We start from the raw sequence: 57,671 nt of genomic DNA, 5'->3' as shown, positions 1-57,671 counted from the left end.
TCACGGATTTTTTCCGCTGCCATTTCGGTATAGCAGGTGGTTGAGCCATAGAATAAGCCAATTTTCATGCCGTTAGTCCAGTTGGTTTGTGCATCACAATAGGGTGGATTCTACCTAGGTTGGTATCGGTTGACTAATAGTGTTAGTCGGTTTTGGCAATTTGGCAGGAGAGTTATCTGGAAAACGCTATGTAGGGAAATGATCAATTGGTCAGTTACTTTTAGCACTAAATCGACTACTATGGGCAGAACTACTGTGTATTTATCCATGTGTTTGTTGCCCAGAGGTTGTTGTGGAAAACGATGAAGTGATCATTGAGCGGTTTCTTGATGCAATGTGGATGGAGCGGGGGCTGTCTGATAATACCCTGACTTCTTACCGTAATGATCTCAGGAAATTGTGTGACTGGATCGAACAGGAAAAACTTAGCCTGGCCACGGCCTCGGTAGATGATTTGCAGCGCTACCAGCAGTGGTTGTTTGATGCAGACTATAAGCAAACCTCTCGTGCCCGTATGGTGTCGGCGATCCGCAGGCTTTATCAGTATCTGTACCGGGAAAAAATCCGTGAGGATGACCCGAGTGCCATGCTGGTGACGCCTAAGCTGCCTAAGCGGCTGCCTAAAGATATCAGCGAAGAACAGGTGGATGCCTTGCTTGATGCCCCGGATCCCAATGATCCGATTGAGCTGCGTGATAAAGCCATGCTGGAGCTGCTTTATGCGACCGGGCTGCGTGTTACTGAGTTGGTCAGTCTGACGATGGAAAACGTTAGCCTTCGTCAGGGGGTTGTGCGGGTAACCGGTAAAGGTGATAAAGAGCGCCTGGTGCCGATGGGGGAAAATGCGGTCGATTGGATTGAGCAGTTCCTTGAAGTCGGGCGTCCACAACTGTTGGGTGAGAAAAGCTCGGATGTTGTGTTTCCCAGCAAGCGGGCCAAGCAGATGACCCGGCAGACTTTCTGGCATCGGATAAAGCACTATGCAGTGCTGGCCGGTATCGATCAGGAGAAATTGTCGCCGCACGTAATGCGCCACGCCTTTGCTACTCACCTGCTGAATTACGGTGCAGACTTGAGGGTGGTTCAGATGTTGCTGGGCCACAGTGATTTGTCGACAACCCAGATTTATACCCACGTGGCAACCGAGCGCCTGAAACAGCTGCATGAGAAACACCACCCGAGAGCCTGAAGCGAATGAGATCTTCATGCAGGAAACCTGCTTCGCGTCGGAGCATAAGTTTCATGCTGAGAAAAGAGTCGGGAAATCAGTTATACTGGTTGCTTATTCGTTATTAAAATACAGAGCCCGGAGCCGACGTTTATTGCCTATCGCTTGGTAGCTTGTTGGTTCTGTTATTGAACTCTGAAAGTTTTTCGGACTCTTACAGGTCTTAGTAATTATCTAAATTTTGCTGAAAGGAAATAGTCGAATGCACTTTTTTGGTCGTACCTTACTTGCCTCCGCAGTCGCCATGACGGCGTTTACAGCAGCGGCTGCGCCTGATGATGCTGCTATCAAGGCGAAACTTGGTGGATTGGGACTGGTTCCGAACTCCATTACTCCGTCACCGCTGGCGGGACTGAATGAAGTGGTAACTGACCGCGGCATTATGTATGTTTCCGATGATGGCAGCTATTTCATTGCCGGTCATCTCTACAAGAATGACGGCGCTAAGCCGGTTAACCTGACCGAGCAGAAAATGGCCAAGCTGAATAAAGATAAGCTAAAAGGCCTGGAAAGCGAAATGATTGTCTATCCGGCGAAAGACGAGAAGTACGTGGTTACTGTCTTTACGGATACCAGCTGTGGTTATTGCCGTAAGCTGCACAATGAAATGAAGGCGTATAACGATGCCGGTATCACTATTCGTTACCTTGCTTTCCCGCGTGGTGGTGAACGTTCGCGTAACTTCAGCGAAATGAGTGCTATCTGGGGGGCTAAAGACATGGCCAAAGCAATGGATGATGCCAAGAATGGTCATTTCGACCCTAGCGATATTCCTCAGCGTCCGGATGTGGTTCGCAAGCACTATCAGCTGGGTGTGGCAATGGGCGTGAGTGGTACTCCGGCCATGATTCTGGAAGACGGCACTATGCTGCCAGGTTATCAGCCGGCACCAATGCTGCGTAAAATGCTCGACAGCCGTAACGACAACAGCTAATTCTGATACTGCTGTTAACGATACTGAATTTAAGACCCGGTGCCGGATAACGACACCGGGTTTTTTATATCGCCGCGAGATTAAAAGTTCTCGCTGAACAAGCATCTTGTGGTGACTTGGGTATATAATTGTCCGATTCTAACAGCGCAAAAGACTCAACAACTCAGCATAAAAATAGCCTATATGATTGAAATTAAACGTCGTCCACAGGCCGATATCACCGGCTTTTCCGATGCGGTTCATCCGTTGCTCAAGCGAATTTATGCCAGCCGTGGCCTGGCTTCCGATGCAGAATTAGAGCGGGGTGTCCGTGGCATGCTGGGCTTTAACCGGCTCCATGGCATTGAGGCGGCGGTGCAGTTACTGGCTTCAGCGCTGGCTGACAATCGGCGGATCATTGTTGTCGGTGATTTCGATGCCGACGGGGCAACCAGCTCGGCATTGTCGGTGCTGGCGTTAAGGATGCTGGGTTGCCGCAATGTTGATTACCTGGTACCTAACCGTTTTGATGACGGTTATGGCCTGAGTCCGGAAGTGGTTGAGCAGGCTGAAGAGCGCGGAGCTGAATTGATCATGACTGTGGATAACGGTGTGTCATCGATCGCCGGTGTGGCGGCGGCTAAGGAAAAGGGGATGCAGGTGTTGGTTACCGACCATCACTTGCCGGGTGATCAGCTACCGCTGGCCGATGCAATTGTTAACCCGAACCTGCATGAGTGTGAGTTTCCGTCGAAGTCCCTGTGTGGTGTCGGGGTGGCTTTCTATCTGATGCTGGCGCTTCGCGCTGAATTGCGCAAAAACGACTGGTTTGAAAATCAGGGGCTAGCTGAGCCAAACCTTGCTGAATTGCTTGATTTGGTGGCACTTGGCACTGTCGCCGATGTCGTGGCTCTGGACGGCAATAACCGAATTCTGGTTCATCAGGGGTTGCAGCGGATCCGTGCCGGGAAGTGTCGTCCGGGTATTCGTGCCCTGATTGAAGTGGCGAACCGTGATCCGGCCCGATTGGTATCGACTGATTTGGGCTTTGCGCTTGGCCCGCGTATTAACGCTGCCGGACGTTTGGATGATATGTCGTTCGGGGTTGAGCTGTTGTTGTGTGACAACATTCAGGCTGCCCGCCGGATGGCTTCGGAGCTGGACGCCTTAAACCAGACCCGCAAGGAAATTGAGCAGGGCATGAAAGAAGAAGCCATGGCTATCTGCGAACGCCTTAAGTTCAATCAGCAGGATATGCCTTATGGCCTGGCGCTGTTCCAGCGAGACTGGCACCAGGGCGTGATTGGGATCCTGGCGTCCCGGATCAAAGAGATGTACCACCGCCCGGTTATTGCTTTTGCTGATGCCGGGAACGGTGAAATCAAAGGATCATGCCGTTCGATTCCCGGCCTGCATATGCGTGATGTCCTGGATGTTATTGATACCCAGAATCCGGGAATGATTAGCAAATTCGGTGGTCACGCAATGGCGGCGGGTCTGACGATACCGGAAGACAAGCTGTCGGCATTTACTCAGGCGTTTGATCTGGCGGTGCGCGATGAGCTGGATGAAGATGCGCTCAAAGGCGTTCTGCTGACAGATGGAGAACTGGGGGCTCATGAGCTAAACTTGCAGACGGCCGAGGTGCTGCGCGCTGGTGGCCCGTGGGGGCAGCAGTTCCCTGAGCCGATGTTTGACGGCCGATTCCGCCTTTTGCATCAGAAGCTGGTGGGCGGTAAGCACCTGAAGATGATGCTGGAGCCAATCTGCGGTGGTAGCGTGATTGATGGCATTGCCTTTAATGTTGATTTGCGTCGCTGGCCGGATGCTTCAGTTCAGCAGGTACAGTTAGCCTACCGGTTGGATGTAAATGAATACCGTGGTAACTGTAGTGCTCAACTGTTGGTTGAGTATATCGAGGCGCTTTAAGCGTGATTCCATTGAGTTACAAGCAGCGGGGCAGGTAGGCCCCGTTGTTGTCTGTGTTAGTCTCTGGGGTGGCCGGGATGAAATGCGGCTGAAGCCTGAGACAGTAACTAAATTATTTCAAGATGGTGACAAGACTGTTTATATGATCGGGATGGAATAATAAAATCACCGATAACCTTTCTTCCCCTCTGTATATTCTATCTACAATTCGATAGAATCCACCGGTTATGTCCATTTCAGCTATGAAGAGCGGCAATGTTCGAGATTAATCCTATTAAAAACCGACTTGAGGATGTATCAGCGCGTACTGATGTCCTTAGGGGGTACCTTTGACTACGATGCTAAGAAAGAGCGTCTAGAAGAGGTAAATGCAGAACTAGAGCAACCAGATGTATGGAACGAGCCGGAACGTGCTCAGGCTCTGGGTAAAGAACGCGCAGCCCTTGAGGCTGTGGTAGATACAATCGACCAGTTGGATCAGGGCGTTGAAGACGTTGATGGTCTGCTTGAGCTGGCGATTGAAGAAAACGATCAGGAAACGTTTGACGAGATCGAACCGGAACTGGCTGAGCTGGAAACCAAGCTTGAGAAGCTTGAATTCCGCCGCATGTTCTCCGGTGACCACGATGAGTCAGACTGTTATATCGATCTTCAGGCGGGCTCTGGTGGTACCGAAGCCCAGGACTGGACTTCGATGATGCTGCGTATGTACCTTCGCTGGGCTGAAGCCAAGGGCTTCAAGACCGAAGTGATTGAAGTCTCTGAAGGTGAAGTAGCAGGCCTTAAATCAGCAACTGTCCGTATCAGCGGTGAGTATGCTTACGGCTGGCTGCGTACCGAGACTGGTGTACACCGTCTGGTTCGTAAATCACCGTTCGATTCAGGTGGCCGACGTCATACTTCGTTTGCTTCTGCGTTTATCTATCCGGAAGTGGATGACAATATCGACATCGATATTAACCCTTCTGATCTGCGTATTGACGTATACCGTGCGTCAGGCGCGGGTGGTCAGCACGTAAACACCACGGAATCTGCGGTACGTATTACTCACTTACCGACTAACACCGTGGTGCAGTGTCAGAATGACCGTTCTCAGCATAAGAACAAAGATCAGGCAATGAAGCAGTTGAAAGCAAAACTGTTCGAGCTTGAGATGCAAAAACAAAATGCCGAGAAGCAGGCTAACGAAGACGCCAAGTCTGACATTGGCTGGGGTAGCCAGATCCGTTCATACGTTCTGGATGACTCTCGCATTAAAGATTTACGTACCGGGGTGGAAAACCGTAACACCCAAGCAGTACTAGACGGCGATTTAGACCGTTTTATTGAAGCCAGCCTGAAATCAGGTCTGTAACCGATTCCGGTTAAAAATTTAAGGGTAACCCATGACTGATCAATTACAAGATGAGAATAAGCTGATTGCTGAGCGCCGCGCGAAACTGGATATGATTCGCGAGAAGTGCAAGGCAAACGGCCACCCGAACGATTTCCGTCGCGATAGCCTAGCGGCAGATCTGCAGGCTAAATTCGGCGAGTTATCTAAAGAAGAACTTGAAGAAGCCGGTAACGTAGTTGCTATCGCTGGTCGTATCATGGCTAAGCGTGGTCCTTTCCTGGCAATCCAGGACGTATCTGGCCGCATTCAGGCATACGCTTCTAAAGATGTTCAGAAAGAACTAAAAGACAAATACGCTGGTCTGGATATCGGTGACATCATCGGTGTTAAAGGTGCGCTTCATAAGTCAGGTAAAGGCGATCTTTACGTGAACATGGATGAGTACGAGCTGCTGACTAAAGCACTTCGTCCGCTTCCTGAAAAATTCCACGGTCTGACTGACCAGGAAATGCGCTACCGTCAGCGTTACGTTGACCTGATTGTGAACGAAGATTCTCGCAATGCGATGATGATGCGTTCTAAAGTGGTTAGCGCTATCCGTGACTTCATGACAACCAAAGGTTTCATGGAAGTTGAAACGCCAATGATGCACGTGATCCCTGGCGGTGCAACGGCTCGTCCGTTCATCACTCACCACAATGCTCTAGACATCGACATGTACCTGCGTGTTGCGCCTGAGCTTTACCTGAAGCGTCTGGTTGTTGGTGGTTTTGAGCGTGTATTCGAAATCAACCGTAACTTCCGTAACGAAGGTCTGTCTCCTCGCCACAACCCTGAATTCACTATGATGGAATTCTACATGGCGTACGCTGATTACCGTGACCTGATGGATCTGACAGAAGAGATGCTAAGCAGCATCGCTCAGGATCTTTGCGGTTCGGCTAAGCTGCCATACGGCGATGAAATGGTTGACTTCGGTGGCCCATACCCACGCCTGAGCATGCTGGACGCGATCAAGAAGTACAACCCGGATAACGAAACTATCCAGAAGATGACTTACGACGAAGTTCGTGACATCAACTTCATGCGCAACCTTGCAGAGTCTCTGAGCATTGCTGTCGAGAGCTTCTGGACTTGTGGTCAGATCCTGGAAGAAGTATTCGGTGAAACGGCTGAGCCTAAACTGATCCAGCCTACTTTCATTACTGAGTACCCTGCGGATATCTCTCCACTGGCTCGTCGTAACGATGAAAACCCATTCATTACTGACCGTTTTGAATTCTTCATCGGTGGTCGTGAAGTGGCAAACGGCTTCTCAGAGCTTAACGATGCACAGGACCAGGACGAGCGTTTCAAAGCTCAGGTTGAAGCGAAAGATGCTGGTGATGATGAAGCAATGTACTACGATGCGGATTACATCACAGCTCTTGAGCACGGCCTGCCACCAACAGCGGGCCAAGGTATCGGTATCGACCGTCTGGTAATGCTGTTTACTAACACGCACACTATCCGTGACGTGATCCTGTTCCCGGCAATGCGCCCACAGGCTAAATAACTAAAAATTAGTTATACCATTATCAAAAAGCCACCCAACCGGGTGGCTTTTTTGTGTGAAGTGATAAATCAATTTTAAATCAGTAGCATATAATACGTGATGGTGATCACAATGGCTGGTAGCAAAATGATGCATGTGCCTGTTGTTAGATAAAATTCGTTGGTTGAATATCAACGGTAAAAACAATAATTAGCAGGACTGTCATGAAAAAATTTTTATTGCCGTTTGCGTCAGTTGCATTACTCAGTGGCTGTATGTCTACTCAATTAGTTCCACCTCCAACAGACTTTGTCGGTAGCCTTTCTGATGAGTACAAAGCAGAATTTATGAAGTTTAATGATGCTCCTTCTCGTCCCTTTCGAGGGGGTATGCAGAATTTTCAGTTTGATCAAGAGCGCTCTTTGTTAACAGTTCTTTATCGTTTGCCAAATCCAAGATGGTATTGGAATGTGCATAAATCAGAAGTTGAGAAAGACTTGTTCCCGTATGTTTGTAATGAGTTTGACCATGAATTGGAACAAGGACTTGGGGTGCGTTACTGGTACGTCGGTAATGGCGGTTTTGTTACAGATGTCGTTACTGATAAAACTTGTATTGACCTGAACCAAGGTTAATTTCTGACTATCTTCTCTTGTTGTCATCTTCTGTTTTTACGGCAAGAGAAGAGTTTTCCCTTCCTTACTGATATTTCCGATAGTGGAAATTAATCACCTTTAATTCCTATAGTGAATTTATGCCTGTGATCTGATTCACGTTATTAGGAATTCCTTTTGTTATAAACAGAATAATATTCTGCTTGAATCCTGCATTAAACACCGTCGGTAAGTGACAGATAGATAAATAAATTAGTTTCTTTTGCTGTAACTTGTCTTATAGAGTGGTGTTTAATTTTGTGCTTAAATTGTATCTAAAATGTAAAATTTATTCTTTCCAGTCGAAGTCATCTGTGTAAAATGTCGCCTAACCCACGGGTTACAGTGGGAACAGGATGTAAATGGAAATGTTAATAGCACAACCGACTGGAGATGGACGATGAAGAAATCGCTATCAGGAAAAATTTTTGCTGGCCTGTTTGCGGGTCTGATTATAGGTACTGCGATCCAGTATCTGTTTAACGGCGTGACACTGATGGATACCTATGTGCTCGGACTGGCAGAAGGTGCCGGTGGTATGTTTGTATCTCTGATCAAACTGCTTGTTGTGCCGCTGGTCTATGTCTCGATTGTTTGCGGTATCGTCGAGCTGAAAGATATTACGGCATTTGGTCGCTTAGGTGGCAAAACCTTTGGTCTCTACATTATTAACACCATCATTGCGATCACAGCCGCGCTGACCGTGGGCATGATTTTCCAGCCGGGTGCCGGTGCTAATCTGGCCGGAACCGTTTCTGAAGCCGTTGAGCTGACGACGACAGAAACGCCTGATATTTTCTCGCTGATCGTCAACATTGTTCCAAGTAACCCGATCCAGGCGTTTGCTAATGGTGATATGTTGCAAATCATCTTTATGGCGATTCTGACCGGTCTGGCAATTCAGGCTCTGGATAGCCGTGGTGGCCCGGCAATCAAGACTTTCAAGATGGCTAACGAAATCATGATGAAGCTGGTTGGCCTTGTTATGAGCCTGGCACCATACGGTGTATTTGCCCTGATGATTCAGCTGGGTGCTACTCTGGATGCGAACACCCTGATGTCAGTTGCCGGTTATGTGGCGCTGGTGGTAGCAATGCTGGTGTTCTGGATTTTCTTCTTCTACCCGATGGTTGTGGGCCTGACTACCGGTATCAAACCGTCGCAGTTCCTGCGTAATACCCGTGAGCAGGTTCTGTTCTCGCTGTCGACGGCAAGTTCTAACGCAACCATTCCGGTAACCATGCGTACCCTGACCGATAAGATTGGAGTGTCTAAGTCTGTTGCCGGTTTCGGGGTACCACTGGGCGCAACCATGAACATGTCAGGCGTATCTATCTATATTGCGCTGGCAACTATCTTCGTCGCTAACGCTTTTGGGCAGCCAATTAACACTTCTGACCTGTTTACTCTGGGTCTGACTATCCTGCTGCTGTCTATCGGTGCAGGTGGTGTTCCGGGTGGTGGTGTGGTGATGGTAGGTGTACTGCTTCACCAACTGGGTCTGCCTGCAGAAGGTCTGGCAATTATTGCAGCGGTTGACCGAATCAATGACATGTTCTGTACCAGCTCGAATGTTGTCGGTGACACAGCTGTAAATACCATTGTTGCTAAGAGTGAAAATGAAATTGGTGTGGAAGATACGGAAGTGCGTCCGGAGACTGTAACAGTGAGTTAACTCGCAATCAGACGATGAGAAAAAAGCGCCTTCGGGCGCTTTTTGCGTTTGGGGGCGATAATTTAGATGAAATCTTTCTTTGTATATTGATTATAATAGTAAACAGGTTGCATTTGTTTTGCCGAGCATTTTATCATTAAGGTTCGGGATTTTATCTGTATGTATTTTTTGCAAATCCTGATTTTTTAACGGTTGAACTTATGACTAACGATATCAGTGATTTGTACTGGCAGATGGAAAGGCGGTAAAGGATGAAGACAGAAATAAAACGCGCTTCAGCCCTGGGAACACTCATTGTACTGGGGGGAAGTCAGATCCCCTGGATCGCAACATTGGAGAAAGCAGGCTGGATTTGTCACCGTTGTTATGATCTCCGTACTGCCGAGTCACTGTTGTTGGAAGTAGGACCTTGTGTCGGTGTTGTAGATTTAACTCAGGATGACTTTAGCCTTAACGGGATCGCCGGTCTGGTGAACCGAAATAAGCAGGCTCGCTGGTTAGCCCTGGTTCGAGAGAATCAACTCAATACAGAGACGATTTGCCAGTTCATTGTGAGTTTCTGCATTGACTATTTTACTTCACCGGTGCCGGAGTCTCAGTTACTTAAAACGATCGGGCATCAGCTTGGGATGCTGCAGCTTGAGCGCAAGGTATGGCCAGATTTGGGTAACTTTGGTCAGCATGGCCTTCAGGGAAATGCAGCAGCGATGAAAAAATTGCGCCATCAGGTAACACGGATGGCGGCAGCGGATATGCCGATTTTCGTTCAAGGCGAAATCGGGACAGGTAAAGAGCTTGTCGCTCAGGCTATCTATCAGGCATCAACGAGGGCTAAAGCGGCGTTTGTCACTGTCAGTTGTGATGCAGTGAATGATACCTGGACGATGGCTGATGATAATGTCGGCTCTGAGCTGTGTTATTTTGAGCAGGCTGATAAAGGTGTTTTGTATCTGGATGAAATCTCTCAGCTCAGCGATGAGCGGCAGCAGGAATTATCCCGTTTTCTTCAGGACGGGTGCTTTACTAATGCAGATGACAGCCTGGTTAAGTCCGATGTCAGGCTGATAGTATCAACCCGTTATCCGCTGGAGGAGTTGCTTGCCAGCGGCAAGATACGGGAAGAACTCTATTATCGCCTTAATGTTCTGGGCCTTACGGTTCCGCCTCTGCGTGAGCGAGGAGAGGATATTTTGTTACTGGCCGAGTACTTATTGCTGAAGTTTTCCCGGCAGTATAACAGTATGGCAAAATCTTTTTCTGAAGATGCTTGTAAGCTGCTGCTGCATTACCCGTGGCCGGGCAATGTGCGAGAGTTGATTGGTCAGATTAAGCGCGCTATTTTGCTGGCAGAAACCAGGGTTATCGATGCTGAGCATTTTGATCTTCCTCGTTTGTGTGATGATAAGCAGAGCCTGAAGAAGATTCGGGAAGAGTCTGAGCGCAGCGCTTTGTTGACAGTACTGGAGAATAATAAGGGCCAGATTTCGGCTGCTGCCAGAGAACTGGGCGTGTCGCGCGCTACAATGTATCGCCTGCTGAATAAGCACGATTTGGTGCCGCCCCCCCGGCACTTCCGTCAGGGGTAAAGAAAAAAAAGCGCCGTAAGGCGCTTTTTTGTGCATGCTTTTTATGTTTTTTAGTGTTGGTTCGACGTTGCGATCAGGCTTGAGAAGTTGTACCGGCCGGAATCGGGAATACCTTGTCATACGCCAGATTGTAACCGTAGGTGTAAAAAAGGTAGAACACCACAAGCCCGATATCCATGATAAAGGCGTCCAGCAGACTAATATTCAGCCACCAGGCAATTACCGGCAGGGTAATCCACAGTAGGCTGAGTTCAAACAGGATGGCGTGGATGATCCTGTGTTTAGCCTGCTTTTCCAGTTGGCCGATGTATTTCATCATCGCTTTGTCAAACAGTAAGTTATAGACAAAGTTCCAGCCTGTAGCAAACAGTGAAAAAGCAATTCCCAGAGCCCCGACTTTGTGGGCTTCGAAGCCAAACAACTGGCTGAGTACGACGATAATCAGAACGAGCGCAATCAGTTCAAAACCGATGGCATGGCGGATTCTGTCCAGAGTTGAACGCATAATTGTTTTCCCGTGATATAGAAATTGAGTCAAGCTGAGCTTGGGATATGCGTTAATTCTAACGGTATATTTGATATTATTAAGTTAGATACTATCGCTTATGTAGATAGATTTGGATGCCCAGCAAAGAAATAAGAGGGAGAGCCGGATGCGATTTTCGATGGAACAACTTGAAGCTTTTGTCGCATCGGCGGAAGCGGGCTCATTTTCTGCTGGTGCCCGGCGGCTTGGGAAAGCTCAGTCGGTCGTCAGTACCGCGGTAGCGAACCTGGAAGCAGATTTAAATCAGGAATTATTTGATCGAAGCGGTCGAACACCTTTGCTGACCCCGAATGGAAAAGTGTTGCTGGTAAAAGCAAAACGGATTTTGGATGAATGCGGGATTTTGCTGGCTGCGGCAGACAGCTTTCAGATGGGCGTAGAACAAAAAGTAACTTTGGCGGTGGAGTCGATGGCCATGACCCAGACGATGGCCGATCAGCTGAAGTTGTTTGAAGCGGCTTACCCTCAGGTTGAAGTTGAAATTCTCAGCGCTGGTGAAGGTGACGTTCTGAAGCTGGTAAGAGAAGGACGAGCCCAAATCGCGGTTATGTTACAGATGGAGGCGCTTCAACCCGGAATCGAAGTGCATGGTATCGGTACGTTAGAAATGTGGTGTATTGCGGCGGCTTGTCATCCTCTTGCTAATGTCTCCAAGCCGAAATGGCAGGACTTGCAGCAATCCCGGCAGATCTTGGTGACCGGCCGTTACGGACAGGATCAGCAACGCTGGCGGGTGTCAGATGCGGTATGGCAGACAGAAAATGCGATTTCAGCAATGCAGTTGGTTAGCAGTGGCATTGGCTGGGCTGCATTGCCGGCAGAAATGGTGCGTGATGTAATTGAATCCGGCGTTCTGATACAACTGGCTCTGGATTTTGAAAGCCAGCCCTGGCGACAGGGGGTGGATATTGCCTGGTCGACCCAGCATCCGATGGGGCCAGCGTCACGGGAACTACTTAAGTTGCTGAGAGAAATCCGGTTGTGAATCATGGTGTAAGGCTTTCAGGCATTATTCTTCCACCATGAAGCGAAATAGTAATCCATTGTTTTATTCTGCGGAATAAAGGGTGTACTCGGTAGTTAAAGAGGGATCTGGGCGTTGAAACCACATCATGCAGCATAATCTTGCTTTATGCTTTTTAGTGCACTGATATGCTTGTTTTATTCATCTATCTGTTTAAAATTAAGGCGTTTTTTACCACTCATTTTTATTGCTGGGAGGAGCTAATCATGACAAATCATCGTTTGAAATGTACGCGTCCTGCTGGTGATGTCTTTCAATACACCAATCACTGACAGTTAATACTGTTATAAACGGGCCGCGGATATCTGTCGCGGCAAGTCTAAGTAGTCAGCCTGTGACAGCTGTATCTGTGTCCCTCTTTATTTTTTATATGGAGAGCACGATTATGCGCCAGTCATTCTATTTACGTATCGCAGTTTTATTAGTTCGCCTTGATGTTCAGCGGGAAGATGCCGCCTGGCGTCGTGAGCACCGTCGCATCCGGTTGCACCTGCCGCATTTATCCGATCACTTGTTGACAGATATCGGTGTGGGAAAAGATCAGCGAATTGCCAGTAGCTTGATATCAAGCAGGGAAAGCCGCTTTGTCCGTCACCTCAGGCGAGAACAGAAATCGCGATTGATTACGTAACAGCGGCGCTTTGCTTTAGTGCGACAGCAAGGCGCAGAAACAGATTCATGTTTCCTTTAAGAGGTGTGAATCTGAGCACTGTTATCGGCCCCTTTGCGTGAGGGGCCTTTTTATTGCTGGCTAAAAAGTCATATCCGGTTCTAAATATTACGGGCAAGGGTTGGAGTAAGTGGCTCCGATTTCTTCCAGATCCGACAGGACTTCATTGCTGAGTTTAATATTGATGCTGTCGATGTTAGCTTCCAGTTGTTCCAGGCTTGTAGCCCCAATGATGTTGGCAGCCACGAAAGGTCGTTGGTTGACGAAAGCCAGCGCCATTTGAGCCGGGTCCAAACCGTGTTTATTGGCGATATCGATATAAGCCTGAGTTGCGGCAACTCCTTGTGGTGTGAAGTAGCGGGAAAAGCGCTCGAACAGAGTACAGCGAGCCCCTTCCGGACGGGCACCGTTTAAGTATTTGCCGCTCAGGGAACCGAATGCCAGCGGCGAATAGGCCAGCAGCTCCACGCCTTCATGGTGGCTGATTTCGGACAGACCGACTTCAAAGCTACGGTTAAGAAGGTTGTAAGGGTTCTGGATTGAAACCACTCGAGGAAGGTTGTGTTTATCAGCGAGGCGCAGGAATGACATTACTCCCCACGGCGTTTCGTTTGACAGCCCGATGTAACGGACTTTCCCGGCCCTGACCAGTTCGGCCAGTGCTTCCAGGGTATCGGTAATCGTGATCCCGCAATTTTGATCTTTATACGGATAGTTGAGTGTGCCGAAGCAGTTGGTTTCGCGCTGTGGCCAGTGGATTTGGTAGAGGTCGATATAGTCGGTTTGCAGGCGGTTCAGGCTGTTTTCTATTGCATCATGGATATTGCGCCGATCCAGCGCCATATTTTCGCGGATATAGGGCAGGCTTCTCGGGCCTGCGACTTTGGTCGCCAGAATAACTTTATCCCGCTTGCCGCTTTTTTTCAGCCAATTGCCGATGTAGGTTTCCGTCAGCCCCTGAGTTTCCGGTTTTGGGGGGACCGGGTACATCTCAGCGGTATCGATGAAGTTTACTCCCCGCTCAAAAGCAAAATCCAGTTGACTGTGGGCATCCGTTTCGCTGTTCTGCTCGCCGAATGTCATCGTACCAAGACAGATTTTACTGACTTCCAGCGAGGAATGGGGGAGTCGGTGGTATTCCATAAGCCCTCCTTGGACCAGTGATTTACTTCGAATATAACCTGTCTTTATCGTGCTGAGAAGAATGGAAAGGTAATTTGAGATATTCAGAATCTCAGAAGGGCATCTTGCTGATATTATTAATATGTCACATAGTTAAACTCTGATTGTTCTCAAACTAGGCATCAACCTCGTGAGCCCAGGAGGCAGCATGAAACTGACCCAGTTGAAGCATTGGCTGAAGGGAAGCCATAGTCAGACCCCAAAGTGTATTTTGACCAGTTATGCCGGCTGTTCAGATTATTTGATGGAAGTGGAGTTTAAGCATCAGCTTGAGCCGCTCAAGGACGACAATGATGAAATGCTGCATTTTCAGTCGATTGAGCAGGTGAAAGAATTGCTGCAGCCGCTCGGGATCACCTCTGTGACATTACGGGTGATTGATCCTTATGATGAATTTTCACCTGATGGCAAGCCATCCATTTGCCAGGAAGATATGACGATTGCGTTATAGGATGAAGTTACGCTCAAGCAGTCCTGCGGTGAAGCTGGTTTTAAGGTAAAAACCTCGCGGCAGGGTTTTTATCGGCTGGCCGTTGGCACCATAGGCTTCGGTCAGCGCTTTGCTGTTGGCGGCTTTCGGACGTAGTTGCAGTACTTCACCGTGCCTTGCGGTAATTTGTTCTACTTGTCCGAGAACAATCATGTCCATCAGTTCTTCCCAGTCTTGGCGAAGTTGCTGCTCCTCATCGGCAGACGGGCTCCAAAGCAGTGGAGAGCCGACATGGCGATCCTCCAGAGGAATATCCCGCTCACCTTCAACCGGGACCCAGAGTACCCTTGCCAGCTTATGGCGGATATGGCTGTTTTCCCAGCTCAGCCCCTGCAAGCCGATAAGTGGTGCCACACAGACAAAGGTGGTTTCGAGCGGCTTGCCGTTATAACCGATAGGGATTGTCTTTAATTCAATGCCCAGCTCCATGAAGTCCGGCACCGGTTTACTGCCCGCTGCGGCACCCAGATGCCATTCCAGTAACTGACCGACCCAGCCTTTATCCCGCTTCAGGTTAGGTGGCGGGATTATCCCTGCCTGTTTGGCCAGTTCGCCTAAGGTCAGTCCGGCCAGTTCATGGGCTCGGTCGAGAAGTTCTTGTTCTGTCTGGGGAGTCGGGCGCATATCGGTTGAAGTTCTGTTTGGGACAAATATTTGCCGGAGCCGGGCATACTACCACAGCGCTTCTATGCTGATAATAGTACTCCAATCGCTGCTTCAGTTCTTTGGCTCGAGTTATCTCTGTTTCAGTTGCTATTAGGCGGGCTGTGGTTGAAATATGAACGATCCTTTGTGTCAGATAATTGAATGGCTGCATAAAAAGGCAGGTGTTACATGTATCTAATTGAATAATAAAGGTTTTATTGGTTTCGTGAATGAATAATCGGCGACAACTTCGCTCGGAAAATACGGTTATCAAGTAAGAATGTAAGGATCTTTCACAAAGATATCCACAGGATGTTTGGGTAAATATTGTGTTTTCAGTAGATATGTGTATTTATCCAGGTGTTTGTTGGATATTTAAACACATGTTTGAGCCGGATAACTGATGCTGACAGTTTTTGGTGTGGATAAAGTGAGTGTTGGTTGATCTTTGACCGATCCGTTTTTTATAACAAAAATGATCTTGTCTTAATGAGCGGATTATAATTTATATTTATTTTAAGCTTATGATTTTAAATGCTTTGTTTCGTGTTGTTTTGCCTTTTGATTACAGTTTTGTATCAGTGGGATTCTGTCATAAAGCTGGAGTGACAGGGCTTCTTCACAAATGTATCCACAGAAAACGTGTATAAATGTGGCTTGGGTCTCATTTGCTTGTTTATAAATTAGTCAGGTGTGTGGAGTTATCCAGAAATTGAGTACTAAGTAGGAAAAAACGGTTATTAATTAGAATGTTTGTTTACCCATTGCATTGTCTGTGAAAAAATCACTGTTAATAGAGAATTATATTAGAGGTCGTCCAGTGATTGATGGCGATGGATACCGCCCTAACGTAGGGATAGTTATCTGCAACAGCCATGGCCAGGTATTCTGGGCTCGACGATATGGACAACATTCCTGGCAGTTTCCGCAAGGCGGTATTGATGAGGGTGAAACACCTGAACAAGCCATGTATCGGGAACTGTATGAGGAAGTAGGGCTTACAAAAAAAGATGTCCGGATTTTGGCGTCAAGCCGACATTGGCTTCGTTATAAATTACCCAAGCGCCTGGTAAGGTGGGACTCTAAGCCTGTTTGTATCGGGCAGAAGCAAAAGTGGTTTTTGCTCAGCCTGGAATGTGATGAGTCAAAGGTTAACATGCAGCGTGGCAGCACGCCGGAATTTGATGGCTGGCGGTGGGTCAGTTATTGGTACCCGGTGCGTCAGGTTGTCTCTTTTAAGCGTGATGTCTATCGGCGGGCGCTGAAGGAATTTGCTGCAATGGCGATGCCATTCAAGGAGCGAAGAGAGCGTAAAGGCAAACGCCGAGGCAAGCGAGGATAATGCAGTAATCCCAGATAAGGTTAATTATGCTGACGCAGCTTAGAGAAATTGTTGAGAAGGTCGCAAGTGCCCCGAGCCTGATGGAAGCACTTGATCAGCTGGTAGTCAGTACCTGTAATGCGATGAAGACGGAGTGTTGCTCCGTCTATATTGCCGATCATAAGCGTCAACAGTACACGCTGATGGCTACTCAGGGACTGACCAAGCCTCACCGTCAGATCAGACTTGGTTTTGAGGAAGGCCTTGTCGGCCTTGTCGGCAGCCGGGCAGAGCCGATTAATGTCGCCGATGCCCGCCATCATCCCCACTTCAAACATCTTCCCGGTATCGGTGAAGAGTCATTCGGCTCTTTTTTCGGTACGCCGATTATTCATCAGCGCCAGGTGCTGGGTGTTCTGGTTATTCAGCAACGTGAGCGCCGTGAATTTGATGAAAGTGAAGAATCTTTCATGGTGACACTGGCTGCCCAGCTGGCGGTCATTCTGGCTCATGCCAAAGCACAGGGAATGTGGCCGGATCAACGCAACGGCCTCCATCTGGTCGGTTCTGCCGCTTCTCCCGGTGTGGCAATTGCCCGGGCCTGGTGGGATGACAACCAGCCTCGGCTGGAGCAGGTGCTGCCGGTATCCTGTGTCGATGTTGAAGCAGAGCAGGAACGGCTGAGTATTGCCATTGAGCTGGCCAGTGCGGAGTTTCGCCGACTGCGAAAGCGTTTTGATAGTGAACTTCATAAAGAGACGCTGGCCATTTTTGACCTGTTCAGCCACCTGCTCAACGATCCTATGCTGCGAAAGGATTTATTTGCCAAAATTGCGGATGGCGATCAGGCCGAGTGGGCGATCCGCCAGGTGGTTGAAGCGTACTCCGAGCGTTTTGCCCGGATGAAAGATGACTACCTCAAGGAGCGGGCTCAGGATATCCGAGAACTGGGTCAGCGCTTGCTATTTTTCCTTCAGAACGAGGAAGGCATTGAGCACCAGTGGGATGAACCTGTGGTGTTGCTGACCCGTGAGCTGACGGCAGCCATGCTGGCCAGTATTCCCAGGGATAAGCTGGCGGCGGTAGTGGCTCAGGAAGGTGCAGCTAACTCTCATGCGGCTATCCTGTCGCGGGCACTAGGGATTCCGGCCATCATGGGCGTTGATTTTGTGCCGGAAAAAGTCCATGACAGCCAGGTGATTGTTGATGGTTACCTCGGGGATTTCCTGGTCGAGCCGAACCGCCATGTTATGGCCGAGTACACCCGTTTGCTTCGGGAAGAAAATGAGCTGACCCGGACGGTTGAAGGCGAGGTAGGTAAAGCTGCGTGTACTTTGGATAAGGAGCGGATTTACATCCACCTTAATGCCGGCCTGAGCGCTGATACCAGTATAGCGGTCAATCGCGGAGTAGACGGTGTAGGTTTGTACCGTACTGAAGTGCCATTTTTGCTACAACGCAGCTTTCCTTCCGAGGAAGAGCAGACGTTGCAGTATCGCTCCATTTTGATGACCTACCGAAACAAGAAAGTGGTTATGCGGACGCTGGATATCGGTGGTGATAAGCCGTTGCCTTATCTGGCTATTGAGGAAGACAACCCGTTTCTCGGCTGGCGCGGTATTCGTTTTACCCTGGATCACCCGGAAATCTTTTTGATCCAGGTTCGGGCGATGCTCAAGGCAAGTATTGGACTGGAAAACATGGATATCCTGTTGCCGATGATTTCAGGCATCGGGGAGCTGGATGAATCGAGGGCGTTGATCGACCGCGCTTATACCGAAGTGGCCAAGTATGCACAGGAGCAGGGAGAGACTCTTAAGCGCCCTAAGATCGGGATCATGGTTGAAGTCCCGTCTATTCTCTATCAGCTTCCTGCCCTGAAAGGGAAAGTGGATTTTATTTCCGTTGGCAGCAACGACCTTACCCAATATTTATTAGCCGTGGACCGGAACAATTCCCGGGTTGCCAATGTCTATGATGCATTACACCCTGCGGTACTGAATGCACTTAAGCACATTGCAGATACCAGCCGGGTACTGGACATGCCTGTCAGTGTGTGTGGTGAGCTGGCCGGTGATCCTGTGGGAGCCTTATTGCTGGTGGGGATGGGATACCGTTCTCTGAGTATGAATACCCGCAACGTTGCCCGGATTAAGTATATTTTGCGTCATATTGCGGTCAGTGAGATGGAGCAGCTGACAGATTCTGCTCTGCAGTCGACTTTTGCCGATGATGTCCGCAAAATGGCAACGGAATTTGTAGACCAGCGAGGACTGGGTGGATTTATTCGTGCAGGTAAGCAGTAGGTTAGAATGATTGATAATGCGTTGTGGCTGTTTGCCATATGTCTTGCGCTCGGTAGCGTGGTTGGTTTACTGGCCGGGATGCTGGGGATTGGCGGCGGTCTGGTTGTGGTTCCTGCGCTGGTATGGCTGCTGCCAAGGGCCGGAATTGAAAGTAGTTTGGTAATGCACATTGCGCTGGCAACCTCGTTGGCCAGTATTGTTTTAACCTCTGGCTCATCGGCCCGTAATCACTTTAGATTAGGTAACGTTGATTTTTCTATTGTGAAGTCACTGGCACCGGGAGTGGTTGTCGGCGGTCTCGGCGGCAGCGTAATTGCAGAGTTGGTACCGACGGAACTCTTACCTAAGATTTTTGCCGTTATTGTCCTGATGCTGGCACTGCAGATGCTGCGTTCAATGCGGATCACCCGCCAGGGCACAATGCCGGGGCCGATTGGTACTATCTGCAGCGGAGGGGTGATTGGAGTGGTATCCAGTTTAGCCGGAATTGGCGGAGGCTCTCTGACAGTGCCATATTTGAATTGGCATGGTGTGGAAATGCGCCGGGCCATCGGTTGCGCTTCATTGTCCGGTGCCATGATTGCCATTGCCGGAATGCTGGGCTTCATTGTTGCCGGCGTCGGAGATGAAGCCTTGCCGCCAATGAGTATCGGTTATGTTTATTTACCGGCATTGTTTGGCATCGTTATGACATCCATGGTAACTACTCGCTACGGTGCGGCTCTGGTCAGCCGGTTGCCGACGGCGACATTAAAGAAAATTTTTGCGGTCTTCCTGCTGTTTATCAGTATGAAGATGTTTTTGGGATAATTGTTGTTCAGGGGAGGTTCGCTTCCCTGCTTTCTGAGATTAATTGAATGAGCCAAGGTTATTTAACATTTCCTAATATTGACCCGGTTTTGATCCAAATTGGCCCGCTGGCAGTGCGCTGGTATGGTCTGATGTATCTGCTGGGCTTCGTTTTTGCCATGTGGCTGGCTAACCGCCGTGCGGATAAGTTAGGCAGTGGCTGGACTCGTGAGCAGGTCAGCGATTTGCTGTTTGCCGGTTTCCTTGGCGTTGTCCTCGGCGGGCGTATCGGTTATGTCCTGTTCTATAACTTCGATATGTTCCTTGCCAATCCGTTGTACCTGTTTAAGGTCTGGACCGGTGGTATGTCGTTCCACGGTGGCCTTCTCGGTGTGATTACGGCTATGTTCTGGTATGCCCACAAGAATGGCCGGACATTTTTCAATGTAGCGGATTTTGTTGCTCCGCTGGTGCCGTTTGGTCTGGGGGTTGGTCGTTTGGGTAACTTTATCAATGGTGAACTGTGGGGGCGAACCACAGATGTGCCATGGGCAATGGTGTTCCCTACGGGTGGTCCGCTGCCGCGTCACCCGTCACAGTTGTATGAATTCTTCCTGGAAGGTGTCGTTCTGCTGATCATCCTGAATATCTTTATCCGTAAGCCTCGTCCTGCCGGTGCGGTTTCCGGTTTGTTCCTGTTCGGATACGGCTGCTTCCGTTTCATTGTGGAATATTTCCGCGAACCGGATGCCCACCTGGGTCTGTATGGCGGCTGGATCAGTATGGGACAGATCCTGTCACTGCCGATGGTGATTGGTGGTTTACTGATGATGCTTTGGGCATATAAATTTCAGGCTAAAAACAAAACAGCCTGATGAAATAGGTTAGGGATTACACAAAGGCGGCATCTTCGGATGCCGCCTTTTTTCGATTCTGGTAAAATCAGGCGCAATTTTGTGCCTCGGCACTGTCATTTATGGGTGGGAATATGAAACAGTATTTAGACCTTTGTCAGCGTATTGTTGACGAGGGTGTATGGGTTGAAAACAAGCGAACTGGCAAGCGTTGCCTGACAGTGATCAATGCTGATTTGACATATGATGTGGCTAACAACCAGTTCCCACTGGTTACAACGCGCAAGAGCTTCTGGAAAGCGGCGATTGCCGAGCTGCTGGGCTATATCCGTGGCTATGACAATGCGGCTGATTTCCGCGCCCTGGGTACCAAAACTTGGGACATGAACGCCAATGATAACGAAGCATGGCTGAATAACCCGCACCGTAAAGGTGAAGATGATATGGGACGGGTATACGGCGTACAGGGTCGTAGCTGGCAGAAGCCTGACGGTTCGACCATCGACCAGCTGCGCAAAATTGTTGATAACCTGAGTCAGGGTATCGACGATCGTGGTGAAATCCTGACTTTCTATAACCCAGGCGAGTTCGATATGGGCTGTCTGCGTCCGTGTATGCACACCCACACGTTTTCTCTGTTGGGGGATACATTGTATCTGACCAGCTACCAGCGCTCTTGTGACGTGCCCCTGGGGCTGAATTTTAACCAGGTTCAGGTTTATACCTTGCTGGCGCTGATGGCCCAGATCACTGGTAAGAAGCCGGGTCAGGCTTACCATAAGATCATTAATGCTCACATCTATGAAGATCAGGTGGAGTTAATGCGTGATGTTCAGCTCAAGCGTGAGCCGTTTGAGTCACCACAGCTGATCATTAACCCTGAAATTAAGAGCCTGGAAGATCTGGAAACCTGGGTAACTCTGGATGACTTCGAAGTAGTGGGTTACCAGCACCACGATCCGATCAAATACCCTTTTTCTGTTTAAAAGTGTTGCATGGGGTAATTAAATGTTTACCCCTGAAACAATCGGAGCTCGACTTCGAGCTTAAACAACAAAAAGCCCCGCATTTTCTATGCGGGGCTTTTCTTTTTTTTGGATGGTTTTAACTGGCTGTTTACGCAGTGAAAGCCAGAATCGAACCAGGAATTGCCACAAATACCAGTCCAAGGTAACCGGCTACAGCAATCTTGCTCTTAGACGCCAGGTCACTCAGGTAAAACGCTGCTTTCAAAGGCAGTTCACGCAGAAGCGGGATGCCGAAGATTAGCAGGGTTGCCATAATGTTGAATGTTAGGTGTACCAGGGCAATCTGTAGTGCAAATGCCGCGTTGTCACCAGCGATTGCTGTTGCAGCCAGCAATGCGGTAATACAGGTACCGATATTTGCACCCAGAGTGAACGGGTAAACATCACGAACTTTAAGAACGCCTGTACCTACCAGTGGCACCATCAGGCTGGTTGTTGTCGATGAAGACTGTACCAGTACGGTTACAACTGTACCTGAAGCGATACCGTGCATTGGACCGCGGCCGATAGCACTTTTTAGAATTTCGCGGGCACGGCCAACCATCAGGCTGCGCATCAGTTTACCCATTGCAGTAATCGCAATGAAGATCAGGGCAATACCGATGAAGATAAGGATCACACCACCCATGTTGCCAAATGCTTCCAGCGGGCCTTTTACAAGTCCAACTGCTGGCTTGGTCAGCGGCTTCATGAAGTTTAGGCCCTTCATGCTCATGTCACCGGCACCCATCATAGGAGAAACCAGCCATGAAGAGATCTTATTCAGGATTCCGAACATCATTTCCAGCGGCAGGAAGATAGCTACTGCAAGCAGGTTGAAGAAATCGTGAACGGTTGCACTGGCAAAAGCGCGGCGAAATTCGTCTTTACAACGAGCATGGCCCAGGCTTACCAGTGTATTTGTGACAGTGGTACCAATGTTGGCACCCATGACCATAGGAATTGCTGTTTCAACAGGCAGGCCACCGGCAACAAGGCCTACAATAATTGAGGTAACAGTACTGGAGGACTGGATCAGTGAGGTGGCCACCAGGCCAATCATCAGGCCGGCAACAGGGTGTGATGCAAATTCAAAAAGCGTTTTTGCCTGCTCACCGACAGACCATTTGAAGCCGCTGCTAACCATAGATACAGCGACCAGTAATACGTAAAGCATGAACGCTAGGTTTGCCCAGCGGACCCAGCGCATAGAGCTGTTTATTGGCGCAGCAGTAGTGGCTTGGGTATTCATAATCAAATTCTCCATGACAAAAATATGTCGTTTGGGTTTCATTTTTTGAAATCTGCGGCGATGGTAGAGCTGGAATATTTCAGAAATATGACACTGTCTGTCATAAATGGATTTTCTGCCTGAAACGTGACCAAAACTGTGGTTTTTCTATGTGGTATTGAACTCTCTTTGTTAGTTAAGTGTTTGTTTTTAAATTTATATTTTGGCAGCTTTCAATGTTGCAAGAAAATGGGCTTAGATTGGGTTTTTTTAGTTTGAAGAGCGATTACAATGTGAGTTTGTTCAAAATCTGGGAATTGTCACTAATTCTGATAGTTATATAAGTAATTTGCGGATATTACTTTGTATGAGGGAGAATAGTTCGGTTTTTTCGAGGTGTTATCTCTAAACAAACGATTTTTCACTGGCATAGTGTGACGTCTAAACTAATTTTACATTTTTGTTGTGACATTAGTTTCATGTAAAGGAGTTACGGTCGATGGCCGAAGCAATTCGTAATTTTCTCAAAATGGAGTCTGCAGGCGGAATTATCCTGATCATTGCCGCAGCGATCGCGATGATTATTGCGAACTCGCCACTGGAACCGCTGTATAACGGTACCCTGCATTCATATGTTGCTGGTCTGTCTGTTGTTCACTGGATTAACGACGGCCTGATGGCGATTTTCTTCCTGCTGATTGGTCTGGAAGTAAAACGAGAGCTGATTGAAGGTGCGCTGAATACTAAAGAAAAAGCGATCTTCCCGGCTATCGCAGCGATTGGCGGCATGATTGCCCCGGCGCTGGTTTACACGCTGTTTAACTTTGCCGATCCGATGGCAGTAAAAGGCTGGGCGATCCCGGCAGCAACAGATATCGCGTTTGCTTTGGGTATTATGGCTCTGCTAGGCACCCGCGTTCCGGTATCACTGAAAGTATTCCTGTTGGCGCTGGCAATTATTGATGACCTGGGTGTTATTGTGATTATTGCTCTGTTCTACAGCAGTGATCTGTCAACACTGGCACTGGCTATCGCGTTTGCCGCAACGGCTGCACTATTCGTGATGAATGCGAAGAATGTAACCAAGATTTCTTGGTACTTGGCAGTGGGTGCGATTTTGTGGATTAGCGTACTGAAATCCGGTGTTCATGCGACATTAGCTGGTGTGGTACTTGGCTTTGCTATTCCGCTGGCTGGCAAAGACGGTGATCGCTCAGAACATGCGTCACCACTGAAGCATATGGAGCACGCTCTGCACCCGTATGTTGCATTCATGATTCTGCCGCTGTTCGCGTTTGCTAACGCAGGTATTTCATTGGATGGCGTGTCTCTGTCGGGCCTGACATCCATGTTACCGCTGGGTATTGCCCTTGGTCTGTTGATCGGTAAGCCGTTGGGGATCTTTACAGCAAGCTTCATGGCTGTGAAAACCGGTCTGGCGAAGTTGCCTGACGGTGTTGGCTTTACCCATATTTTTGCTGTATCCGTGCTGTGTGGTATCGGCTTTACGATGTCCATCTTCATCTCTTCGCTGGCTTTTGTCGGCGCGCCAGAGGACTTCAGCACTTATTCGCGTCTGGGAATTCTGCTGGGCTCTACGGTTGCAGCGTTAACAGGGTACTTCATGTTAAGTCGTACCTTGCCTAAAACGGAGGCGTAATATGAAACGTTATCTTCTAAGCGTTGTAATGTTGTCATCTTCAGCGGTTTTTGCGTCAGTTGATTACAATGACTGTACCGAGAACACTAATACGGAAGTGTGCCAGGCCTATTTGGCTGGCCTTAGCCACGGTAAGGCTAGCGTTGAAAACACAGTGATGTCTGAGTCGAAAGATGATTTTCGCTCACGAGCACTGGAGCAGCGTGTAGGAGAGCGTTACCGTAAATCTGTTCAGTCTCAGAAAGAGCTGGTTCAGCCTGAAGAGGGCGAAGTTTCCTCCTGAACCACTTTATCCTGACTAATAACGGTTGAAGACCCCGAATGCACAGCGTAAGCTGCGCGTTTGGGGTTTTTTATTTCCGGGAAGTAGTAAAACAGGATGTCTCACCTAAATTACAATCACCTCTATTACTTTTGGATGGTCTGTAAGCAGGGCTCAGTGACCAAAGCGGCTGAAGCTCTGTTTCTGGCACCGCAAACGGTGACAGGCCAGATCCGGGCTCTGGAAGAGCGGCTTAAGGGCAAGCTGACCAAGCGGGTTGGCAGGAATATCGAACCGACGGAGTTAGGGCAGTTGGTCTTTAAATACGCTGATAAGATGTTCGATCTCAGTTACGAAATGCTGGATATCGTGAACTATACCCAGCGGGAAAACCAATTGCTTGAGGTTGGGGTAGCAGACGCCCTGTCTAAGCGTCTTGTCAGCAAGGTGCTATTGGAAGGCATTCCTGAAGACGAGCGGATTCATTTGCGTTGTTATGAATCCACTCACGAAATGCTGCTTGAGCAGTTGTCTCAGCATAAGTTGGATATGATTTTGTCGGACTGCCCAGTAGATTCAACGCAGAGCCCCGGCCTTTATAGTAAGAAACTGGGTGAGTCGAGCATGAGCTTTTTCTGCTCGGTCCCGACTAATCCGCTGAATTTCCCTGCCTGTATTGAAGACTACAAGCTTCTGGTTCCCGGCCGACGGACTGCAATGGGACGTAAACTGCATCATTGGTTTGATCAGCAGGGTATTACGCCGAATATTCTGGGTGAATTTGATGATGCGGCGCTGATGAAAGCGTTCGGGGCTTATCATCAGTCAATGTTTGTTGCACCGTCAATTTATGCAGAAGAGATTGAGTCGAATAATATTCGTGAAGTTAAGCGGGTAAAGGAAATCAAGGAAGAGTATTACGTCATTTTTGCCGAAAGGATGATTATGCATCCGGCTGTTAAGAAGATCTGTGAGGCAGATTTTAGGAAGTTGTTTAAATAACGTTGTTGAAATAAAGCCCCTTCTGGCACGATTTTTCATCAGCTACGGCTAGAAATGCGCTCGTAAATTAAGTACATTAGCATTAACTTAAGTTTAATGATGGTGGACGTATGGAACTACAGCAGATGGAGCAAAATGCCCCGAAGGCCGTAGCACTGCTGAAAGCCATGGCGAATGAACGACGTTTGTTTATCCTTTGCTATTTGCTGGAGCAAGAAATGTCGGTTGGGATGATGAGTGAAAAGCTCGGTTTGAGTCAGTCTGCGCTATCCCAGCATTTAGCATGGTTAAGGCGTGATGGGCTGGTTGATACCCGCAAAGAGGCGCAAACAGTCTACTACCGCTTAAAGAGTGAAGAAGTCAGGGCGATGATGCAGTTGCTTCATAAGATGTATTGTGGCGGTGGCCAGTAAACTTCAGGCTTTAGAATATAAAAAAACCGGCGCTAGCCGGTTTTTTTATAACTGAATCGCAACTCTTAGATTAAAGAGCTTTGATTTTAGCAGCTAGACGAGCTTTGTGACGTGCAGCTTTGTTTTTGTGGATCAGGCCTTTAGTAGCCATACGATCCATAACAGGTTGCATTTCAGCGAAAGCTTGAGTAGCAGCTTCTTTGTTGCCAGCTTCGATTGCAGCAATAACTTTTTTGAAGAAAGTGCGCATCATAGAACGACGGCTAGCGTTGTGCTGGCGACGTTTTTCTGAAGTGATAGCACGTTTCTTAGCAGATTTGATATTTGCCAAGGGTAACTCCCAAATCTTGGTACGGTGACAATTTAAGGCCGAGGACTATGCCTGCTTAACCAGAGAATGTCAAATGATTTGTGCAAAGAACCGCCGAACCAAACATGTTTGGCACTTGCGGATTAACACGGTTAATATGGCGGCAGATTTTACCAGCATTTAGGTTCGGAAGTCACCTTTTCTGAGCTATCTTTATGAGGTTTTTTTTGTGAGTAAGCGTCTTTTGCGCTCTGGACTGATTGTCAGCACCATGACATTGGTCTCTCGGGTTCTTGGATTGGTGCGAGATGTTGTGGTGGCAAACCTAATGGGAGCCGGAGCTGCAGCCGATGTTTTCTTCTTTGCTAACAAAATTCCTAACTTTTTACGCCGCTTATTTGCTGAAGGAGCATTCTCTCAGGCTTTTGTGCCTGTGCTTACTGAAAGCCATGCTGCCGGTGATATGGATAAGACCCGCCAGTTGATTGCCCGAGCCTCGGGTACTCTCGGGGTCATCGTTTCCGTGGTAACCCTGTTCGGTATTTTGGGCTCTGGTGTCGTAACCGCGCTGTTCGGTGCAGGCTGGTTTATTGATTGGCTGCACGGTGGCCCGGCAGCGCCTAAGTTTGAGCTGGCGAGCCTGTTGCTAAAAATCACTTTCCCTTACCTGTGGTTTATTACCTTTGTTGCGCTGTCTGGCGCAATCCTCAATACCCTGGGTAAGTTTGCGGTTTCTTCTTTTACGCCTGTTTTTCTTAATGTTGCTATTATTGGTTGTGCCTGGTTTCTGGCTCCGAACCTGCCTCAGCCGGAAATTGGTCTGGCGATCGGTGTTTTTCTTGGTGGCCTGATTCAGTTCTTATTCCAAATCCCATTCCTATATAAAGAGGGTATGCTGGCTAAACCGCAATGGGGTTGGAACGATCCTGGGGTAGTAAAAATCCGCACCCTGATGATCCCGGCACTGTTCGGAGTGTCTGTCAGCCAGATCAATTTGTTGTTCGATACCTTTATTGCCAGCTTCCTGACAACTGGCTCTATCAGTTGGCTGTATTACTCCGATCGCTTGCTAGAATTCCCGCTGGGGCTGTTCGGCATTGCGATTGCCACAGTGATCTTACCTGCGCTGTCACGTAAGCACGTAGAGCAATCAAGCGACCATTTTGCTTACACCATGGATTGGGGCGTGCGTATGGTGTTGCTTTTGGGGATCCCTGCCATGCTCGGCCTGATGGTTCTGGCGAAGCCAATGCTGATGGTGCTGTTTATGCGAGGTGAGTTTTCACCAGCCGATGTAGAGCAGGCTTCGTTGTCATTACTGGCTTACGCTTCTGGTTTGCTTAACTTTATGCTAATTAAAGTACTGGCTCCGGGGTACTATGCCCGCCAGGATACCAAGACACCAGTACGCTTCGGTATTATCGCAATGTTTACCAATATGGTGTTTAACGCCATCTTTGCTTATTTATATGGTTACATAGGCCTGGCAATGGCCACAGCTCTGTCGGCACTGGTTAATGCGGCACTGCTATACCGAGGCCTGCATATGGCGAATGTCTACCGAATCAGTAAAACAACACTGCTGTTTGTTGCGCGTCTGGTATTGGCTGGTGCAGCTATGGTTGCGGCTTTGCTTTGGGCTCTGCCGGCAATGGATCACTGGCTGGCCTGGACACTGAGCGCTCGAGTAATGTGGCTGGGTGGTTTGATTGCTGTAGGAGCGCTAGTGTATCTGGGGACGGTTGTTGTTCTGGGGATACGCCTTCATCATCTGAAGGCTGAGGGCTAAGCTCTTGCCTGAAATATGATATCAGCCAGCGGGAAAATGATTCCGATTGGTATGATGGGCTCAGAGTAGTATATAATCCGTCAGTTTTTCACTCTGCGAAAATTAAAGCGGCGCATGGAATTAATCCGAGGTATACATAATATCAAGCCAGAGCATCACGGAAGCGTGTTGACGATTGGTAACTTTGATGGTGTTCACTTAGGTCATCAGGCGGTGTTGCGCCAGGTGCAGGCCAAAGCCAAAGAACTGGGCTGGCCGGCAACTGTGATGAGCTTTGAGCCTCAGCCGATGGAATTGTTTGCAGGGGATAATGCCCCGGCCAGACTGACGCGGTTCCGCGATAAGTACCAGCAATTGAAACAGCTGGGAATGGATCGTTTGTTTTGTGTCAATTTTAATGCCCATTTCGCCAATATGTCGCCGCGAGATTTTGTTCGCCGCTTGTTGGTAGAGCAATTGGGTGTTAAGTTTCTGGTTGTTGGTGATGATTTTTGCTTCGGAAAAGGCCGGAGCGGGAATTTTGCTATGCTAGAAGCTGCGGGGAAAGAGTTCGGTTTTACGGTTGTCAGTACCCAGAGCTTTTGCGTTTCTGAACAACGTGTCAGCAGTACGGCAATTCGTCAGGCCTTGGCAAATAATGATTTGCCGCTGGCCGAGTCGATGCTTGGCCGTCCGTACACTATCGGCGGACGCGTCTCCCATGGACGTAAACTGGGCCGGACTATCGGTTTTCCTACAGCAAATGTACCTCTTAAACGGCGGGTATCACCGGTCTCTGGTGTTTACGCTGTAGAGGTTTTCGGTGTTGATGGTGCTCCACTTCCCGGAGTTGCCAATGTTGGCCACCGACCGACAGTTAATGGTGTGCGCCAGCAACTGGAAGTACACCTGTTTGATTTTAAATCTGATCTCTACGGACGCCAGATTGAAGTCGTGCTGCGTCATAAGCTGCGTGACGAAATTAAATTTGAATCATTTGATGCGCTGAAAGCGCAAATAGAGCGTGATGCTCAAACAGCACGGGTGTGGCTGTCTGAGCGTAATAATGTCCAATTTCGCCCAAGTAACGGAATCGAGAATCAATGAGCGACTACAAAGATACCCTGAATTTGCCTGAAACAGGGTTTCCGATGCGAGGCAATCTAGCTAACCGTGAGCCTGCGATGCTTAAGCGTTGGTATGATGAAGACCTTTACGGTGAAATCCGTAAAGCCAAGAAGGGTAAAAAATCCTTCGTATTACACGATGGCCCTCCATATGCCAACGGTGATATTCACATTGGTCACGCACTGAACAAGATTCTTAAAGACATTATTATTAAGTCAAAGACTCTGTCTGGCTTTAACGCACCATACATTCCTGGCTGGGACTGCCACGGTCTGCCAATCGAATTGATGGTAGAGAAGAAAGTTGGTAAGCCAGGCCAGAAAGTGACTGCGGCTGAATTCCGCGAGAAATGCCGTACTTACGCTGCAGGTCAGGTTGAAGGTCAGAAAGAAAGCTTCATGCGCCTGGGTGTGCTGGGTGAGTGGGACAAGCCTTACCGCACTATGGATTTTGCAACAGAAGCGAACATCATTCGCTCTCTGGGTAAAATTGCAGACCAGGGCCACCTGCTGAAAGGTTTCAAACCTGTTCACTGGTGTACTGACTGTGGTTCAGCATTGGCTGAAGCAGAAGTTGAATATAAAGATAAAGTTTCACCGTCAATCGACGTGAAATTCAAAGCGGTTGACGAAGCGGCGGTTGTAGCTAAGTTCGACTGTGCTGAAGGTCATGAAGGTCAGGGTGATGTGTCTATTGTTATCTGGACAACAACACCATGGACTCTGCCAGCTAACCGTGCCGTTGCTATCCGTGATGATCTGGAATACGTACTGATCCAGACTGAAGGTGGCTCTGATAGTGAACAGCCTTCTGAGCGTCTGATTGTTGCTGCTGAGCTGGCTAAAGACGTAATGGATCGTGCCGGTATCGAGCAATACCGTAACCTTGGTTTCTGTAAAGGTGCCGAGCTGGAGCTGGTTCGTTTCAACCACCCATTCTATAGCTTCGATGTTCCTGTGATCCTTGGCGATCACGTAACGACTGATTCTGGTACAGGCTGTGTACACACAGCACCTGGCCACGGTCAGGAAGACTTTGCAGTTGGTCAGAAATACGGTCTGGAAGTTGCTAACCCAGTGGGCAGCAACGGTGTTTACCTGCCGGATACAGAACTGTTTGCTGGTCAGCACGTATTTAAGGCGAACGATGCTGTTGTTGAAACGCTGAAAGAGCACGGCGCACTGCTGCACCACCACGCTTACGAGCACAGCTACCCGCATTGCTGGCGCCACAAGACGCCAATCATCTTCCGTGCGACTCCACAGTGGTTCGTATCGATGGATCAGGCAGGCTTGCGTGCAAAAGCGCTGGAAGAAATCAAGAGCGTTCAGTGGATGCCTGAATGGGGTCAGAGCCGTATCGAAGGTATGGTTGAAGGTCGCCCTGAATGGTGTATCTCTCGTCAGCGTACTTGGGGTGTGCCAATCGCGCTGTTCGTTCACAAAGAAACTCAGGATCTTCATCCTAATACCAGCGAGCTGATTGAAAAAGTAGCTAAGCTGGTGGAAGAAAAAGGTATCCAGGCATGGTGGGATGTAGAACCTGCTGAGCTGATGGGTGAAGAAGATGCGGCTAATTACGAGAAAGTACTTGATACTCTGGACGTTTGGTTCGATTCAGGTGTTACTCACTTCTCAGTTGTAGACAGCCGCGAAGAATACAATGGCAACAGTGCCGATCTGTATCTTGAAGGTTCTGACCAGCACCGTGGCTGGTTCCAGTCTTCACTGATCTCTTCTGTTGCAATGAAGGGTAAAGCGCCTTACAAGCAAGTGCTGACTCACGGTTTCGTTGTTGACGGTCAGGGCCGTAAGATGTCGAAATCTATCGGTAACGTTGTTGCACCGAAAGATGTAACTAACAAGCTGGGTGCTGATATCCTGCGTCTGTGGGTTGCATCAACTGACTACACCGGTGAAGTTGCCGTTTCTGATGAAATCCTGAAGCGTTCTGCTGATGCTTACCGCCGTATCCGTAACACAGCACGTTTCTTCCTTGCTAACCTGAGCGGTTTCAACCCAGAAACTGACTGTGTAGCGGCAGAAGATATGGTTGCTCTGGATCGCTGGGCTGTTGGCCGTGCGAAAGCAGCACAGGAAGAAATCATCAAGGCTTACGATGAGTACAACCTGCACGCAGTAACTCAGCGCCTGATGCAGTTCTGTTCGGTTGAAATGGGTTCATTCTACCTGGATGTAATCAAAGACCGTCAGTATACTGCGAAGCGCGGTGGTCACGCACAACGCAGCTGTCAGACTGCTCTGTACTACATTGTTGAAGCCCTGGTTCGCTGGATGGCACCTATCATGTCGTTCACAGCAGATGAGATCTGGAACGAAATGCCAGCTTCTCAAGGTAATGGTGAACAGCGTGATAAGTTCGTATTCACCGGTGAGTGGTACGAAGGTCTGTTCGGTCTGGCAGATGGTGAAGAGCTGAGCAACGAATTCTGGGCTGAGATCCAGCACGTTCGTGGTGCTGTGAACAAACTGCTGGAAGGTGCACGTAAAGATAAAGTTATCGGCGGTGCCCTGCAGGCTGAAGTAACACTGGCTGCAAATGAAGAGCTGGCAGCGAAGCTGAACAAGCTGGAAGACGAACTGCGTTTCGTTCTGCTGACTTCTAAAGCTGACGTTGTTGTTGCTGACAGCAAGCCGGAAGGTGCACAGGAAACTGACGTTGAAGGTCTGTATGTAACAGTTAAAGCGTCAGAAGCTGCGAAGTGTGACCGTTGCTGGCACCACGTTGCGGATGTAGGCACTATCGAAGGTCACGAAGAAGTTTGTGGTCGTTGTGTAAGCAACATTGACGGTGAAGGTGAAGAGCGTAAGTTTGCCTAATGATCAAGTTATCGCCTAAACAAATGCCCTCGTTGAAAGAGTCCGGAGTTCGCTGGCTGTGGCTGGCGGCCCTGGTGTTCATCATGGATTTTGTCAGCAAGCTGCTGGTTATGAATACCATGGAATACGGTTGGCCTAACCGTATTGAGCTGCTGCCGTTCTTTAATCTGCTGTATGTACACAACTATGGTGCGGCATTCAGCTTTTTGAGTGACGCTGGTGGTTGGCAGCGCTGGTTGTTTACGGCGATTGCACTTGCGGTGTGTGGTTTGCTTATCTTCTGGATGCGCCGCTCGCCGGCCTCCCATAAGCTGGCAAATTGTGCATATGCCCTGATCATCGGTGGTGCACTCGGTAATTTGTTTGACCGTTTGTACCATGGCTTTGTGGTCGACTTCCTGGATTTCTATATCGGTAAGCACCACTGGCCGGCATTCAATATTGCCGATGTCGCTATTTGCGTCGGTGCCGGACTGATTGTCCTGGAAGGCTTTTTGGCCGATAAAGACAAGCAGCCGGTTAACCGCTAAAAGCGATCAGACCTTATAACCTTAAGCGCTGTCCGTTGATACGGGCGGCGCTTTGTTGTAAAAAGAGCGCTATAAATATTCAATTCAGGGAAGTGAGCATGTCGGTAATCAAGGAAAACAGTGAAGTTCTGATGCACTTTGCCATTAAGCTCGATGACGGTTCAGTGGCAGATTCAACCCAGGCTATGGGGAAACCGGCAAAGTTCCGTATGGGCGATGGTAGCCTGACGGAAAATTTCGAAAAATGCCTGTTGGGACTGAGCGTTGGCCAGAAAAGCTCGTTTAAACTGGAGCCGGAAGATGCCTTCGGACCGGCTAATCCCGACAATATCCACCATCTCGAACTGTCTAAATTCGGTGCCGATGCACCTGCCGAGGTGGGAACCATTATTGCCTTTAGTGGCCCTGATGGTCAGGATATCCCTGGAATAATTACAGAAGTTGCCGGCGACTCAGTAACCGTTGACTTCAATCACCCGCTTGCCGGGCAACGGGTCACTTTTGATGTCGAAGTTGTGGCCATAGAAAACTAAGAGCTGTTAGCAATGAAAATCTTATTAGCCAACCCACGCGGTTTTTGTGCCGGCGTAGACCGTGCGATCAGTATCGTTGAACGTGCACTGGAACTGTATCAACCGCCAATTTATGTTCGCCATGAAGTCGTCCATAACCGTTTTGTGGTCGAAGGTCTTAAGCAACGTGGTGCTATTTTTGTCGAAGAACTGCACGAAGTGCCGGATGACAATATTGTGATTTTCTCTGCCCACGGCGTATCTCAGGCTGTTCGCAATGAAGCGAAAGCCCGCCAGCTGACAGTGTTTGATGCAACCTGCCCGTTGGTAACCAAAGTCCATATGGAAGTTGCGCGCGCCAGTCGCCGCCATATGGAAGTGGTACTGATTGGTCATGCCGGTCATCCTGAAGTTGAGGGCACCATGGGCCAGTACACCAGTGAAGAAGGTGGCATGTACCTGGTTGAGAGACCGGAAGATGTTGAAAAGCTGAAGGTCAAAGATCCGAGTAACCTGCATTATGTCAGCCAGACAACCCTGTCTGTCGATGAAACTGCAGATGTGATTGCTAAATTGCGTGAGGTTTTCTCTGAAATTCAGGGGCCGCGTAAAGATGATATCTGTTATGCAACTCAAAACCGACAGGATGCTGTGCGTGAAATGGCGAAGTCGGTAGATGTGGTGATTGTTGTTGGCTCAAAGAATTCGTCTAACTCAAACCGTCTGCGTGAACTGGCTGAGAAGCTGGGAACGCCGGGTTGTCTGACGGACTGTCCGGAAGATATCCAGCCTGAATGGTTCGAAGGTAAAGCGAAAGTGGGGATTACAGCCGGAGCTTCGGCACCGGAAGAACTGGTTAACCAGATCATTGAGCGAATCCGTCAGCTAAGCGGTGCAGAAGTTGAGGAGCTGACCGGTCGGGAAGAGAATATGTTCTTCGAAGTGCCACGTGAACTTCAGGTCAAGAACGTATAAGCCTTGCTGGAAGAATACAATCGGTTTGAAAGCCTCAGCGAATGCTGGGGCTTTTTTTATATCCGTCAACAGGCTACAGTGGAGTAGAACAACATAAGAGATTTTTAGGGAGAAAATACGCAATGGTAAGAATTGCGATTGCCGGTGCGGCAGGACGCATGGGCCGACAGCTGTTAAAAGCGACACACCTGTCAGAACTGGCTGCACTGGGTGCAGCGACTGAGCGTAGTGAATCCACTTTGGTTGGTGTTGATGCCGGTGAACTAGCGGGAATTGGTGCACTGTCTGTCACCGTTGTTGATGATCTTGCGGCTGCGAAGGATGACTTCGATGTGCTGATTGATTTCACTGCACCTGTAGCGACTCTGGCAAATATTGAATTCTGTCAGCAGCATGGCAAAAAAATTGTCATTGGTACAACCGGTTTTACCGAGCAGGAGCGACAGCAGATTGATGAGGCAGCTAAGAGCATGCCGATTGTGATGGCGCCAAACTACAGCGTCGGTGTAAACCTGATGTTTAAGTTACTGGAAAAAGCCGCCAAGGTCATGGGCGATTATTGTGATATCGAAATAATCGAGGCCCACCATCGCCATAAGGTCGACGCTCCGTCAGGAACTGCGATCGGTATGGGGGAGGCTATTGCTGGTGCGATGGGTAACAAGCTGAGTGATGTAGCCGTGTATGCCCGTGAAGGTATTACTGGTGAACGCAGCCGTGATGAAATCGGGTTTGCAACAGTTCGTGCCGGTGACATTGTTGGTGAGCATACCGCTATGTTTGCAGATATTGGTGAGCGAGTGGAAATCACTCATAAAGCGACCGATCGTATGACGTTTGCCAATGGAGCTGTTCGAGCTGCGGCATGGCTGAATGATAAAGCGCCTGGTTTTTATACAATGCAGGACGTGCTTAGTCTGGACGAATTATAAGTATCTCCGCAACTACTGCCAAATTTCCTTTCTGCGGTAACTATTCCAGCCAATTACATTGATATGCACTCACAGACCTGTGGGTGCATAATTAGTGAATCCTTCCCTTCGATTTCTATTGTTTTTTTGAACCTGTGCTTTTGCTGTAATTTTAACCAGGATTTTTGTTGTTTTTATTTTGTTGGTGATGGTTTTGTTGTGAGTTGCGCAAAAATTCACTTTAATTTAGGTTTTTTTACGGTTTGGTACTTGGATTTTTGTTTGTTGAGCTTGTTGAATTTAGGCAAACGATAAAATGAGATCGAGTTCTGCTTTGTGTGATGAAAAACCGATGAAAATGTGCGGTTATATGGCGTTGGTCTGTTTTTTCTCTTGGGTTGGTCTAAATTTAAATTAATTTTGACTGTTTTATTGACACTTCAAAGAGTGGTCTCTAGAATGCGCGCAATTTGTCAAAATTATGCTTGACTCGCTTTTTGACTTTGTATGGAATGGGTAAGTGCAAAATTATCTGTTTTAAGTGCATTTTTATTGTTTTATGGAGGTTGTCTTGAGCAAATCAGCACTGTTAGTCCTGGAAGATGGGACAGTGTTCCACGGCGTGTCCATTGGGGCAGACGGATCGGCCGTTGGTGAAGTTGTTTTTAATACCTCGATGACGGGGTACCAAGAAATTCTCACCGACCCTTCCTATTCACAACAGATTGTTACCCTCACTTATCCCCATATTGGCAATACCGGAACTAATTCCGAAGACGAAGAATCCACCTCCATCCACGCGCAAGGCCTGGTAATCCGCGATCTTCCCCTTATCGCTTCAAACTTCCGTAATCAACAATCCCTTTCTGATTACCTTAAATCCCAGAACATTGTCGGCATCGCTGATATCGACACCCGTAAGCTGACACGCATCCTGCGTGAAAAAGGTGCCCAGAATGGCTGCATCATGGCGGGTGACAACTTGGATGAAGCGCTGGCATTGGCGAAAGCTAAAGAGTTTCCCGGCCTGAAAGGTATGGATCTGGCGAAAGAAGTAACCACAGGTGAAAGCTATCAGTGGAAGCAGGGTTCATGGACGTTGGAAAACGGTCTGCCAGAACCGGCAGATGACAGCGAGTTGCCATACCATGTGGTTGCTTACGACTTCGGTGCCAAGCGTAATATTCTGCGTATGTTGGTTGACCGCGGTTGCCGCCTGACTGTTGTACCGGCACAGACTTCGGCTGAAGAAGTGCTGGCGATGAACCCTGATGGCGTATTTCTGTCAAACGGCCCGGGTGACCCTGAGCCATGTACCTACGCCATTGAGGCAACAAAAACATTCCTGGACAAGGGCCTGCCAATTTTTGGTATCTGCCTTGGCCACCAAATCCTGGCACTGGCTTCCGGTGCGAAGACAGTGAAGATGAAGTTCGGCCATCATGGTGCCAACCACCCGGTGAAGGATCTTGACCGCAATGTTGTGATGATCACTTCGCAAAACCACGGCTTTGCTGCTGATGAGGCGTCGCTGCCTGAAAACCTGCGAGCGACACACAAGTCCTTGTTTGACGGTTCCCTGCAAGGTATCCATCGCACCGACAAGCCGGCATTCAGTTTCCAGGGGCACCCGGAAGCGAGCCCGGGTCCGCATGATGCGGCTCCGTTATTTGACCACTTTATCGAACTAATCAAGCAGCACAGCGCCTAAGCCGGGAGTAGAAGAAATGCCAAAACGTACTGACATTAAAAGTGTTCTTATTCTGGGTGCCGGTCCGATTGTTATCGGTCAGGCATGTGAATTTGACTACTCTGGTGCACAGGCTTGTAAAGCCCTTCGCGAAGAAGGCTACCGTGTAATCCTGGTCAACTCTAACCCAGCGACTATCATGACCGACCCGAACATGGCCGATGCAACTTACATTGAGCCAATCCACTGGGAAGTAGTACGTAAAATCATTGAGAAAGAGCGCCCGGATGCAGTATTGCCGACCATGGGGGGCCAGACAGCACTGAACTGTGCGCTTGACCTGGAGCGTCATGGCGTGCTGGATGAGTTCGGCGTCGAAATGATTGGTGCAACGGCGGATGCTATCGATAAAGCAGAAGACCGTTCCCGCTTTGACGCGGCGATGAAGGCTATCGGCCTTGAGTGTCCGCGTGCCGATACTGCCAAGAGTATGGAAGAAGCCTATCAGGTTCTTGAGATGGTTGGCTTCCCATGTATCATCCGCCCATCCTTTACTATGGGGGGGACCGGCGGCGGTATCGCCTATAACAAGGAAGAGTTTGAAGAAATCTGCCGTCGTGGTTTGGACTTGTCTCCGACCAATGAGCTGCTGATTGATGAATCTCTGATCGGCTGGAAAGAGTACGAGATGGAAGTTGTCCGTGATAAGAACGACAACTGCATCATCGTTTGCGCGATTGAAAACTTCGACCCTATGGGTATCCATACTGGTGACTCCATTACTGTCGCACCGGCACAGACTCTGACGGATAAAGAGTATCAGCTGATGCGTAACGCATCGCTGGCGGTACTGCGTGAAATCGGCGTTGAAACCGGTGGCTCTAACGTTCAGTTCGGTATCAACCCGAAAGATGGCCGTATGGTTATCATCGAGATGAACCCGCGTGTATCCCGTTCTTCTGCACTGGCCTCAAAAGCGACCGGTTTCCCGATTGCTAAGGTAGCGGCGAAACTGGCAATTGGTTTTACCCTGGATGAGTTGATGAACGATATCACCGGTGGTGCGACGCCGGCTTCATTCGAACCGACCATCGACTATGTGGTAACTAAGATCCCGCGCTTTAACTTCGAGAAATTTGCCGGTGCCAACGACCGTCTGACAACCCAGATGAAGTCTGTCGGAGAGGTGATGGCAATCGGTCGTAACCAGCAGGAGTCGATGCAAAAAGCGCTGCGCGGCCTGGAAGTCGGCGCAAACGGCTTTGATGAAATGGTAGACCTGGATGCACCGGATGCCCTGACTAAAATTCGCCACGAGCTGAAAGATGCTGGTGCAGAGCGTATCTGGTATATCGCTGATGCTTTCCGTGCCGGGCTGTCGGTTGACGGTGTCTTCAACCTAACTAATATCGATCGCTGGTTCCTGGTACAGATTGAAGAGCTGGTGAAGCTTGAAAATCAAGTGAAAGAGGGCGGTTTTGCCGGTTTGAATGCACAGACACTGCGCAAGCTTAAGCGCAAAGGCTTTGCTGATGCCCGCTTGGCGAAGCTGCTGGGTGTAGCGGAAACGGAAATTCGCAAGCTGCGTGACCAGTTCGACATCCACCCGGTTTACAAGCGCGTTGATACTTGTGCGGCTGAGTTTTCTTCCGATACGGCTTACATGTACTCATCGTATGATGAAGAGTGTGAAGCCAACCCAACCGACAAAGACAAAATCATGGTGCTGGGCGGTGGTCCTAACCGTATCGGCCAGGGTATCGAATTTGACTACTGCTGTGTTCATGCTTCGCTGGCGCTGCGTGAAGACGGTTATGAAACCATCATGGTTAACTGTAACCCTGAGACAGTTTCAACCGACTATGACACATCCGATCGCCTGTACTTTGAACCGGTAACGCTGGAAGACGTGCTGTCGATTGTCCGTGTCGAGAAGCCGAAAGGGGTTATCGTTCAGTACGGCGGCCAGACACCGTTGAAGCTGGCGCGAGCACTGGAAGCCGCTGGTGTGCCAATTATCGGCACCAGCCCTGATGCCATTGACCGTGCGGAAGACCGTGAACGTTTTCAGGCTGCAGTTGAGCGCCTTGGCCTGAAACAACCTGAGAATGCGACAGTGACAGCGCTGGAGCAGGCTGTTGAAAAGTCGAAAGAAATCGGCTTCCCGCTGGTGGTTCGCCCGTCTTATGTACTGGGTGGCCGTGCAATGGAAATCGTTTATGACGAAAGCGACCTGCGCCGTTACTTTAATGAGGCGGTCAGTGTGTCTAACGAGTCCCCGGTACTGCTGGACCGCTTCCTGGATGATGCAACTGAAGTTGATATCGACGCTATCTGTGACGGTGAGAATGTAGTTATCGGCGGTATCATGGAGCATATCGAGCAGGCCGGTGTTCACTCCGGTGACTCAGCATGTTCACTGCCGGCTTATACTTTGAGCCAGGAAATCCAGGATGTGATGCGCCAGCAGGTTGAGAAACTGGCCTTCGAATTGGGTGTGCGTGGCCTGATGAATACTCAGTTTGCGGTCAAGGACAACGAAGTTTACCTGATTGAGGTGAACCCGCGTGCAGCACGTACCGTTCCTTTTGTATCTAAAGCTACCGGTGCGCCGCTGGCGAAGATTGCTGCCCGCGTAATGGCTGGTCAGTCACTGGCATCGCAAGGTTTTACCAAGGAAATTATTCCTCCGTACTACTCAGTGAAGGAAGTGGTGCTGCCGTTTAACAAGTTCCCGGGTGTTGACCCGCTGCTTGGCCCTGAAATGCGCTCTACCGGTGAGGTAATGGGCGTTGGTAACACTTTCGCTGAAGCTTTTGCGAAAGCGGAATTGGGTTGCGGAAAAGTGAAGCAGGCCAAAGGTCGTGCTCTGCTATCGGTTCGCGGTAATGACAAGCAACGTGTGGTTGATTTGGCATCCAAACTGGTAAAACAGGGTTATGAGCTTGATGCGACGCACGGTACTGCGATTGTGCTGGGTGAAGCCGGTATTAATCCGCGCTTGGTGAATAAGGTACATGAAGGTCGACCGCACATTCTTGACCGTATCAAGAACAACGAATACACCTACATAGTTAATACGGCTGAAGGCCGCCAGGCGATTGAGGATTCGAAAGTGCTGCGCCGGGGCGCATTGGCTGAAAAGGTGAACTACACCACGACGCTGAACGCCGCTTTTGCTACCTGTATGGCCTGGAGTGCTGATGACCGTAACACGGTTAATTCGGTGCAGGAACTGCATGCACGAGTAAAAAGCGCTGAATAATTCCTTATAAAGAACTAACAGTAGACCAAACAGCCCGCATTTTGCGGGCTGTTTCATTTTTGCCCAAAGAATGAGCAAAGGCATCAAAAGTCAGGCCATTAGGGCTTGAACTGAACATCGAATCACGTAGAATTGGCCGCGTCGCATAAGCGATAAATTATTTTGGAGACTTTAATGAACGATACCGACCATCCCCCGAGTATGAAGGTGGAAAATCAAACCCGCTAACGGTGTCGGTCTCCTGTGATTCCGAACCTCTGATACGGGTTCGGAATAGTATGTCTTTTGTATCTTCTCTTACTGATACCTTCCTTTGACAAATCATTCCCTGGTTTTCTTGCCAATTTCTCAATGATAGAACGGCGTCACGCTATTGCTGATGACCGGGTTTTAGCTATTCCAGTTATGGTGAAATTGTATTTATTTTGCCCGGAACTGGATGTTATTGCTCGTTTGTATGTGTAGTAAGACGCGATTCTGGTGGTCGTTACCCTATGCCACGTATTTCGCCTTGAAGGCGAATGCGGGTGTTGCCAATCGGGAGATTCGCCATGGCGGTAATGAACTATGCAGCACACGCTGCAACAGCAACTGAACATTTGGGTCAGAATGATGTACTGGCCGTTCGTAATGCGTTTTTGAAATATGACATCGAAGAGCAGGCTACTCTGCTGGTTCGAATGCCGATTTCAGAAGCGATTGCGGTATTACATGAGTGTCCGCTGCGGCACGTGCAGACCTTGCTGGATCTGCTTGATGAAAGAAATGAAGATGTCCGTATGCGCCATCTGGCGAACGGACTTGGGCTGATATGCTCGGAAGCTGAACCGGCAGGGCATTACCTTAAAAACAGCGTTTTCAGTCATGTGCGCGAGCGCATTGGCTGGATTGTTGGTCTGGCTTTGCTGGGTATTGTGTCCGGTTTGATCATTTCACACTATGAGGACACCCTGAGCCAATTGGTATTGCTGGCGATTTACATGCCGGTAATTGCTGCTGCCGGGGGTAATACCGGCTCTCAGGCGGCGACATTGGTGGTCAGGGCACTGGCAATGGAAGAGATTCGATGTCGCGACTGGCTGGCCGTACTGTGGAAAGAGTTCCGTGTCGCGATTGTGATTGCCGTTGTGCTGGCAATGGTGATTGTCGGCCGGGTCATGCTTTTCAGTGATGGCTCGGTCCTGCCGGTCGGGATGAGCCTTCATGATATTGCATTGGCGATCGGGATGGCAATTTCGCTTCAGGTGGTACTTTCAACCACTGTCGGTGGTGTATTACCGATGATAGCTCGAGCCTGTAACCTGGACCCGGCTGTTTTGGTGAGTCCGGTTCTGGCATCGGTGGTTGATATTTCCGGGATGATTATCTACTTCACCACGGTGAACTGGTTCCTGGGGCTGGCATAGAGGCTCGGAATCCTCGGAGTCAATAACCAGACCGGAGATACGAGGGGAGAGCGACGAGTGTCGGATCTCCTCTCGATACTCATTTGTCTCCCCTAAGCTCTTCTACTATATCTCTTTTGGTATTAAGTTATTTAATAATTCTCGTACAACGCCCTGTACAGTTCCCTTTCAAACTGTTCAATCGGCGGGGCGACTTTGGGCGCATCATCGTCTTTTTCCGGTGGATGGTAGTTGGATACCAGATGGACAAACATCAACTGCTTACCTGATTTTGTCGTAATGAAGCCAGCCAGGTTATGGGTTCCGAACAGCGAACCGCTTTTCGCGGCAATTTGCCCGCTTAGTGGCTGGTGGCGGATACTCTGGCGATAGCGCAGGGTTCCGGTCTGGCCGCTTATTGGTAGGGTGGATAACAGCTTTAACTGTTTGTCATTACGGTAGTAGTAAGTAAGCACTTCCATCATTTGTGCCGCTGTCAGCCGGTTGTTTCGGGACAGACCTGAGCCGTCGACCATCACTGCGGCGCTGAGATCGATACTGGCTTGCTCTAGCAGAATCGTTTTTATTGCAGCGACTCCGTTGGTAAATGTACCTTTTTGATTGAAGTAGCGGTGGCCTAGTGTTTTGGCAAGGTTATCGGCAATCAGGTTATCTGAATCCTTCACCATGGTATCAAGCAACTCGCTTAGGGGGGCGGAACTGTGGCGGGCAATGCGTTTACCTCTGGCATTGTCGTTGCGCATTATCTCGCCATTAAATCGGATCCCGGCCCTTTTCAGTTCACTCCGGATCACCGCGGCAGTGTAGTCTACGGTATTTTGCACCGCAAAGTTCAGCGGAAGCGGACGGTCCATTTGGGCAAGGCAGCCACTGAGCTGGTAATGATTGGAAGCATCAGCATAGAGCTCCAAATCACAATGCCGTTGTTTTTGCTGCTCTTTGGTCACAGTGATAGCGGAAGTGGCGACTTTGATTGGCTGGTGTGCCGGAACGTGCACCCGAGTCACTTTGCCCGCGCTTTTACTGCTGTACAAAGCTCCTTGTACACAGTTGTGCTCCAGAGAAATACTGCTGGAAGGCGCACTGTAGCAAACTCCCAGAATATCCCATGGCCAGCCGGGAGCATGCTCGTAGCCGCCGAAAATACTGCCGTTGAGAATAATGTTGCCGTTGATTTTGTTCTTACTGATTTTTCTCAACAGATTTGCCAGTTGTTGGCGTGACAGGCTTGGGTCACCGCTGAAATGAATGATGTAGTTTTTGCCGTCTTGTTCCAGGTCGGTATAAAAACGAAAATCTTTACCAAGGTAGAGCCGGGCTGCCAATGCTGTGATGAGCTTCTGGGTACTGGCCGGAGCTTGGAGCTGATTTTCTCGCTGACTAAATAAAGTTGTACCAGTTGCAGGGTCGATAATAACCAGGGCAGTGTCGTGGCCTGCTGGTAACTGGTTGAGAGCAAATTGGGGAGAAAAACCGGCCATAGCCGGGAGGCTCAATAAGAGACCTAGCAGAAAAGGAAATACTCGTAACATTATTGGTGCCATAAGAAGTCTTTGGGAAGAGGCTTAGATATAAACCTTAGTCATCTTATAGCAAAACGGTACCGACCCGAAGGCCAGTACCGTTTTTTTGGAGCTAGTACTATGAATTCTAATTAAATTAGAAGTCGTAGCGAGCACCTAGAACGAATTCGTCAGATGCTGCTTTCTTACCAACAACGTCTTTATCTAGGTTGTTGAATTTGTAAGACGCGTAAGCACGGAAGTTCTTGTTGAAGTAGTGAGTCGCATCAACTGCGATTGAGTCACGTAGTTCTTCGTCAGAAGACGCGTTAGAGTCTTCAAGGTAGTTGTAAGTTGCGATGAATACAGTCTTACCCATAGTGTAAGATGCTGCTAATTCGTAACCTTTTGAATCTTCGATTAGGTTTGTATCAACAACAGTGTTTTGAGCGTCTTGGTAAAGACCAGCTACGTAGAAATCACCGAATGTGTAAGAGATAGCACCGAATAGCTGCTCACCAGTCTTATCCTGTGCGCTTTGGCCGTCTTGTTCACCGTAACCAAGGCCGAAACCAAGACCCATGTCCATTACGTATTGTGCACCCAGAGAGTAGCCGTCGGTGTTTTCACCATTGTCGAATACGTAGTTTGCTTTAACAGTCAGGTTGTTGCCCATCATGTCGAAAGAACCAACGTAAGACAGGTTGTTCTCTGTACGGTCTGCCGCAGCCAGTTTGTTACCCGCTTCGTTACCGTGGTATGACATGATATCAGTGTAGTCAGTCAGCATACCTAGAGAACCGTCAGCCTTACCGTAAACTAGGCGACCGTAAGTACCACCGATACCCGCGTAAGCGTAACGAGTTTCGTCTTCATCGCTGTTAGCGCTTTGGAATTCTTTTTCGAAGAAACCAGTACCGTACAGACCGTCAGTGATGTCAGTCTTACCAGCTACGTTGATACGTACGCGAGTCTTGTCAGTTACTTTATTGCTGCTGGTGTCAGTATCTTGCATTAGAGCACGTGCTTCGAAACGACCGCCAACTGCCAGGCTAGATGCTTCATCTGAGTACACTTCTGCAGCTGTTGCTGCGCTTGAAATTGTTGCTGCTGCTACTGCTAAAGCAATAAGGTTCTTGTTCATTGTCGAATCCTTTTGGAAATCCATTTTGGAATTATTTTGTGGTATGCATAAGAGTGCTAAATGCATACTGTTCTTTTTACTGGTTCCTGCTGTCAAAGGGTTAGTAAAAAAAACTGAAAAATACTTTATGAGTATGATTTACAATGGGTTTTTTGTTTTTATGTTGTGATTTATCAGTCACTTAACTGATTTAATAAAAGTTCGCAGCGAGCTGTGTTTTTTAGCTCAATTTAGAAGTGTGTTGAGCTTTTCTTTGGTGATAAATTTGTGCTATTGAGTATTTTTGTGACTACAAACACATTAATTTTTTACCTATTCTTGTAAGCAAGGTTTAGCCTTTTCTTAATGCGACAACTGCAAGCTGATTGTCGATGTGATCCGGGATGATCTCTGGCGCAAGTTTGTTTAGAATGAGCTTGTTCCCTATTAACGATGTTGGTTCAGCACTGATGCTGGGCTAGCTTTTTTTTGCCCGAAAAAGTGACAAGCGCTTAAGGGTGGTATTGAGGTAAATATATTTATGGATAAGATTCCAATGACTGTCCGCGGCGAAAAAAAACTGCGTGAAGAACTGGAAACTCTGATTAAGCGTCGTCCACTAATCTCTCAAGCGATCGGTGAAGCGCGTGAACTGGGCGATTTGAAAGAGAATGCGGAATATCATGCTGCTCGTGAAGAGCAGGGTATCTGTGAAGCTCAGATCCGTGATATCGAATACAAACTGTCTGTCGCTCAGGTTATTGACGTTACTAAGATGGAAAACAGCGGCAAGGTTATCTTCGGTGTAACTGTAACTTTGATCGATGTCGACACTGACGAAGAAGTGACTTACCAAATCGTGGGTGACGATGAGGCAGACATTAAAGCCGGTCGTATCTCTGTTAACTCTCCGATTGCTCGTGGCCTGATTGGTAAGATGCAAGATGACGAGGTGACAATCACTACACCTGGCGGTCAGAAAGAATTTGAGATTGCCGAAGTTGCTTACATCTAAGTTGCAGCTGTTGGTATGAATTGTTAGTGAATGTTTCCGTCAGCTGCAGTGACAGGCATTTCATGCCATGATCGAAATGTAAAAAAGGCCGCAACGGCGGCCTTTTTTATTTTCGAGGAAGTTCGATTTTGCGCTCTTCGCTTGGGCGATAAAGAACCAGCGTTTTACCGATAACCTGTACTTTTTCAGCTTTAGTTTCGCGAACAATAGCATCCACGATCAAAACCTTTGTCTCACGCTCTTCTGCTGCAACCTTAACCTTGATAAGCTCGTGGTGATCAAGAGCAAGTTCAATCTCAGCCAGAACTGCTTCAGTAAGGCCGTTTGCACCCATAAGGACAACAGGTTTCAGGTTGTGAGCAAGGCCTTTTAGGTATTGCTTCTGTTTGGTGCTCAGGTTCATGATGACTCTATTTTTTTATTACTAGGGTTGAAAACAGGGTATTCTAACGCCATCTAGTCTAGAAGACTAATTTGTTTAGTATACGCCACGGTATGTTGGTCAAGTATACTTTATAAGTACGCTAACTCATTAGGTAAATCATGAGTAAAAAAAAGCACTCGGCGAGTTCAGGCCGTTGGCTGAAAGAACACTTTGATGATAAGTATGTTCAGGAAGCTCAGAAAAAAGGCTATCGCTCCCGCGCGATTTTTAAAATTGAAGAAATTCAGAATAAAGACAAGCTATTAAAACCAGGCATGACAGTGGTTGACCTTGGTGCTGCACCAGGTGGTTGGTCACAGTATGCAGCAGAAATTGTCGGCGATGACGGTCAGGTTATCGCCTGTGATATTCTGCCAATGGATTCCCTGCCAGGTGTCAGCTTCCTACAGGGCGACTTCCGTGAAGAAGCTGTATTGGATGCATTGCTTGAACGTATTCAGCCGGACATGGTTGATGTAGTACTTTCAGACATGGCTCCGAACATGAGCGGAAATTTGGCTTCAGATCAGCCTAGAGCAATGTATCTTGTTGAACTAGCATTAGATATGTGTAGGCAAGTGCTTGCGCCAAACGGCAGCTTTGCGGTAAAAGTGTTCCAGGGAGAAGGCTTTGACCAGTATTTGGCTGAAGTGCGTAGCATGTTTAAAGTGGTCAAAATTCGCAAACCGGATTCGTCGCGAGATCGTTCTCGTGAGGTATATATCGTAGCTACAGGTTACAAACTGTAGTACCCTAAATTCATCTTTAAGTTATCGCGAGGTTAACACCTTGAGTGACATGGCAAAAAACTTGATTCTGTGGTTGGTTATCGCCGTGGTTCTGATGTCTGTTTTTCAGAGTTTTGGACCGGGTGACAGTGCTGGCCGTCAAGTCGACTATACAACCTTTGTCCGTGAAATCGGTCAGGATCAGATAAGGGAAGTGCGATTCAATGATCGTGAAATCACCGTTTATAAACGTGATAACACGCGATACGTGACTTATCTGCCTGTCGTTAACGATCAGAAGCTGTTGGACGACTTAATTAACGCGAACGTGAAGGTGATGGGTACACCGCCTGAAGAGCCTAGCTTGCTGGCTTCCATCTTCATTTCCTGGTTCCCGATGCTGCTTCTTATCGGTGTCTGGATATTCTTTATGCGCCAGATGCAGGGCGGTGGTGGCAAAGGTGCCATGTCGTTCGGTAAGTCTAAGGCTCGCATGATGAGTGAAGACCAGATCAAGACGACTTTCGCAGACGTTGCAGGTTGTGACGAAGCGAAAGAAGACGTTAAAGAGCTGGTGGATTACCTGCGTGATCCGAGCCGCTTCCAGAAGCTGGGCGGTAAGATCCCGACCGGTGTACTGATGGTTGGTCCTCCGGGTACTGGTAAAACTTTGCTTGCTAAGGCGATTGCCGGTGAAGCAAAAGTACCGTTCTTCACTATCTCTGGTTCAGACTTCGTCGAAATGTTTGTCGGTGTGGGTGCTTCCCGTGTCCGTGACATGTTCGAACAGGCCAAGAAAGCCGCGCCTTGTATTATTTTCATCGATGAAATTGATGCGGTAGGTCGTCAGCGTGGTGCCGGTGTTGGTGGTGGTCACGATGAACGTGAGCAAACACTTAACCAGATGCTGGTTGAAATGGATGGCTTTGAAGGTAACGAAGGTATCATCGTTATCGCTGCAACTAACCGTCCTGACGTTCTGGACCCTGCATTGCTGCGTCCTGGTCGTTTTGACCGTCAGGTTGTTGTTGGTCTGCCTGATGTCCGCGGTCGTGAGCAGATTCTTAAAGTTCACATGCGTAAAGTGCCGCTGGACAACGATGTGAAACCATCTCTGATTGCTCGTGGTACACCTGGTTTCTCCGGTGCTGACCTGGCTAACCTGGTTAACGAAGCGGCCCTGTTTGCTGCACGCGGTAATAAGCGTACGGTATCCATGGTTGAGTTCGAACTGGCGAAAGACAAGATCATGATGGGTGCTGAGCGTAAGTCCATGGTGATGACTGACGATCAGAAAGAGTCGACGGCTTACCATGAAGCAGGTCACGCAATCATCGGTCGTCTGGTGCCGGATCATGACCCTGTCTACAAGGTATCGATCATTCCACGTGGTCGTGCGCTGGGTGTGACTATGTACCTGCCTGAGCAGGATCGTGTCAGCCACTCTCGTGAATACCTTGAGTCGATGATCTCAAGTCTTTACGGTGGTCGCTTGGCTGAAGAATTGATTTACGGTGTTGAGAAAGTATCAACTGGTGCGTCTAATGATATCGAGCGTGCAACAGATATTGCTCGTAAGATGGTGACGCAGTGGGGCTTCTCCGACAAACTAGGTCCGCTTCTGTACGCTGAAGAAGAAGGCGAAGTGTTCCTGGGCCGTTCCGTGACTCAGACCAAGCATATGTCTGATGACACAGCGCGTGCGATTGATATGGAAGTTCGTGCCATTATCGATCGTAACTACGAGCGTGCTCGTGAAATTCTTATCGAGAACATGGACATCATGCATGCAATGAAAGATGCACTGATGAAGTACGAAACTATCGATGCGGCTCAGATTGATGATCTGATGGAACGTAAGTCGGTAATTCGTGCGCCGAAAGGCTGGACTGACGAGAATGACACGCTGGTTGCTTCTGAAGCTGAGGCTACAAAGGAAAAGGATGACAAAGCTGCTGACGAAAGTTCAGTAACTGAAAATGTCGACAATACACCTGAAGCCGACAACAAAGAAGACAACAAACCACAAGTATAATTTGTGAGTGAAATACTAAAACCCCGAGTTGTCTCGGGGTTTTTTTTGTTTCGCCACTGTGTGTTTAGTGGCAGTTTGCTTGGCACAACATTGCGGCAGCTGTCTGTTAGGGAGAATTTGATGATCCTGACAAGTAAAGATAAGACGCTGGACCTGTCTTATGCCCATACCATGGGAATTCTTAACGTTACGCCAGACTCATTTTCTGATGGTGGTAGATTCAACCAGCTAGACAAGGCGTTGTACCATGTTGAGGAAATGCTGGCTGCTGGAACCAGTATTATTGATATTGGTGGAGAGTCGACTCGCCCCGGAGCTGCGGATGTTGTGCTTGATGATGAGTTGGCTCGAGTGGTACCGGTTATCGAAGCTATTCGAAGCCGTTTTGATTGCTGGATATCTGTTGATACCAGTAAAGCAAAAGTAATGACTGAAGCGGTTAACGCCGGTGCCGATCTGATTAATGATGTGCGGGCTTTGTTGGAGCCGGGAGCACTTGCTGCAGCGGCAACGGCAAATGTACCTGTTTGCTTAATGCATATGCAGGGACAACCGCGTACAATGCAAACCCAGCCGGAATATAACGATTTAATTACTGATGTTAGTGATTTTCTTGCCGAACGAGTGGCTGCTTGTGAGGCGGTGGGGATACGTCGTGAACAGCTATTGCTGGATCCTGGATTTGGCTTTGGCAAAACGCTGGAGCATAATTACCAACTGCTCGCGCAGTTAGACAAATTTCATCAGTTTGGTTTACCGCTGCTGGTTGGTATGTCGCGTAAATCAATGATATTTAAATTATTAGATAAGAAGCCTGCCGAATGTCTGGCTGGTAGCCTGGCCTGCGCGACGATTGCGGCCATGAAAGGTGCCCAGATCATTCGGGTCCACGATGCACAGGAAACCGTTGATGTATTAAAAGTGTGTCGTATGACTTTAGAGCAGGAAAAGAAGATAAATAGCTAGGAGCTGATAATGGCAGAACGTAAGTTCTTTGGTACGGATGGTGTACGTGGTTTAGTCGGTGAAGCGCCAATTACCCCTGAGTTTGTATTGAAACTGGGTTGGGCTGCCGGCCGTGTTCTTTCCAAGCAGGGCACAAGAAAAGTGATCATCGGTAAAGATACTCGTATTTCAGGTTATATGCTGGAATCAGCACTTGAAGCGGGCTTGGCTGCAGCAGGCCTGCAGGCGGCATTTACCGGTCCGATGCCGACTCCGGCAGTCGCTTACCTGACTCGTACATTCCGCGCTGAAGCCGGTATTGTTATTTCGGCTTCTCATAACCCTTACTACGATAACGGCATCAAGTTCTTCTCGTCAGAGGGGACTAAATTACCTGATGAAGTCGAGCTGGCTATTGAAGCTGAGCTGGAAAAACCACTGACCTGTGTTGAGTCCGCCATGTTGGGTAAGGCGTACCGCATCAGTGATGCGGCCGGTCGTTACATCGAATTCTGTAAAGGTACGTTCCCGACTGAGCTTAGCCTTTCCGGTTACAAGATTGTAGTAGACTGTGCTCACGGCGCGACTTACCACATTGCACCGAATGTTTTCAAAGAGCTGGGTGCTGAAGTGATCACACTTGGTTGTGAGCCGAACGGTACTAACATCAATGATAAAGTCGGTGCGACTGACGTTGCAGCGCTTCAGGCTAAAGTACTGGAAGAGAAAGCGGACTTTGGTATTGCCCTTGATGGTGACGGCGACCGTGTGATCATGGTCGACGAAGAAGGTAACAAGGTTGATGGTGACCAGATTGCTTACATCATTGCCCGTGATGCCCTACGTCGTGGCGAGCTGAAAGGCGGTGTGGTTGGTACTCTGATGACTAACCTGGGCATGGAAGTTGCCTTGAAGAACCTGGGTATTCCATTTGTTCGTGCCAAAGTGGGTGACCGCTACGTAATGGAAGAGCTGGTGAAACACAACTGGCTGATTGGTGCTGAAAACTCAGGCCACGTGATCCTGCTTGATAAAGTAACGACAGGTGACGGTATTGTTGCCGGCCTGCAGGTGATGGCATCAATTGTTGGCAGCAAGATGACACTGAAAGAGCTGACCGATGGTATGACTATGTATCCTCAGGTTCTGGAAAATGTTCGCTTCTCCGGTGATGCTAATCCACTTGAATCTGAGGCGGTTCTGGCAGCACAGGCAGAGGTTGAAGCTAAACTTGGAGATAGCGGTCGCGTGCTGCTTCGCAAGTCTGGCACAGAGCCTTTGATTCGTGTCATGGTTGAAGGTAAAGATGCTGATTTGGTTAAAGAATCTGCGCTTTCGATTGCTAAGGCCGTTAAAGAAAACTGCTAATATCCTTTTACAGGAAATAGTGATTTACGTGTCGGTTTTTGCTTAAAAATTGGTCAAGTGGTTCATGGCAATAGTCTTTTTGTCAGATTTTACTTGTCACAGAGTGAGGGTTTCGCTAGTATTCTCTCGCTCCTGGAATTAGGGAGTGCGCTGGCACTGCTTAAGCAAAGCCGGCACAACAATTTAACCATAGGTGGAAACTATGTACGAAATTCTACTTGTGATTTATCTGTTGGCTGCGCTTGGTGTAATTGGCCTAGTTTTGGTTCAACAAGGTAAAGGCGCAGATATGGGAGCTTCATTCGGGGCTGGCGCATCAGGAACTCTGTTCGGCGCAAGCGGCTCTGGAAACTTTCTGACTCGAATGACTGCAATCTTTGCAACTGTTTTCTTCGTTATAAGTCTGATTCTTGGTAACCTTTCTTCTAAGCATGGTGAAGAGACCAGCGGCTGGGAAGACCTGACAGCCCCTGCAGTAGAAAAAGTTGTTGAAGAAGCTGAGAGTGTGCCTGCAAACAGTGACATTCCTCAGTAATAAAAGAATTTAGCCGAGATGGTGAAATTGGTAGACACGCTAGCATGAGGTGCTAGTGCCGCAAGGTGTAGGGGTTCAAGTCCCCTTCTCGGCACCATTATTCAGTTACTTGAAAGAGTAACAACTGGACGATATAATCATCGCCAGATTACGGACGCGGGGTGGAGCAGCTTGGTAGCTCGTCGGGCTCATAACCCGAAGGTCGTCGGTTCAAATCCGGCCCCCGCAACCAAGTTTTGAAAAAACGGCTATCCTATTATGGAAGTGCGTTTTTTCTATCATAGCTAATAGCTGTGATAATCAGGGTCCAGTAATAAAAAACCCCGTAATTCGGGGTTTTTTATTATCTGAAAAATGACCATTCAGGTATTTACTGGGCTTTAGTGCCCTTTTTTTGTTTCCAGGGGGTTGTTTTGACAGCTTTAGAGATGCAATTAACCGAACTGCTTGAAGCACCGGTAACGGCTTTGGGCTATGAACTAGTCGGTTTGGAATTTATCCGTGCAGGTGAACACTCAACACTGCGTATTTTCATTGATCATGAAAATGGCATTACTGTTGATGATTGTGCCGATGTTAGCCGCCAGGTTAGTGCGGTAATGGATGTAGAAGATCCGATTACAGTGGCTTACAACCTGGAGGTGTCATCCCCTGGTCTTGAAAGGCCACTATTTAAAGCAGAACATTATCAGCAATTTATTGGCCACGAGGTCAGCCTGGTATTGAAAATGGCGATGGATAATCGTCGTAAGTGGAAAGGTGACATCGTTGCCGTTGACGGTGAGCTAGTCACTCTGAAAGTTGATGGCAATGAAGAAACATTTGCACTAAGCAATATTTCCAAGGCCAACCTGGTTCCAAAATTCTAACCGCTAAGTTGGGGCATTAGAAATGAACAAAGAAATCTTGGCTGTCGTTGAAGCGGTATCCAATGAAAAAGCTGTTCCTCGTGAGCGTATCTTCGAAGCACTTGAGATCGCACTGGCAACAGCGACAAAGAAAAAGTACGAAGCAGAAATCGACGTACGTGTAGCAATCGACCGTAAGACTGGTCATTTTGATACATTCCGTCGCTGGAAAGCTGTAGAAGAAGTGACTCAGCCTACGCTGGAAATCACTCTTGAAGCAGCTCAGTACGATGATGAAAGCATCAAGCTGGATGACTTCGTTGAAGAAGAAATCGAATCAGTAACGTTTGATCGTATCACGACTCAAACTGCTAAGCAGGTAATCGTACAGAAAGTACGTGAAGCTGAGCGTGCACAGATCGTGGAACAATTTATTGACAACGAAGGTGAACTAATTACCGGTGTTGTTAAAAAAGTTAACCGTGATGCTGTTATCATTGACCTTGGCAATAACGCGGAAGCTGTTATCCAGCGTGATGACCAGCTACCTCGTGAAAACTTCCGCCCGGGTGACCGTGTTCGCGGTCTGCTGTACTCAGTTCGTCCAGAAGCACGTGGCTTCCAGCTGTTTATGACTCGCTCTAAGCCGGAAATGCTATCTGAGCTGTTCCGTATCGAAGTACCGGAAATCGGCGAAGAAATGATTGAACTGATGGGCGCGGCTCGTGATCCAGGTTCTCGTGCGAAGATTGCTGTTAAGACTAACGACAAGCGTATCGACCCTGTTGGTGCGTGTGTTGGTATGCGCGGTGCGCGTGTACAGGCTGTTTCTGGCGAGCTTGGCGGTGAGCGTATCGATATCGTACTGTGGGATGAAAACCCAGCTCAGTTCGTTATTAACGCGATGGCTCCGGCTGAAGTTAGCTCTATCATCGTTGATGAAGACAACCACACAATGGATATTGCCGTTGAGAAGGATAACCTTGCTCAGGCAATTGGTCGCAGCGGTCAGAACGTACGTCTGGCTTCTCAGCTAACTGGCTGGGAACTGAACGTAATGACGGTTGAAGATCTGCAGAAGAAACACCAGGAAGAAGCGCAAGAGTCAATCGAAGCGTTTACTAAGCACCTGGATATCGATGAAGACTTCGCAACTGTGCTGGTTGAAGAAGGTTTCACGACACTAGAAGAAATCGCTTATGTTCCAGTGAACGAGCTTATGGACGTTGAAGGTCTTAACGAAGAGACTGTAGACGAACTACGTAACCGTGCTAAGGAAGCGCTAACAACGCTTGCTCTTGCCCAGGAAGAATCTTTAGATGGTGCAGAGCCAGCTGAAGATCTATTAGGCCTTGAAGGCCTAGAACGCGAAATGGCGTTCAAACTTGCGGCAAAAGGTGTAAGTACGCTTGAAGATTTGGCTGATCAGGCTACTGACGACCTAATCGACATCGAAGGCATGGACGAAGCAAAAGCGGGTGAGCTAATTATGGCCGCGCGTAATATCTGCTGGTTCGGTGACGAAGCGTAATCACAAATGTCAAGCAAGGGAGGAGCAGCATGTCAGAGGTTACAGTTAAAGCATTAGCTGAGGAAATCGGTACGCCGATTGATCGTCTGCTTACACAGTTTGCCGATGCTGGTATCAGCAAGAATGCTGGAGATAGCGTAAGTCAACAGGAAAAACAGACGCTGTTAGCTCACCTGAAGAAAGAACATGGTGGCGAAAGCGCCGGCGGGGCTCCGACACGCCTTACTCTTCAACGTAAAACTCGCAGCACACTGAGTGTTGCAGGTGCAGGTGGCAAGAGTAAAAGTGTTCAGGTCGAGGTGCGCAAGAAGCGCACCTACGTAAAACGTTCTGCTCTTGAAGAAGAGCAGCGCGCCGCTGAAGAAGCGAAGCGTCAGGCAGAAGAAGCTGCCAAGCGTGAAGCAGAAGAAGCCGCCAAGCGTGAAGCTGAAGAAGCCGCTAAACGTGCAGCTGAAGAAGCTGCTAAGCGTGAAGCGGAAGAGAAGGCGAAGCGTGAGGCTGAAGAAGCAGCCAAACGTGCCGCTGAAGAGAAGTGTTTAGCTAAAGAACAGGCTAAGCGTGATGCAGAACATAAGGTCGAACGTGATGCTGAGGATAAGCAGAATCGTGAAGCCGAGGAAAAGCGTTTAGCTGAAGAGGCTAAGCGAGCCGCCGCTGATAAACAGGCTAAAGAAGAAGCTGAGGCACTACAACGTCGCCGGGAAGAGGAAGCCAAGCGTAAAGCCGAAGAAGAAAGTCAGCGCCAGCTAGAAGAGGCACGCAAAATGGCAGAAATGAATCAGAAGAACTGGTCAAAGGCTGATCAGAATACGAGTAATATGGAAAAAGCAGACTACCATACTACAACGTCTAGCTACGCTCGCGCAGCTGAAGACGAACAGGATCGTAAAGAAGAAGGCGGTCACCGTCGTAAGAAGAAGAAAGCTGGCGCTAAGTCAGATGACCGTAATGCAGGTCGCGGTGGTCGCAACCAGCGTGGTCGCGGCAAGCAGCGTATGCACAAGCCGACTTCAATGCAGCACGGCTTCGACAAGACGGCAACAGTTGCTAAGCAAGATGTTGTAATCGGCGAAACTATCGTTGTATCTGAGCTTGCTAACAAGATGTCAGTTAAATCTGCTGAAGTTATCAAAGTGATGATGAAGATGGGCGCCATGGCGACCATTAACCAGGTGATCGACCAGGAAACTGCACAGCTTGTTGCAGAAGAAATGGGCCACAAAGTAATTCTGCGTAAAGAAAACGAGCTGGAAGAAGCTGTACTTTCTGACCGTGATGAAAACCTTGTTGCTGTTCCTCGTGCTCCTGTTGTTACCATCATGGGTCACGTTGACCACGGTAAGACTTCAACACTTGACTACATCCGTAAAGCACACGTAGCTTCAGGCGAAGCGGGTGGTATTACTCAGCACATCGGTGCGTACCACGTGCAGACTGACAATGGCATGATTACCTTCCTGGATACTCCGGGACACGCCGCATTTACTGCAATGCGTGCTCGTGGTGCTCAGGCTACTGATATCGTTGTTCTTGTTGTTGCTGCGGATGATGGCGTAATGCCACAGACTGTGGAAGCTATCCAGCACGCGAAAGCGGCAGGTGTTCCACTGATCGTTGCAGTGAACAAGATCGATAAAGAAGATGCTAACCCAGATAACGTGAAGAACGAGCTGGCACAGTACGATGTTATCCCTGAAGAGTGGGGCGGTGAGAACATGTTCGTTCACATCTCTGCTAAGCAAGGTACAAACATCGATGGTCTTCTTGAAGCTATCCTGCTTCAGTCTGAGATTCTTGAGCTGAAAGCTGTTGAAGAAGGCATGGCGCGTGGTGTGGTTGTTGAATCTCGCCTGGATAAAGGTCGTGGTCCTGTTGCAACAGTTCTGGTTCAGGAAGGTACGCTGCACAAAGGTGATATCGTTCTTTGTGGCCTGGAGCATGGCCGTGTTCGTGCAATGCGTGATGAGCTTGGTCAGGAAATTGAAAGTGCCGGTCCATCAATTCCGGTTGAGATCCTGGGTCTTTCTGGTGTTCCTTCTTCGGGTGATGAAGCAACAGTTGTACGTGACGAGCGTAAAGCACGTGAAGTTGCACTGTACCGTCAGGGTAAATTCCGTGATGTTAAACTGGCTCGCCAGCAGAAAGCGAAACTGGAGAACATGTTCTCTAACATGACTGCCGGTGAAGTTGCTGAACTGAACGTAGTACTGAAAGCAGACGTACAGGGTTCTGTTGAAGCAATCGCTGACTCACTGCGTAAGCTGTCAACTGACGAAGTTAAAGTTAACATCGTTGGCTCTGGTGTTGGTGGTATCACTGAAACTGACGCTGTTCTTGCTGCAGCATCTAACGCTATCATTCTTGGTTTCAACGTACGTGCTGATGCTTCTGCTCGTAAGACAATCGAGAACGAGAACCTGGATCTGCGTTACTACTCAATCATCTACCAGCTGATTGACGAAGTTAAAGCAGCAATGGGCGGTATGCTTGCTCCTGAGTTCAAACAGGAAATCATGGGTCTTGCTGAAGTACGTGATGTCTTCAAGTCACCTAAGATTGGTGCTATTGCCGGTTGTATGGTTACTGAAGGTACCATCAAGCGTAACAACCCAATCCGCGTTCTGCGTGATAACGTTGTTATCTACGAAGGTGAGCTTGAGTCTCTGCGTCGCTTCAAAGATGACGTTCAGGAAGTTAAGAACGGCTACGAATGTGGTATCGGCGTTAAGAACTACAATGATGTTCGCGTTGGTGACCAGATCGAAGTTTACGAAATCGTTGAAGTTAAGCGTACTCTTGACTAATCCTCAGAGTAATCAGCTGTTTTATAACGACTAATCTTATGGGGAGCCTCGGCTCCCCATTCTTTCAAGAAAGCATTCTTAGAGAGAGAAAACAATTATGGCAAAAGAATTTAGCCGTACCCAGCGTGTTGCACAGCAACTGCAAAAAGAGCTGGCGGTGATCCTGCAGCGTGAGATCAAAGATCCGCGCCTGGCAATGACGACCATTTCAAGTGTCGATGTATCCCGTGATATGGGTTACGCAAAAGTTTATGTGACTTTCCTGACCGTCGGTGAGCAAACTGCGGAAGACAGCCTGGAAGCACTGCGCGAGATGGCTCCGTACATCCGTTCACTGCTGGGTAAGCAAATCCGTCTGCGTGTGACTCCTGAACTGAACTTCATCTTCGATCAGTCACTGACTGAAGGTATGCGTATCTCTAGCCTGGTTACTAAGGCGGTACGTGATGATGAAGTTCGTCGTGGTGATGAAACGGAAACTGACGAGGAATAAGCATGGCACGTCGTCGTAAAGGCCGTCCAGTCGATGGGGTAATCCTTCTCGACAAACCAACCGGACTCAGCTCGAACGATACGCTGCAGAAAGTAAAGCGTATCTTCTTCGCACAAAAAGCAGGACATACGGGGGCGCTTGACCCATTGGCAACTGGTATGTTGCCAATTTGCTTTGGTGAGGCGACGAAGTTTTCCCAATTCCTGTTGGACTCAGACAAGCGCTATCGCGTTATTGCCAAGCTGGGCGAACGTACAGATACTTCGGACTCTGATGGTGAAGTTGTCCAAACACGTGAAGTGAAAGTGGATCGTGGCCTGCTGGAACGTTGCATTGCCAAGTTCCGCGGTACTACTGACCAAATTCCTTCAATGTACTCGGCACTTAAATACCAGGGGCGTAAGCTGTATGAATATGCCCGCGAAGGTATCGAAGTACCACGTGAGTCCCGTAAGATCACTGTGTATTCCGTTGAGCTGCTTCGTTTTGAAAACAACGAAGTAGAGATGGAGCTGCATGTTTCTAAGGGTACTTACATTCGCACTATCGTTGATGACCTTGGTGAAATGCTGGGTTGTGGTGCGCACGTAACTTACCTGCGTCGTACTGGTGTTTCCAACTACCCGATGGAACGTATCGTGACGTTGGAGCAGCTTCAGGCACTGCTGGACCAAGCTAATGAGCAGGGCATTGCCCCAAGCGAACTGCTTGATCCTCTGTTGTTGCCG

50 protein-coding genes and 2 tRNA genes (2 of these 52 running past the window's edge) are annotated in these 57,671 nt (G+C 48.6%); 43 read left to right on the top strand and 9 right to left on the bottom strand.

Annotated features, from left to right (window positions below; all coding sequences use genetic code 11):
• Positions 1–68, bottom strand: the start of a protein-coding gene (fldB, locus tag AACQ93_RS14470) for a flavodoxin FldB (protein ID WP_064605871.1). 451 nt of this gene lie to the left of the window's left edge; the window shows 68 of its 519 coding nt (coding positions 1–68); it begins with the start codon at positions 66–68; its stop codon lies beyond the left edge, outside the window.
• Between the two features lie 224 nt (positions 69–292).
• Here fldB and xerD point away from each other — a divergent pair, with 224 nt between their 5' ends.
• From xerD to AACQ93_RS14430, 8 genes are all read left to right on the top strand, one after another.
• Entirely contained in the window at positions 293–1,189 is an 897-nt protein-coding gene (gene xerD / locus AACQ93_RS14465) for a site-specific tyrosine recombinase XerD (protein WP_007464911.1), read from the top strand.
• A gap of 241 nt (positions 1,190–1,430) precedes the next feature.
• On the top strand, positions 1,431–2,162 hold the full coding sequence (gene dsbC, locus AACQ93_RS14460; RefSeq protein ID WP_064605870.1) for a bifunctional protein-disulfide isomerase/oxidoreductase DsbC: 732 nt from the start codon (positions 1,431–1,433) through the stop codon (positions 2,160–2,162).
• Positions 2,163–2,345: 183 nt separating this feature from the next.
• Positions 2,346–4,070, top strand: a complete 1,725-nt coding sequence (gene recJ / locus AACQ93_RS14455; RefSeq protein ID WP_064605869.1) for a single-stranded-DNA-specific exonuclease RecJ — start codon at positions 2,346–2,348, stop codon at positions 4,068–4,070.
• 255 nt (positions 4,071–4,325) lie between these two features.
• Positions 4,326–5,424, top strand: a protein-coding gene (prfB, locus tag AACQ93_RS14450; protein WP_157097576.1) for a peptide chain release factor 2 whose coding sequence is annotated in 2 segments (ribosomal slippage) — positions 4,326–4,400 and positions 4,402–5,424 — 1,098 coding nt in all. Because the reading frame shifts where the segments join, the coding sequence is not laid out codon by codon here.
• Positions 5,425–5,455: 31 nt separating this feature from the next.
• Positions 5,456–6,961, top strand: a complete 1,506-nt coding sequence (gene lysS / locus AACQ93_RS14445) for a lysine--tRNA ligase (RefSeq protein WP_007464903.1) — start codon at positions 5,456–5,458, stop codon at positions 6,959–6,961.
• A 203-nt stretch (positions 6,962–7,164) separates the two neighbouring features.
• Entirely contained in the window at positions 7,165–7,575 is a 411-nt protein-coding gene (locus AACQ93_RS14440) for a hypothetical protein (protein WP_064605868.1), read from the top strand.
• A gap of 418 nt (positions 7,576–7,993) precedes the next feature.
• Positions 7,994–9,268, top strand: coding sequence for a dicarboxylate/amino acid:cation symporter (locus AACQ93_RS14435; RefSeq protein ID WP_064605866.1), 1,275 nt, complete (start codon positions 7,994–7,996; stop codon positions 9,266–9,268).
• A 251-nt stretch (positions 9,269–9,519) separates the two neighbouring features.
• Positions 9,520–10,854, top strand: coding sequence for a sigma-54-dependent transcriptional regulator (locus AACQ93_RS14430; protein WP_064605864.1), 1,335 nt, complete (start codon positions 9,520–9,522; stop codon positions 10,852–10,854).
• 73 nt (positions 10,855–10,927) lie between these two features.
• Here the strand turns inward: AACQ93_RS14430 and AACQ93_RS14425 are convergent, their stop codons facing one another.
• Entirely contained in the window at positions 10,928–11,359 is a 432-nt protein-coding gene (locus AACQ93_RS14425) for a PACE efflux transporter (RefSeq protein WP_064605861.1), read from the bottom strand.
• A gap of 148 nt (positions 11,360–11,507) precedes the next feature.
• Between AACQ93_RS14425 and AACQ93_RS14420 the strand changes: the two genes are divergently transcribed.
• Both AACQ93_RS14420 and AACQ93_RS14415 read left to right on the top strand, forming a co-directional pair.
• The gene (locus AACQ93_RS14420) at positions 11,508–12,386 is read left to right on the top strand and encodes a LysR family transcriptional regulator (protein WP_064605857.1); all 879 of its coding nucleotides are present in this window, start codon (positions 11,508–11,510) and stop codon (positions 12,384–12,386) included.
• Between the two features lie 424 nt (positions 12,387–12,810).
• On the top strand, positions 12,811–13,056 hold the full coding sequence (locus AACQ93_RS14415; protein ID WP_007464891.1) for a DUF1127 domain-containing protein: 246 nt from the start codon (positions 12,811–12,813) through the stop codon (positions 13,054–13,056).
• A 147-nt stretch (positions 13,057–13,203) separates the two neighbouring features.
• On the opposite strand, the gene AACQ93_RS14410 is transcribed toward AACQ93_RS14415, so the two are convergent.
• Positions 13,204–14,238, bottom strand: a complete 1,035-nt coding sequence (locus tag AACQ93_RS14410; RefSeq protein WP_064605853.1) for an NADP(H)-dependent aldo-keto reductase — start codon at positions 14,236–14,238, stop codon at positions 13,204–13,206.
• A 187-nt stretch (positions 14,239–14,425) separates the two neighbouring features.
• Here AACQ93_RS14410 and AACQ93_RS14405 point away from each other — a divergent pair, with 187 nt between their 5' ends.
• Positions 14,426–14,728 carry a DUF6482 family protein gene (locus AACQ93_RS14405; protein ID WP_007464887.1) on the top strand — a complete coding sequence of 101 codons (303 nt, stop codon included), beginning with the start codon at positions 14,426–14,428 and terminating at the stop codon, positions 14,726–14,728.
• On the opposite strand, the gene mutH is transcribed toward AACQ93_RS14405, so the two are convergent.
• Complete coding sequence (mutH, locus tag AACQ93_RS14400; protein WP_064605851.1) at positions 14,723–15,391, bottom strand: DNA mismatch repair endonuclease MutH; 669 nt, start codon at positions 15,389–15,391, stop codon at positions 14,723–14,725. The genes AACQ93_RS14405 and mutH overlap by 6 nt on opposite strands.
• Before the next feature lie 841 nt (positions 15,392–16,232).
• Here mutH and rppH point away from each other — a divergent pair.
• The 5 genes from rppH (at position 16,233) to AACQ93_RS14375 (ending at position 21,668) form a co-directional block, all read left to right on the top strand.
• Positions 16,233–16,754, top strand: a complete 522-nt coding sequence (gene rppH, locus AACQ93_RS14395) for an RNA pyrophosphohydrolase (protein ID WP_007464883.1) — start codon at positions 16,233–16,235, stop codon at positions 16,752–16,754.
• A 26-nt stretch (positions 16,755–16,780) separates the two neighbouring features.
• Entirely contained in the window at positions 16,781–19,039 is a 2,259-nt protein-coding gene (gene ptsP / locus AACQ93_RS14390) for a phosphoenolpyruvate--protein phosphotransferase (protein ID WP_064605846.1), read from the top strand.
• Positions 19,040–19,045: 6 nt separating this feature from the next.
• Entirely contained in the window at positions 19,046–19,849 is an 804-nt protein-coding gene (locus tag AACQ93_RS14385; RefSeq protein ID WP_064605844.1) for a sulfite exporter TauE/SafE family protein, read from the top strand.
• Positions 19,850–19,896: 47 nt separating this feature from the next.
• Positions 19,897–20,703: a prolipoprotein diacylglyceryl transferase gene (gene lgt / locus AACQ93_RS14380; protein ID WP_064605842.1), complete on the top strand. Its 807-nt coding sequence runs from the start codon at positions 19,897–19,899 to the stop codon at positions 20,701–20,703.
• Positions 20,704–20,816: 113 nt separating this feature from the next.
• Positions 20,817–21,668, top strand: coding sequence for a thymidylate synthase (locus tag AACQ93_RS14375; RefSeq protein ID WP_064606731.1), 852 nt, complete (start codon positions 20,817–20,819; stop codon positions 21,666–21,668).
• 130 nt (positions 21,669–21,798) lie between these two features.
• Here the strand turns inward: AACQ93_RS14375 and AACQ93_RS14370 are convergent, their stop codons facing one another.
• Entirely contained in the window at positions 21,799–22,941 is a 1,143-nt protein-coding gene (locus tag AACQ93_RS14370; RefSeq protein ID WP_064605841.1) for a Na/Pi symporter, read from the bottom strand.
• 478 nt (positions 22,942–23,419) lie between these two features.
• Between AACQ93_RS14370 and nhaA the strand changes: the two genes are divergently transcribed.
• The 4 genes from nhaA (at position 23,420) to AACQ93_RS14350 (ending at position 26,257) form a co-directional block, all read left to right on the top strand.
• Positions 23,420–24,580 (top strand): Na+/H+ antiporter NhaA, encoded by a 1,161-nt coding sequence (nhaA, locus tag AACQ93_RS14365; RefSeq protein ID WP_064605839.1) that lies wholly within the window; start codon positions 23,420–23,422, stop codon positions 24,578–24,580.
• Position 24,581: 1 nt separating this feature from the next.
• The gene (locus AACQ93_RS14360; RefSeq protein ID WP_064605837.1) at positions 24,582–24,863 is read left to right on the top strand and encodes a hypothetical protein; all 282 of its coding nucleotides are present in this window, start codon (positions 24,582–24,584) and stop codon (positions 24,861–24,863) included.
• Between the two features lie 96 nt (positions 24,864–24,959).
• Complete coding sequence (gene nhaR, locus AACQ93_RS14355) at positions 24,960–25,844, top strand: transcriptional activator NhaR (protein ID WP_064605835.1); 885 nt, start codon at positions 24,960–24,962, stop codon at positions 25,842–25,844.
• Between the two features lie 110 nt (positions 25,845–25,954).
• The gene (locus tag AACQ93_RS14350) at positions 25,955–26,257 is read left to right on the top strand and encodes an ArsR/SmtB family transcription factor (protein WP_064605833.1); all 303 of its coding nucleotides are present in this window, start codon (positions 25,955–25,957) and stop codon (positions 26,255–26,257) included.
• Positions 26,258–26,327: 70 nt separating this feature from the next.
• On the opposite strand, the gene rpsT is transcribed toward AACQ93_RS14350, so the two are convergent.
• On the bottom strand, positions 26,328–26,588 hold the full coding sequence (rpsT, locus tag AACQ93_RS14345; protein WP_036799376.1) for a 30S ribosomal protein S20: 261 nt from the start codon (positions 26,586–26,588) through the stop codon (positions 26,328–26,330).
• A 208-nt stretch (positions 26,589–26,796) separates the two neighbouring features.
• Between rpsT and murJ the strand changes: the two genes are divergently transcribed.
• The 10 genes from murJ (at position 26,797) to AACQ93_RS14295 (ending at position 41,592) form a co-directional block, all read left to right on the top strand.
• Positions 26,797–28,356, top strand: a complete 1,560-nt coding sequence (gene murJ, locus AACQ93_RS14340; RefSeq protein WP_064605831.1) for a murein biosynthesis integral membrane protein MurJ — start codon at positions 26,797–26,799, stop codon at positions 28,354–28,356.
• A gap of 114 nt (positions 28,357–28,470) precedes the next feature.
• Positions 28,471–29,442, top strand: coding sequence for a bifunctional riboflavin kinase/FAD synthetase (gene ribF / locus AACQ93_RS14335; RefSeq protein WP_036799373.1), 972 nt, complete (start codon positions 28,471–28,473; stop codon positions 29,440–29,442).
• Positions 29,439–32,303, top strand: coding sequence for an isoleucine--tRNA ligase (ileS, locus tag AACQ93_RS14330; protein WP_064605829.1), 2,865 nt, complete (start codon positions 29,439–29,441; stop codon positions 32,301–32,303). Before ribF ends, ileS begins: the two co-directional genes overlap by 4 nt.
• Positions 32,303–32,833: a signal peptidase II gene (gene lspA / locus AACQ93_RS14325; protein ID WP_255377148.1), complete on the top strand. Its 531-nt coding sequence runs from the start codon at positions 32,303–32,305 to the stop codon at positions 32,831–32,833. Before ileS ends, lspA begins: the two co-directional genes overlap by 1 nt.
• A 98-nt stretch (positions 32,834–32,931) precedes the next feature.
• Entirely contained in the window at positions 32,932–33,366 is a 435-nt protein-coding gene (fkpB, locus tag AACQ93_RS14320; RefSeq protein WP_064605828.1) for an FKBP-type peptidyl-prolyl cis-trans isomerase, read from the top strand.
• A gap of 12 nt (positions 33,367–33,378) precedes the next feature.
• Positions 33,379–34,320 (top strand): 4-hydroxy-3-methylbut-2-enyl diphosphate reductase, encoded by a 942-nt coding sequence (gene ispH, locus AACQ93_RS14315; protein WP_064605827.1) that lies wholly within the window; start codon positions 33,379–33,381, stop codon positions 34,318–34,320.
• Positions 34,321–34,442: 122 nt separating this feature from the next.
• Complete coding sequence (gene dapB / locus AACQ93_RS14310) at positions 34,443–35,252, top strand: 4-hydroxy-tetrahydrodipicolinate reductase (protein ID WP_007464857.1); 810 nt, start codon at positions 34,443–34,445, stop codon at positions 35,250–35,252.
• Between the two features lie 550 nt (positions 35,253–35,802).
• A complete protein-coding gene (carA, locus tag AACQ93_RS14305) occupies positions 35,803–36,942 on the top strand; it encodes a glutamine-hydrolyzing carbamoyl-phosphate synthase small subunit (protein WP_007464855.1) in 1,140 nt (379 codons plus the stop codon).
• Between the two features lie 16 nt (positions 36,943–36,958).
• Complete coding sequence (gene carB / locus AACQ93_RS14300) at positions 36,959–40,186, top strand: carbamoyl-phosphate synthase large subunit (RefSeq protein ID WP_064605825.1); 3,228 nt, start codon at positions 36,959–36,961, stop codon at positions 40,184–40,186.
• Between the two features lie 551 nt (positions 40,187–40,737).
• Complete coding sequence (locus AACQ93_RS14295) at positions 40,738–41,592, top strand: magnesium transporter (RefSeq protein WP_064605821.1); 855 nt, start codon at positions 40,738–40,740, stop codon at positions 41,590–41,592.
• A gap of 131 nt (positions 41,593–41,723) precedes the next feature.
• On the opposite strand, the gene dacB is transcribed toward AACQ93_RS14295, so the two are convergent.
• Positions 41,724–43,124 (bottom strand): serine-type D-Ala-D-Ala carboxypeptidase, encoded by a 1,401-nt coding sequence (gene dacB / locus AACQ93_RS14290; protein WP_064605819.1) that lies wholly within the window; start codon positions 43,122–43,124, stop codon positions 41,724–41,726.
• A 127-nt stretch (positions 43,125–43,251) separates the two neighbouring features.
• The gene (locus tag AACQ93_RS14285) at positions 43,252–44,238 is read right to left on the bottom strand and encodes a porin (protein WP_064605817.1); all 987 of its coding nucleotides are present in this window, start codon (positions 44,236–44,238) and stop codon (positions 43,252–43,254) included.
• 520 nt (positions 44,239–44,758) lie between these two features.
• On the opposite strand from AACQ93_RS14285, the gene greA reads away from it, so the two are divergent.
• Entirely contained in the window at positions 44,759–45,232 is a 474-nt protein-coding gene (greA, locus tag AACQ93_RS14280) for a transcription elongation factor GreA (protein WP_007464840.1), read from the top strand.
• A gap of 106 nt (positions 45,233–45,338) precedes the next feature.
• Here greA and yhbY read toward each other — a convergent pair whose 3' ends face one another.
• Positions 45,339–45,635 carry a ribosome assembly RNA-binding protein YhbY gene (yhbY, locus tag AACQ93_RS14275; RefSeq protein ID WP_007464838.1) on the bottom strand — a complete coding sequence of 99 codons (297 nt, stop codon included), beginning with the start codon at positions 45,633–45,635 and terminating at the stop codon, positions 45,339–45,341.
• Between the two features lie 140 nt (positions 45,636–45,775).
• Between yhbY and rlmE the strand changes: the two genes are divergently transcribed.
• The 12 genes from rlmE to truB all read left to right on the top strand — a co-directional run.
• The gene (gene rlmE, locus AACQ93_RS14270; protein WP_064605815.1) at positions 45,776–46,405 is read left to right on the top strand and encodes a 23S rRNA (uridine(2552)-2'-O)-methyltransferase RlmE; all 630 of its coding nucleotides are present in this window, start codon (positions 45,776–45,778) and stop codon (positions 46,403–46,405) included.
• A gap of 49 nt (positions 46,406–46,454) precedes the next feature.
• Positions 46,455–48,419 carry an ATP-dependent zinc metalloprotease FtsH gene (gene ftsH / locus AACQ93_RS14265; RefSeq protein ID WP_064605813.1) on the top strand — a complete coding sequence of 655 codons (1,965 nt, stop codon included), beginning with the start codon at positions 46,455–46,457 and terminating at the stop codon, positions 48,417–48,419.
• 120 nt (positions 48,420–48,539) lie between these two features.
• Complete coding sequence (folP, locus tag AACQ93_RS14260; RefSeq protein WP_157097573.1) at positions 48,540–49,385, top strand: dihydropteroate synthase; 846 nt, start codon at positions 48,540–48,542, stop codon at positions 49,383–49,385.
• Positions 49,386–49,394: 9 nt separating this feature from the next.
• Complete coding sequence (glmM, locus tag AACQ93_RS14255; RefSeq protein WP_064605809.1) at positions 49,395–50,732, top strand: phosphoglucosamine mutase; 1,338 nt, start codon at positions 49,395–49,397, stop codon at positions 50,730–50,732.
• 202 nt (positions 50,733–50,934) lie between these two features.
• Positions 50,935–51,267, top strand: coding sequence for a preprotein translocase subunit SecG (gene secG, locus AACQ93_RS14250; protein ID WP_064605804.1), 333 nt, complete (start codon positions 50,935–50,937; stop codon positions 51,265–51,267).
• 12 nt (positions 51,268–51,279) lie between these two features.
• Positions 51,280–51,364 (top strand) — tRNA-Leu (locus tag AACQ93_RS14245).
• Between the two features lie 58 nt (positions 51,365–51,422).
• Positions 51,423–51,499, top strand: a tRNA-Met gene (locus AACQ93_RS14240).
• Positions 51,500–51,680: 181 nt separating this feature from the next.
• Positions 51,681–52,136 carry a ribosome maturation factor RimP gene (gene rimP / locus AACQ93_RS14235; RefSeq protein ID WP_036799368.1) on the top strand — a complete coding sequence of 152 codons (456 nt, stop codon included), beginning with the start codon at positions 51,681–51,683 and terminating at the stop codon, positions 52,134–52,136.
• A 22-nt stretch (positions 52,137–52,158) separates the two neighbouring features.
• Positions 52,159–53,646: a transcription termination factor NusA gene (gene nusA / locus AACQ93_RS14230; protein WP_007464824.1), complete on the top strand. Its 1,488-nt coding sequence runs from the start codon at positions 52,159–52,161 to the stop codon at positions 53,644–53,646.
• A 29-nt stretch (positions 53,647–53,675) separates the two neighbouring features.
• On the top strand, positions 53,676–56,450 hold the full coding sequence (infB, locus tag AACQ93_RS14225; RefSeq protein WP_064605802.1) for a translation initiation factor IF-2: 2,775 nt from the start codon (positions 53,676–53,678) through the stop codon (positions 56,448–56,450).
• A gap of 97 nt (positions 56,451–56,547) precedes the next feature.
• On the top strand, positions 56,548–56,943 hold the full coding sequence (rbfA, locus tag AACQ93_RS14220) for a 30S ribosome-binding factor RbfA (protein ID WP_007464820.1): 396 nt from the start codon (positions 56,548–56,550) through the stop codon (positions 56,941–56,943).
• Between the two features lie 2 nt (positions 56,944–56,945).
• Positions 56,946–57,671, top strand: partial view of a tRNA pseudouridine(55) synthase TruB gene (truB, locus tag AACQ93_RS14215; protein WP_064605800.1) — the 5' portion only. It continues 219 nt past the right edge of the window; the window shows 726 of its 945 coding nt (coding positions 1–726); the start codon lies at positions 56,946–56,948; its stop codon lies beyond the right edge, outside the window.

The sequence above is a fragment of the Photobacterium sp. J15 genome (assembly GCF_963870815.1).
In the GTDB taxonomy this organism is placed as follows: Bacteria; Pseudomonadota; Gammaproteobacteria; order Enterobacterales; family Vibrionaceae; genus Photobacterium; species Photobacterium marinum.
Note: the sequence above shows the minus strand (reverse complement) of the source record. Positions and strands in the feature narration are given on the sequence as shown.

Bases quoted from the DNA above. Each gene is read 5' to 3' on its own strand.
- dsbC (WP_064605870.1), top strand. From the start codon at position 1,431: ATGCACTTTTTTGGTCGTACCTTACTTGCCTCCGCAGTCGCCATGACG.
- recJ (WP_064605869.1), top strand. From the start codon at position 2,346: ATGATTGAAATTAAACGTCGTCCACAGGCCGATATCACCGGCTTTTCC.
- lysS (WP_007464903.1), top strand. From the start codon at position 5,456: ATGACTGATCAATTACAAGATGAGAATAAGCTGATTGCTGAGCGCCGC.
- AACQ93_RS14440 (WP_064605868.1), top strand. From the start codon at position 7,165: ATGAAAAAATTTTTATTGCCGTTTGCGTCAGTTGCATTACTCAGTGGC.
- AACQ93_RS14435 (WP_064605866.1), top strand. From the start codon at position 7,994: ATGAAGAAATCGCTATCAGGAAAAATTTTTGCTGGCCTGTTTGCGGGT.
- AACQ93_RS14430 (WP_064605864.1), top strand. From the start codon at position 9,520: ATGAAGACAGAAATAAAACGCGCTTCAGCCCTGGGAACACTCATTGTA.
- AACQ93_RS14425 (WP_064605861.1), bottom strand. From the start codon at position 11,359: ATGCGTTCAACTCTGGACAGAATCCGCCATGCCATCGGTTTTGAACTG.
- AACQ93_RS14420 (WP_064605857.1), top strand. From the start codon at position 11,508: ATGCGATTTTCGATGGAACAACTTGAAGCTTTTGTCGCATCGGCGGAA.
- AACQ93_RS14415 (WP_007464891.1), top strand. From the start codon at position 12,811: ATGCGCCAGTCATTCTATTTACGTATCGCAGTTTTATTAGTTCGCCTT.
- AACQ93_RS14410 (WP_064605853.1), bottom strand. From the start codon at position 14,238: ATGGAATACCACCGACTCCCCCATTCCTCGCTGGAAGTCAGTAAAATC.
- AACQ93_RS14405 (WP_007464887.1), top strand. From the start codon at position 14,426: ATGAAACTGACCCAGTTGAAGCATTGGCTGAAGGGAAGCCATAGTCAG.
- mutH (WP_064605851.1), bottom strand. From the start codon at position 15,391: ATGCGCCCGACTCCCCAGACAGAACAAGAACTTCTCGACCGAGCCCAT.
- ptsP (WP_064605846.1), top strand. From the start codon at position 16,781: ATGCTGACGCAGCTTAGAGAAATTGTTGAGAAGGTCGCAAGTGCCCCG.
- AACQ93_RS14385 (WP_064605844.1), top strand. From the start codon at position 19,046: ATGATTGATAATGCGTTGTGGCTGTTTGCCATATGTCTTGCGCTCGGT.
- lgt (WP_064605842.1), top strand. From the start codon at position 19,897: ATGAGCCAAGGTTATTTAACATTTCCTAATATTGACCCGGTTTTGATC.
- AACQ93_RS14375 (WP_064606731.1), top strand. From the start codon at position 20,817: ATGAAACAGTATTTAGACCTTTGTCAGCGTATTGTTGACGAGGGTGTA.
- AACQ93_RS14370 (WP_064605841.1), bottom strand. From the start codon at position 22,941: ATGAATACCCAAGCCACTACTGCTGCGCCAATAAACAGCTCTATGCGC.
- nhaA (WP_064605839.1), top strand. From the start codon at position 23,420: ATGGCCGAAGCAATTCGTAATTTTCTCAAAATGGAGTCTGCAGGCGGA.
- AACQ93_RS14360 (WP_064605837.1), top strand. From the start codon at position 24,582: ATGAAACGTTATCTTCTAAGCGTTGTAATGTTGTCATCTTCAGCGGTT.
- nhaR (WP_064605835.1), top strand. From the start codon at position 24,960: ATGTCTCACCTAAATTACAATCACCTCTATTACTTTTGGATGGTCTGT.
- AACQ93_RS14350 (WP_064605833.1), top strand. From the start codon at position 25,955: ATGGAACTACAGCAGATGGAGCAAAATGCCCCGAAGGCCGTAGCACTG.
- ribF (WP_036799373.1), top strand. From the start codon at position 28,471: ATGGAATTAATCCGAGGTATACATAATATCAAGCCAGAGCATCACGGA.
- ileS (WP_064605829.1), top strand. From the start codon at position 29,439: ATGAGCGACTACAAAGATACCCTGAATTTGCCTGAAACAGGGTTTCCG.
- lspA (WP_255377148.1), top strand. From the start codon at position 32,303: ATGATCAAGTTATCGCCTAAACAAATGCCCTCGTTGAAAGAGTCCGGA.
- fkpB (WP_064605828.1), top strand. From the start codon at position 32,932: ATGTCGGTAATCAAGGAAAACAGTGAAGTTCTGATGCACTTTGCCATT.
- ispH (WP_064605827.1), top strand. From the start codon at position 33,379: ATGAAAATCTTATTAGCCAACCCACGCGGTTTTTGTGCCGGCGTAGAC.
- dapB (WP_007464857.1), top strand. From the start codon at position 34,443: ATGGTAAGAATTGCGATTGCCGGTGCGGCAGGACGCATGGGCCGACAG.
- carB (WP_064605825.1), top strand. From the start codon at position 36,959: ATGCCAAAACGTACTGACATTAAAAGTGTTCTTATTCTGGGTGCCGGT.
- AACQ93_RS14295 (WP_064605821.1), top strand. From the start codon at position 40,738: ATGGCGGTAATGAACTATGCAGCACACGCTGCAACAGCAACTGAACAT.
- dacB (WP_064605819.1), bottom strand. From the start codon at position 43,124: ATGTTACGAGTATTTCCTTTTCTGCTAGGTCTCTTATTGAGCCTCCCG.
- AACQ93_RS14285 (WP_064605817.1), bottom strand. From the start codon at position 44,238: ATGAACAAGAACCTTATTGCTTTAGCAGTAGCAGCAGCAACAATTTCA.
- greA (WP_007464840.1), top strand. From the start codon at position 44,759: ATGGATAAGATTCCAATGACTGTCCGCGGCGAAAAAAAACTGCGTGAA.
- yhbY (WP_007464838.1), bottom strand. From the start codon at position 45,635: ATGAACCTGAGCACCAAACAGAAGCAATACCTAAAAGGCCTTGCTCAC.
- rlmE (WP_064605815.1), top strand. From the start codon at position 45,776: ATGAGTAAAAAAAAGCACTCGGCGAGTTCAGGCCGTTGGCTGAAAGAA.
- ftsH (WP_064605813.1), top strand. From the start codon at position 46,455: ATGGCAAAAAACTTGATTCTGTGGTTGGTTATCGCCGTGGTTCTGATG.
- folP (WP_157097573.1), top strand. From the start codon at position 48,540: ATGATCCTGACAAGTAAAGATAAGACGCTGGACCTGTCTTATGCCCAT.
- glmM (WP_064605809.1), top strand. From the start codon at position 49,395: ATGGCAGAACGTAAGTTCTTTGGTACGGATGGTGTACGTGGTTTAGTC.
- secG (WP_064605804.1), top strand. From the start codon at position 50,935: ATGTACGAAATTCTACTTGTGATTTATCTGTTGGCTGCGCTTGGTGTA.
- nusA (WP_007464824.1), top strand. From the start codon at position 52,159: ATGAACAAAGAAATCTTGGCTGTCGTTGAAGCGGTATCCAATGAAAAA.
- infB (WP_064605802.1), top strand. From the start codon at position 53,676: ATGTCAGAGGTTACAGTTAAAGCATTAGCTGAGGAAATCGGTACGCCG.
- rbfA (WP_007464820.1), top strand. From the start codon at position 56,548: ATGGCAAAAGAATTTAGCCGTACCCAGCGTGTTGCACAGCAACTGCAA.